The sequence below is a fragment of the Fodinibacter luteus genome (genome assembly GCF_039541575.1).
In the GTDB taxonomy this organism is placed as follows: Bacteria; Actinomycetota; Actinomycetes; order Actinomycetales; family Dermatophilaceae; genus Fodinibacter; species Fodinibacter luteus.
Genome location: NZ_BAABGM010000010.1, coordinates 56712 through 113979, shown reverse-complemented (window position 1 = coordinate 113979; position 57268 = coordinate 56712). Strand labels below are relative to the sequence as shown.

Annotated in this window: 51 protein-coding genes and 2 tRNA genes (2 of these 53 only partly in view); 24 read left to right on the top strand and 29 right to left on the bottom strand. The window is 73.9% G+C overall.

Annotated elements, in window-relative coordinates; genetic code table 11:
• Window positions 1-758: the final stretch of a glycosyltransferase family protein gene (locus ABD899_RS07635; RefSeq protein WP_345204244.1), read on the top strand. 763 nt of this gene lie to the left of the window's left edge; the window shows 758 of its 1521 coding nt (coding positions 764-1521); the start codon falls outside the window, past its left edge; it ends in the stop codon at window positions 756-758.
• Here the strand turns inward: ABD899_RS07635 and ABD899_RS07630 are convergent.
• Window positions 736-1359: an alpha-ketoglutarate-dependent dioxygenase AlkB gene (locus tag ABD899_RS07630; RefSeq protein ID WP_345204242.1), complete on the bottom strand. Its 624-nt coding sequence runs from the start codon at window positions 1357-1359 to the stop codon at window positions 736-738. The two genes, ABD899_RS07635 and ABD899_RS07630, sit on opposite strands and share 23 nt — an antisense overlap.
• An 83-nt stretch (window positions 1360-1442) precedes the next feature.
• Here ABD899_RS07630 and recO point away from each other — a divergent pair, with 83 nt between their 5' ends.
• Window positions 1443-2168, top strand: coding sequence for a DNA repair protein RecO (gene recO, locus ABD899_RS07625; protein WP_345204239.1), 726 nt, complete (start codon window positions 1443-1445; stop codon window positions 2166-2168).
• Complete coding sequence (locus ABD899_RS07620; protein ID WP_345204237.1) at window positions 2165-2962, top strand: isoprenyl transferase; 798 nt, start codon at window positions 2165-2167, stop codon at window positions 2960-2962. The genes recO and ABD899_RS07620 overlap by 4 nt, the downstream gene beginning before the upstream one ends.
• Window positions 2963-2968: 6 nt before the next feature.
• Here ABD899_RS07620 and ABD899_RS07615 read toward each other — a convergent pair whose 3' ends face one another.
• From ABD899_RS07615 to ABD899_RS07590, 6 genes are read right to left on the bottom strand one after another with little or no spacing between them, the layout of a single operon-like run.
• Complete coding sequence (locus tag ABD899_RS07615; RefSeq protein WP_345204234.1) at window positions 2969-3508, bottom strand: glycine cleavage system transcriptional repressor; 540 nt, start codon at window positions 3506-3508, stop codon at window positions 2969-2971.
• A 30-nt stretch (window positions 3509-3538) separates the two neighbouring features.
• Window positions 3539-3952: a Fur family transcriptional regulator gene (locus tag ABD899_RS07610; protein ID WP_345204232.1), complete on the bottom strand. Its 414-nt coding sequence runs from the start codon at window positions 3950-3952 to the stop codon at window positions 3539-3541.
• Window positions 3949-4935 carry a metal ABC transporter permease gene (locus ABD899_RS07605; RefSeq protein ID WP_345204229.1) on the bottom strand — a complete coding sequence of 329 codons (987 nt, stop codon included), beginning with the start codon at window positions 4933-4935 and terminating at the stop codon, window positions 3949-3951. The genes ABD899_RS07610 and ABD899_RS07605 overlap by 4 nt, the downstream gene beginning before the upstream one ends.
• On the bottom strand, window positions 4932-5750 hold the full coding sequence (locus ABD899_RS07600) for a metal ABC transporter ATP-binding protein (RefSeq protein ID WP_345204227.1): 819 nt from the start codon (window positions 5748-5750) through the stop codon (window positions 4932-4934). Before ABD899_RS07600 ends, ABD899_RS07605 begins: the two co-directional genes overlap by 4 nt.
• Window positions 5747-6634 (bottom strand): metal ABC transporter substrate-binding protein, encoded by an 888-nt coding sequence (locus ABD899_RS07595; protein ID WP_345204224.1) that lies wholly within the window; start codon window positions 6632-6634, stop codon window positions 5747-5749. Before ABD899_RS07595 ends, ABD899_RS07600 begins: the two co-directional genes overlap by 4 nt.
• 42 nt (window positions 6635-6676) lie before the next feature.
• Window positions 6677-7045, bottom strand: a complete 369-nt coding sequence (locus ABD899_RS07590; protein WP_345204222.1) for a DUF6703 family protein — start codon at window positions 7043-7045, stop codon at window positions 6677-6679.
• Here ABD899_RS07590 and ABD899_RS07585 point away from each other — a divergent pair.
• The gene (locus ABD899_RS07585; protein ID WP_345204220.1) at window positions 7044-8450 is read left to right on the top strand and encodes a glycine--tRNA ligase; all 1407 of its coding nucleotides are present in this window, start codon (window positions 7044-7046) and stop codon (window positions 8448-8450) included. The genes ABD899_RS07590 and ABD899_RS07585 overlap by 2 nt on opposite strands.
• 3 nt (window positions 8451-8453) lie before the next feature.
• Here ABD899_RS07585 and ABD899_RS07580 read toward each other — a convergent pair whose 3' ends face one another.
• Window positions 8454-10712, bottom strand: coding sequence for a hypothetical protein (locus ABD899_RS07580; protein WP_345204218.1), 2259 nt, complete (start codon window positions 10710-10712; stop codon window positions 8454-8456).
• An 88-nt stretch (window positions 10713-10800) separates the two neighbouring features.
• Between ABD899_RS07580 and ABD899_RS07575 the strand changes: the two genes are divergently transcribed.
• Window positions 10801-12606, top strand: coding sequence for a sigma factor-like helix-turn-helix DNA-binding protein (locus ABD899_RS07575; RefSeq protein ID WP_345204215.1), 1806 nt, complete (start codon window positions 10801-10803; stop codon window positions 12604-12606).
• Window positions 12607-12696: 90 nt separating this feature from the next.
• A complete protein-coding gene (locus ABD899_RS07570) occupies window positions 12697-14565 on the top strand; it encodes a sigma-70 family RNA polymerase sigma factor (RefSeq protein WP_345204213.1) in 1869 nt (622 codons plus the stop codon).
• A gap of 21 nt (window positions 14566-14586) precedes the next feature.
• On the opposite strand, the gene ABD899_RS07565 is transcribed toward ABD899_RS07570, so the two are convergent.
• Window positions 14587-15417, bottom strand: coding sequence for a sulfurtransferase (locus ABD899_RS07565; protein ID WP_345204211.1), 831 nt, complete (start codon window positions 15415-15417; stop codon window positions 14587-14589).
• 49 nt (window positions 15418-15466) lie between these two features.
• Here ABD899_RS07565 and ABD899_RS07560 point away from each other — a divergent pair, with 49 nt between their 5' ends.
• On the top strand, window positions 15467-16204 hold the full coding sequence (locus ABD899_RS07560; protein WP_345204210.1) for an alpha/beta fold hydrolase: 738 nt from the start codon (window positions 15467-15469) through the stop codon (window positions 16202-16204).
• Here ABD899_RS07560 and ABD899_RS07555 read toward each other — a convergent pair.
• Window positions 16176-16991 (bottom strand): MBL fold metallo-hydrolase, encoded by an 816-nt coding sequence (locus ABD899_RS07555; RefSeq protein WP_345204209.1) that lies wholly within the window; start codon window positions 16989-16991, stop codon window positions 16176-16178. The genes ABD899_RS07560 and ABD899_RS07555 overlap by 29 nt on opposite strands.
• 35 nt (window positions 16992-17026) lie before the next feature.
• On the opposite strand from ABD899_RS07555, the gene dusB reads away from it, so the two are divergent.
• The 9 genes from dusB to ABD899_RS07510 all read left to right on the top strand — a co-directional run bounded on the left by dusB (window position 17027) and on the right by ABD899_RS07510 (window position 25243).
• Complete coding sequence (gene dusB, locus ABD899_RS07550) at window positions 17027-18268, top strand: tRNA dihydrouridine synthase DusB (protein WP_345204207.1); 1242 nt, start codon at window positions 17027-17029, stop codon at window positions 18266-18268.
• Between the two features lie 168 nt (window positions 18269-18436).
• Window positions 18437-19372: a type IV toxin-antitoxin system AbiEi family antitoxin domain-containing protein gene (locus tag ABD899_RS07545; RefSeq protein WP_345204205.1), complete on the top strand. Its 936-nt coding sequence runs from the start codon at window positions 18437-18439 to the stop codon at window positions 19370-19372.
• Between the two features lie 168 nt (window positions 19373-19540).
• Window positions 19541-20284, top strand: a complete 744-nt coding sequence (locus ABD899_RS07540) for a YdeI/OmpD-associated family protein (protein WP_345204203.1) — start codon at window positions 19541-19543, stop codon at window positions 20282-20284.
• Between the two features lie 10 nt (window positions 20285-20294).
• Window positions 20295-21536 carry a deoxyguanosinetriphosphate triphosphohydrolase gene (locus ABD899_RS07535; protein ID WP_345204202.1) on the top strand — a complete coding sequence of 414 codons (1242 nt, stop codon included), beginning with the start codon at window positions 20295-20297 and terminating at the stop codon, window positions 21534-21536.
• Window positions 21537-21562: 26 nt separating this feature from the next.
• Window positions 21563-23503: a DNA primase gene (dnaG, locus tag ABD899_RS07530; protein ID WP_345204201.1), complete on the top strand. Its 1941-nt coding sequence runs from the start codon at window positions 21563-21565 to the stop codon at window positions 23501-23503.
• Complete coding sequence (locus tag ABD899_RS07525) at window positions 23500-24081, top strand: hypothetical protein (protein ID WP_345204200.1); 582 nt, start codon at window positions 23500-23502, stop codon at window positions 24079-24081. Before dnaG ends, ABD899_RS07525 begins: the two co-directional genes overlap by 4 nt.
• Before the next feature lie 104 nt (window positions 24082-24185).
• Window positions 24186-24258 (top strand) — tRNA-Asn (locus ABD899_RS07520).
• A gap of 395 nt (window positions 24259-24653) precedes the next feature.
• Window positions 24654-24935, top strand: a complete 282-nt coding sequence (locus ABD899_RS07515) for a type II toxin-antitoxin system RelE/ParE family toxin (RefSeq protein ID WP_345204199.1) — start codon at window positions 24654-24656, stop codon at window positions 24933-24935.
• Between the two features lie 14 nt (window positions 24936-24949).
• Complete coding sequence (locus ABD899_RS07510; protein WP_345204197.1) at window positions 24950-25243, top strand: HigA family addiction module antitoxin; 294 nt, start codon at window positions 24950-24952, stop codon at window positions 25241-25243.
• Between the two features lie 431 nt (window positions 25244-25674).
• Here the strand turns inward: ABD899_RS07510 and ABD899_RS07505 are convergent, their stop codons facing one another.
• The 4 genes from ABD899_RS07505 to ABD899_RS07490 form a co-directional block, all read right to left on the bottom strand.
• Complete coding sequence (locus tag ABD899_RS07505) at window positions 25675-26589, bottom strand: amino acid ABC transporter permease (protein WP_345204195.1); 915 nt, start codon at window positions 26587-26589, stop codon at window positions 25675-25677.
• The gene (locus ABD899_RS07500; protein WP_345204194.1) at window positions 26586-27251 is read right to left on the bottom strand and encodes an amino acid ABC transporter permease; all 666 of its coding nucleotides are present in this window, start codon (window positions 27249-27251) and stop codon (window positions 26586-26588) included. Before ABD899_RS07500 ends, ABD899_RS07505 begins: the two co-directional genes overlap by 4 nt.
• Before the next feature lie 82 nt (window positions 27252-27333).
• On the bottom strand, window positions 27334-28176 hold the full coding sequence (locus ABD899_RS07495) for a glutamate ABC transporter substrate-binding protein (RefSeq protein ID WP_345204192.1): 843 nt from the start codon (window positions 28174-28176) through the stop codon (window positions 27334-27336).
• A gap of 88 nt (window positions 28177-28264) precedes the next feature.
• Entirely contained in the window at window positions 28265-29005 is a 741-nt protein-coding gene (locus tag ABD899_RS07490; RefSeq protein WP_345204191.1) for an amino acid ABC transporter ATP-binding protein, read from the bottom strand.
• Window positions 29006-29132: 127 nt separating this feature from the next.
• Between ABD899_RS07490 and ABD899_RS07485 the strand changes: the two genes are divergently transcribed.
• Window positions 29133-30536 (top strand): NAD(P)/FAD-dependent oxidoreductase, encoded by a 1404-nt coding sequence (locus ABD899_RS07485; RefSeq protein ID WP_345204189.1) that lies wholly within the window; start codon window positions 29133-29135, stop codon window positions 30534-30536.
• Between the two features lie 5 nt (window positions 30537-30541).
• Here ABD899_RS07485 and ABD899_RS07480 read toward each other — a convergent pair whose 3' ends face one another.
• Both ABD899_RS07480 and ABD899_RS07475 read right to left on the bottom strand, forming a co-directional pair.
• Window positions 30542-30976, bottom strand: coding sequence for an SRPBCC family protein (locus ABD899_RS07480; RefSeq protein WP_345204188.1), 435 nt, complete (start codon window positions 30974-30976; stop codon window positions 30542-30544).
• Between the two features lie 13 nt (window positions 30977-30989).
• Window positions 30990-32396, bottom strand: a complete 1407-nt coding sequence (locus tag ABD899_RS07475) for a wax ester/triacylglycerol synthase family O-acyltransferase (RefSeq protein WP_345204186.1) — start codon at window positions 32394-32396, stop codon at window positions 30990-30992.
• A 202-nt stretch (window positions 32397-32598) separates the two neighbouring features.
• Between ABD899_RS07475 and ABD899_RS07470 the strand changes: the two genes are divergently transcribed.
• On the top strand, window positions 32599-33519 hold the full coding sequence (locus tag ABD899_RS07470) for a cation diffusion facilitator family transporter (RefSeq protein WP_345204184.1): 921 nt from the start codon (window positions 32599-32601) through the stop codon (window positions 33517-33519).
• A gap of 44 nt (window positions 33520-33563) precedes the next feature.
• Here ABD899_RS07470 and ABD899_RS07465 read toward each other — a convergent pair whose 3' ends face one another.
• Window positions 33564-36125, bottom strand: coding sequence for a helix-turn-helix transcriptional regulator (locus tag ABD899_RS07465; RefSeq protein WP_345204182.1), 2562 nt, complete (start codon window positions 36123-36125; stop codon window positions 33564-33566).
• 14 nt (window positions 36126-36139) lie between these two features.
• On the bottom strand, window positions 36140-38038 hold the full coding sequence (locus tag ABD899_RS07460) for an Hsp70 family protein (RefSeq protein WP_345204180.1): 1899 nt from the start codon (window positions 38036-38038) through the stop codon (window positions 36140-36142).
• Between the two features lie 279 nt (window positions 38039-38317).
• Between ABD899_RS07460 and ABD899_RS07455 the strand changes: the two genes are divergently transcribed.
• The 3 genes from ABD899_RS07455 (at window position 38318) to ABD899_RS07445 (ending at window position 43090) form a co-directional block, all read left to right on the top strand.
• A complete protein-coding gene (locus ABD899_RS07455; RefSeq protein ID WP_345204179.1) occupies window positions 38318-39580 on the top strand; it encodes an IniB N-terminal domain-containing protein in 1263 nt (420 codons plus the stop codon).
• Between the two features lie 163 nt (window positions 39581-39743).
• The gene (locus ABD899_RS07450) at window positions 39744-41570 is read left to right on the top strand and encodes a dynamin family protein (protein WP_345204178.1); all 1827 of its coding nucleotides are present in this window, start codon (window positions 39744-39746) and stop codon (window positions 41568-41570) included.
• Window positions 41567-43090: a dynamin family protein gene (locus ABD899_RS07445; RefSeq protein ID WP_345204177.1), complete on the top strand. Its 1524-nt coding sequence runs from the start codon at window positions 41567-41569 to the stop codon at window positions 43088-43090. Before ABD899_RS07450 ends, ABD899_RS07445 begins: the two co-directional genes overlap by 4 nt.
• Here ABD899_RS07445 and ABD899_RS07440 read toward each other — a convergent pair.
• From ABD899_RS07440 to ABD899_RS07430, 3 genes are all read right to left on the bottom strand, one after another.
• The gene (locus ABD899_RS07440) at window positions 43083-43694 is read right to left on the bottom strand and encodes a hypothetical protein (RefSeq protein ID WP_345204176.1); all 612 of its coding nucleotides are present in this window, start codon (window positions 43692-43694) and stop codon (window positions 43083-43085) included. The genes ABD899_RS07445 and ABD899_RS07440 overlap by 8 nt on opposite strands.
• Window positions 43695-43859: 165 nt before the next feature.
• Window positions 43860-44801 (bottom strand): cold-shock protein, encoded by a 942-nt coding sequence (locus ABD899_RS07435; RefSeq protein WP_345204174.1) that lies wholly within the window; start codon window positions 44799-44801, stop codon window positions 43860-43862.
• A 297-nt stretch (window positions 44802-45098) separates the two neighbouring features.
• A tRNA-Ile gene (locus ABD899_RS07430) sits at window positions 45099-45175 on the bottom strand.
• Window positions 45176-45337: 162 nt separating this feature from the next.
• On the opposite strand from ABD899_RS07430, the gene ABD899_RS07425 reads away from it, so the two are divergent.
• Window positions 45338-45853 (top strand): hypothetical protein, encoded by a 516-nt coding sequence (locus ABD899_RS07425; RefSeq protein WP_345204171.1) that lies wholly within the window; start codon window positions 45338-45340, stop codon window positions 45851-45853.
• Between the two features lie 230 nt (window positions 45854-46083).
• Entirely contained in the window at window positions 46084-46599 is a 516-nt protein-coding gene (locus tag ABD899_RS07420) for a DUF3145 domain-containing protein (RefSeq protein WP_345204168.1), read from the top strand.
• Window positions 46600-46727: 128 nt separating this feature from the next.
• Here ABD899_RS07420 and fabF read toward each other — a convergent pair whose 3' ends face one another.
• The 8 genes from fabF to fdhD all read right to left on the bottom strand — a co-directional run bounded on the left by fabF (window position 46728) and on the right by fdhD (window position 57003).
• Complete coding sequence (fabF, locus tag ABD899_RS07415; RefSeq protein WP_345204165.1) at window positions 46728-47969, bottom strand: beta-ketoacyl-ACP synthase II; 1242 nt, start codon at window positions 47967-47969, stop codon at window positions 46728-46730.
• A 114-nt stretch (window positions 47970-48083) separates the two neighbouring features.
• Window positions 48084-48332: an acyl carrier protein gene (locus ABD899_RS07410; protein ID WP_345204163.1), complete on the bottom strand. Its 249-nt coding sequence runs from the start codon at window positions 48330-48332 to the stop codon at window positions 48084-48086.
• 70 nt (window positions 48333-48402) lie between these two features.
• On the bottom strand, window positions 48403-49422 hold the full coding sequence (locus ABD899_RS07405) for a beta-ketoacyl-ACP synthase III (protein ID WP_345204160.1): 1020 nt from the start codon (window positions 49420-49422) through the stop codon (window positions 48403-48405).
• Window positions 49419-50354: an ACP S-malonyltransferase gene (locus ABD899_RS07400; protein ID WP_345204158.1), complete on the bottom strand. Its 936-nt coding sequence runs from the start codon at window positions 50352-50354 to the stop codon at window positions 49419-49421. The genes ABD899_RS07405 and ABD899_RS07400 overlap by 4 nt, the downstream gene beginning before the upstream one ends.
• A 99-nt stretch (window positions 50355-50453) precedes the next feature.
• The gene (locus tag ABD899_RS07395) at window positions 50454-51644 is read right to left on the bottom strand and encodes a PucR family transcriptional regulator (protein ID WP_345204155.1); all 1191 of its coding nucleotides are present in this window, start codon (window positions 51642-51644) and stop codon (window positions 50454-50456) included.
• Between the two features lie 142 nt (window positions 51645-51786).
• On the bottom strand, window positions 51787-53214 hold the full coding sequence (gene argG / locus ABD899_RS07390; RefSeq protein ID WP_345204153.1) for an argininosuccinate synthase: 1428 nt from the start codon (window positions 53212-53214) through the stop codon (window positions 51787-51789).
• A 56-nt stretch (window positions 53215-53270) separates the two neighbouring features.
• Window positions 53271-56054, bottom strand: a complete 2784-nt coding sequence (aceE, locus tag ABD899_RS07385; RefSeq protein ID WP_345204150.1) for a pyruvate dehydrogenase (acetyl-transferring), homodimeric type — start codon at window positions 56052-56054, stop codon at window positions 53271-53273.
• Window positions 56055-56157: 103 nt separating this feature from the next.
• Window positions 56158-57003, bottom strand: coding sequence for a formate dehydrogenase accessory sulfurtransferase FdhD (fdhD, locus tag ABD899_RS07380; RefSeq protein ID WP_345204147.1), 846 nt, complete (start codon window positions 57001-57003; stop codon window positions 56158-56160).
• A gap of 88 nt (window positions 57004-57091) precedes the next feature.
• On the opposite strand from fdhD, the gene ABD899_RS07375 reads away from it, so the two are divergent.
• Window positions 57092-57268 carry the start of an alpha/beta fold hydrolase gene (locus ABD899_RS07375; RefSeq protein ID WP_345204145.1) on the top strand. It continues 642 nt past the right edge of the window, so only the first 177 of its 819 coding nucleotides appear in the window; its start codon is at window positions 57092-57094; the stop codon falls past the right edge of the window.

The window sequence follows — 57268 nt, the reverse complement described above, 5'->3', positions numbered from 1 at the left end:
TCGCCGTCGTCGGGCTCCTCGCGGCGGTCGACGCGCGCGCCTCGCGCCGGGAGGTCCTCGCCGTCGTGGGGGGCACCCTCACCTGGCTCGTGGTGACGCTCGGCCTCGTGCTCGCCCTGACGGGCGCCGCGACCCGGGCGGTCGGGGACGTGGGGCTGCGTGAGGGCGCGTCACCGCCGCCCCTGTGGTGGGTCGCGAACGGCATGACGCCGGTCGCGAGCCCGGGCCACCCCACGCGCTACGGGGGCTACAACGGGGTCATGCTCGCGGCCGTCGCGGACCTGGACCGCGAGGCCGCCACGCGGTGGTCCGCCGAGTGGATCGAGGCGCGCTATGCAGGGGAGGGGGTCGGCGGTCTCGCGCGCTTCTACGCCACGAAGGCCGCGTGGAACTGGGGTGACGGCATGTTCTGGGCCTGGGGCGAGGGTCGCGACGCCCGACCGGAGACGCTGCGGCCCGCCGACGGGCTCGCCGGGTGGGTGCGCGACGTCGACGGCCCCCACGGCCGGTGGTACCCGGTGCGCAGCGACCTCGCGCAGGGCCTGTGGATCGCCGTCGTCGTCCTGGCCGGGATGGGGGCGCTGGGAACCCGGTCGCCGCCCCGCGAGGTCGTGCTCCTCCCCCTCACGCTGCTCGGTGTCGCCGCCTTCACGCTCCTGTCCCAGGGCCGGTCGCGGTACCTGCTGACCTTCGTGCCACTCGTCGTCGCGCTCGCCGCGATGGTGGCGCCGCGGGTCACCGGACGCCGGCGACCCTGAACTGCACCGAGATCCGCGGCCCGACCGGCCGGGCGGTCTTCGGCACGCAGTGGTCCCACGTGCGCTGGCAGGACCCGCCCATGACGACGAGGTCGCCGTGGCCGGCCGGCACCCGCACCGAGCTCCCCCCGCCGCGCGGGCGGAGCACGAGGTCGCGCGGCGCCCCGACCGACAGGATGGCCACCATGGTGTCCTGCTCCCGTGACCGCCCGATGCGGTCGCCGTGCCAGGCCACCGAGTCGCGCCCGTCGCGGTAGAGGCACAGCCCGGCGGTGACGAAGGGCTCGCCGAGCTCTCGGGCGTAGTGGCGCGAGAGTGCGACGCGGCACTCGTCGAGGGCGGGGTGGGGCAGGGGCTGCCCCTCACCGTAGAAGCAGAGCAGGCGGGGGACGTCGACGACCGCGTCGTACATCTGGCGCCGCTCGGCGTGCCACGGAACGTCGCGGCGCAGGGCGGCGTACAGGCCGTGTGCGCCTCCGACCCACCCCGTGAGGGTGTCGACCCAGGCCCCGTGCGAGAGGTGCCGGCGGGACGTGCCGTCGAGCCGGCCGACGACGACGTCGTCGGCGAGGTCGAGCAGCGAGCCCTGCAGCGCGGTCATGCGCCGATCCTAGGTGCGAATCGAACAGGAGTCCAGCACTGCGGCATCCCGCCGATCCGGACATGAGGCCCGACAATGGTGCGGTGCCCCTCTACCGCGACGAGGCGATCGTCCTGCGCACCCAGAAGCTGGGTGAGGCCGACCGCATCGTCACCCTCCTCACCCGGCGCCTCGGCAAGGTGCGTGTCGTCGGCAAGGGCGTGCGGCGCACGACGTCGCGCTTCGGCTCGCGGCTCGAACCGGCCATGCACGTCGACCTCCAGTGCTACGAGGGGCGCAGCCTCGACACGGTGACCCAGGTCGAGACGCTCGACCCGTGGGGCGACGCCATCGCGCGGGACTACCCGTCGTGGACCGCCGCGACCGCAATGCTCGAGACGTGCGACCGGCTCACCGAGGAGCGCGAGCCGGCCCTCCAGCAGTACCTCCTGCTCGGCGGGGCGGTGCGCTCGCTCGCCGGCCGGGAGCACGACCCCACCCTCGTGCTCGACGCCTACCTGCTGCGCGCGCTGGCCGTCGCCGGCTGGGCCCCGAGCTTCCACGACTGCGCCAAGTGCGGGGCGCCCGGGCCGCACCGCGGCTTCCACGTCGTCGCCGGCGGTGCGGTCTGCCCCGGTTGCCGACCGCCGGGGTCGGCGGCGCCCGCCCCCGAGACGCTGCTCCTCCTGGCCGCCCTGCTCGCCGGCGACTGGGCCGTCGCCGACGCCTCCGACCCGCGGCACCGGCGCGAGGGCAGCGGCCTGACCGCCGCCTTCCTCCAGTGGCACCTCGAACGCGGCATCCGCAGCCTCCGTATGGTGGAGCGGTGAGCGCGCCGAGCCCGTACCCGCCGCCGTTTCCACACCCGAGCGGGGCCCGGCCGCCCGTCATCCCCGCCGACCGGATGCCGCGCCACGTCGCCGTCGTCATGGACGGCAACGGCCGTTGGGCCAACCAGCGCGGGCTGCCGCGCACGAAGGGTCACGAGGAGGGGGAGGCGGCCCTGCTCGACGTCGTCGCGGGCGCCATCGAGGTCGGCGTGACGCACCTGTCGGCGTACGCCTTCTCGACGGAGAACTGGAAGCGCAGCCCCGACGAGGTGCGCTTCCTCATGGGGTTCAACCGGGACGTCATCCGCCGCCGCCGCGACGAGCTGCACGGCTGGGGCGTGCGGATGCGGTGGGTCGGCCGTCGCCCACGGCTGTGGGGCTCGGTCATCAAGGAGCTCGAGGTCGCCCAGGAGCTGACCCGCCACAACACCGGGCTCACCCTGTACTTCTGCGTCAACTACGGCGGCCGGGCCGAGATCGGGGATGCCGTGCAGCGGCTCGCCGAGGACGTCGCCCGCGGGCGCCTCAGGCCCCGGTCGGTCGACGAGGACACCGTCGCGCGGTACCTGCCCGAGCCGGACATGCCCGACGTCGACCTGTTCGTGCGCTCGAGCGGAGAGCAGCGCACGAGCAACTTCCTGCTCTGGCAGAGCGCCTACGCCGAGATGGTCTTCCAGGACCGGCTCTGGCCCGACTACGACCGGCGCGACCTGTGGGCCGCGATCCAGACCTACGTCGACCGGGAGCGCCGCTACGGCGGCGCCGTCGACACACCGACGGCGCCCCCGGCCTGAGGTCCGCTACCCGTCGCGCGAGCCGCCGTCGGCCCCGTCGGCGAGCTCGATGTCGACCATGAGCTCGTCGGCGAGGGACTCCAGGGCCGCCCGCAGCGCTGACCCGTCGGCGTCGGCGGGTGCCGCGAGCACCGCGTGCGCCTCGAAGAGCATGCCGCCGGCCATCGGGGCCTCCGTCACCGACGTGGCGAGCTCCTCGATGCTGATCCGGCGCTCCGAGAGCAGCGCGGAGATCTCGGCGACGATGCCCGGCCGGTCGGCGCCGACGAGCTCGAGGCTGAGCCGCTGCGCCGCGGGCTGCTCCGACGCGCCGGCCCGCGCGACCGTCACGTCGAGCCCCTCGGCGCCCAGGCCCCGGAGGTCGGCGACGAGGTCGTCGACCTCGGGTGCGGGGACGACGACCTCGATGATCCCCGCGAACTTGCCGGCCAGCCGGAGCAGCTGGCTGCGCTCCCACAACGCCCCCCGTGCGGTGAGGCGCGAGGACAGCGCCGAGACCAGGCCGGGACGGTCGTCGCCGATGACGGTCAGCACGAGTGTCTCCATGGGCCAGAGCCTACGGCCGCGCGACGAGGCTCACCTGTCGCGTGCCGAGCAGGCCGGGCACAGGCCGTCCATCTCGACGGTGTGCCGGACCTCGGTGAACCCGTGGGCCGCGGCGACGGCCTCGGCCCAGCGCTCGACGGCATCCCCCGTGACCTCGACGGCGACCCCGCAGGAGCGGCACACCACGTGATGGTGGTGCTCGGTCGAGCACGACCGGTAGACGGCCTCGCCGTCGGGGGCGCGGATGACGTCGACCTCGCCGTCGAGGGCCATGGCCTGCAGGTTGCGGTAGACGGTGGCGAGCCCGACCTTGGTGCCCGAGCCGGCCAGGGCGGCGTGGATCTCCTGCGCCGAGCGGAACTCGCCGGACCCGACGAGGGCCTGCGCGATCGCCGCCCGTTGCCGGGTCGGTCGCCGCTCCGTGGACCGGTCCTGCTCGGTCATCGCGTCTCCACTCCCGCGTGCGTGCCGTGCTCGTCGTAGTGCCCCTCGTGCGCGGCGTGACGGTGCCCGTCGTGGAGGTAGTCGACGTGGTCGTCGTGGTCGACGGCGGGGTGGCCGCACCCGGGTCCGTGCTCGTGGTCGTGCCGTTCGGCCCGCGCATGGGCGGCGCGCCGGGCGCGGGCCAGCAGCGCCGTGACCGTGCTCGCGGCGAGGAAGGCGCCGACGGCGAGGAGGACGATCGTGCCACCCGACGGCGTCTCCGCGGCGTACGACACGAGCACACCCCCGACGCTGCACGTGACGCCGATGGCGACGGCCCACCACAGCCCCGCCCGGAAGCTGCGCGCGAACAGCTGGGAGGTCGCGTTGGGCAGGATCATGAGCGCGCTGATGAGCAGCAGGCCGACGACCCGCATCGAGACGACGACGGTGACCGCGGTGAGCACGGCGAGCACGATGTTGTAGCGCAGGACCGGGATGCCGACGGCGCGCGCGTACTCCTCATCGTTGGCGACGGCGAAGAACCGGTGTCGCAGGAGGAGCGTCGTCGCGAGGACGACGGCGGCGAGCACGGCGAACACGACGATGTCGGTGCGGTCGGTCGTGAGGATCGCGCCGAAGAGGTAGGCCGTGAGGTTGGCGGGGGTGCCGGCGCTCGACCGGGCGATGAGCACCACGCCGAGGGCGATGCCGCCGTAGAACATGACGGCGAGTGCGGTGTCGCCGCTCGTGCGACCCGAGGCGCGGATGAGCTCGATCGCGACCGCCGCGGCGACCGCCGCCACGAGCGCGGTGAGCACCGGGGCCTGCCCCGTCAGCACGCCGACCGCGACCCCGGCGAGGGCCACGTGCCCCATGCCGTCGCCGATGAGGGACATCCGGCGCTGGACGAGGAAGACGCCGACGAGGGGGGCCGCGAACCCGGCGAGCAGCGCCGCGAGGAGGGCCTGGCGCATGAAGTCCAGGGCGAGGATCTCGCTCACGGCACGACCTCCCGCGGCGTGGGGTCGAGCGGCGCCGCACCGATGACGTGCCCATGGCGCGGGGAGTCCTCGTGGGCGTGGTGGTGGCCCGAGCCGACGGCGTGCCGCACGAGGTGCTCGGCGTACGCCGCGGGGCTGCCGTCGAAGTCGACGTGGCCGGTGTCGAGGCAGACGATCCGGGTGACGAGACCCTCGAGGGCCTCGAGCTCGTGGGTCACGACGACCATCGAGGTGCCGCGGTCGGCGAGCCGGCGGAGCACGACCGCGAGGGCCTCCTGGCTCGTGCGGTCGACCCCCGCGGTCGGCTCGTCCATGACGAGCATCTCCGGGCGCCCGGCGAGCGCCCGGGCGATGAGCACCCGGCGCTGCTGCCCCCCGGACAGGGACGCGACCTCCTCGTGGGCGCGGTCTCCGAGCCCCACGTCGGCGACGGCCTCGCGGACGATGGCGTGGTCCTCGCGCGACGACGGTCGCCACCAGGGGCGGTGGGGGAGGCGACCGACCTCGACGATCTCGGTGACGGTCGCGCGCACCGACGCCGAGAGCGAGTGGCGCTGCGGGACGTAGCCGATCCGGGTGTGCTCGTCGAAGCGGTCGAGGGGGGTGCCGAACAGCTCGACCTCACCCGCGTGCCGGTCAGCGAGGCCGAGGATGCCGCGCACGAGGGTGGACTTGCCCGACCCGTTGGGGCCGAGGAGCGCGACGACCTCGCCGGCGCTCACGTCGAGGTCGACCCCGGACACGACGGGGCGGTCGGCGTACCCGAAGGCCGCCGACCGCAGCCGGACGAGCGGGGACGTCGACGGTGTCGTCACGAGCAGGACTGACCCTCGCGCAGGGTGCGCAGGTTGGCGCGCATGACCTCAAGGTAGTCCGCACCCGCCGAGGCGTCCGTGATCCCTTCGAGGGGGTCGAGGACGGCGACCTTCGCACCCGTCTCGCGGGCGATCGTCTCGGCGAGCGCGGGGGGGACGAGCGTCTCGGCGTAGACCGTGGTCACCCCGGCCTCGCGGACGTGCTCGGTGAGCTCGCGCAGGGTCGCGGCGTCGGGCTCGGCGTCGGGGGAGATGCCGGCGATGCCCTCCTGCCCGAGCCCGTAGCGCTGTGCGAGGTACCCGAAGGCCGCGTGGCCGGTGACGAGCTCGGTGCTCTCGCACGACGCCAGGCCGGTGCGGTACTCCTCGTCGAGGGCGGTGAGGTCGGTGACGAGCGCGGCGGCGTTCGCGCGGTACGCTGCCGCGTCGTCGGGGTCGCGCTCGGCGAAGGCCTCGCCGAGCGAGGTCGCGACCGCGGCCATCCGGGTCGGGTCGAGCCAGAAGTGCGGGTCGGTGGTCCCGCCGGGCCCGGGGGTGAGCTCCGCGGCGTCGGTGACGTCGACGGCCGCCTCGCCCGCCTGCGACGCCACCGCCTCGTCGACGGCGGGCTGGAAACCCGCGAGGAGGACGACGGCCCTGGCCTGCGACAGCCCGGCGACGGCCTTCGGCGTCAGCTCGAGGTCGTGGGGCTCGGTGCCCGGCTTGGTGAGCGTCGAGACCTCGACGAGGTCGCCACCGACCCGCTCGGAGAGGAAGGCGAGCGGGTAGAACGCGGCGGTGACCGGCATCCTGCCGTCCGCCGCGTCGGAGCCGGCGCCCACGTCACCGGCTCCGCACCCGCCGAGGAGCAGGGCGCACGCGAGGAGGGCGAGGGCCGGCTTCATGACAACCATTCTCATTCGCATTGAGAATGGTTGTCAAATGCGTCAGCCGCGGGGGACCGCCTGGGTGATGGCGATGGCGGCGAGCATGACGACGACGGCGACCCGCATGAGTCGCTCGGCCACCGAGAGCCGGGGCCAGGCGAGCAGGGCGATCCACGCGAGGAGCAGCACGGCGACGGCGATGAGCACCCAGCCCCAGCCGGGGACGAGGAGGCCGGCGACGACGAGAGCGAGGACGAACAGGAAGGGCACGACGCGGGGCAGGCCGCTCAGCCAGGTCAGGGCCGGCAGGCTGGCGCGCTCGAAGGACTCACGGAGGCTGGACACGGTGGACCAGCCTACGGGCTGGCCCGGCTGGCCCGGCTGACCGGTTCGGTCGGAGGGTCGGGCCCCGGCTAGCCTTGCGCGCATGGCCGCCCCCACCTCCGTCGTCGACACCGTCGTCTCCCTCTGCAAGCGTCGCGGGTTCGTCTTCCCGTGCGGTGAGATCTACGGCGGCACGAGGTCGGCCTGGGACTACGGCCCGCTCGGGGTCGAGCTCAAGGAGAACATCAAGCGCCAGTGGTGGCGCTCGATGGTCACCGCGCGCGAGGACGTCGTGGGCCTGGACTCCTCGATCATCCTGCCCCGGCAGACCTGGGTCGCCTCCGGCCACGTCGGCGAGTTCACCGACCCGCTCACCGAGTGCCACAGCTGCCACAAGCGCTTCCGCGTCGACCACATGCAGGAGGCGGTGGCCGACAAGGAGGCGAGGAAGGGCCGGGACGTCGACCCCGACGCGATCCCCCTCGCCGAGATCGCCTGCCCGAACTGCGGCACCCGCGGCCAGTGGACCGAGCCGCGCGAGTTCAACATGATGCTCAAGACGCACCTCGGCGTCATCGAGGACGAGTCCGGCCTGCACTACCTGCGGCCCGAGACCGCGCAGGGCATCTTCATCAACTTCCTCAACGTCATGCAGGCCTCGCGCCGGAAGCCGCCGTTCGGCATCGCCCAGACCGGCAAGAGCTTCCGCAACGAGATCACGCCGGGCAACTTCATCTTCCGCACCCGCGAGTTCGAGCAGATGGAGATGGAGTTCTTCGTCGAGCCGGGCGAGGACGAGCAGTGGCACCAGTACTGGATCGACGAGCGCACCCGCTGGTACACCGACCTCGGCATCCGGCCCGAGAACCTGCGGCACTACGAGCACCCGCAGGAGAAGCTCTCGCACTACTCCAAGCGCACCGTCGACATCGAGTACCGGTTCCACTTCGCCGGCAGCGAGTGGGGTGAGCTCGAGGGCATCGCGAACCGCACCGACTTCGACCTCGGCACGCACTCGCAGCACTCCGGCACCGACCTCGTCTACTTCGACCAGACGAGCGGCGAGAAGTACACCCCCTACGTCATCGAGCCGGCGGCCGGCCTGTCGCGCAGCCTCATGACCTTCCTCGTCGACGCCTACACCGAGGACGAGGCGCCCAACACCAAGGGCGGGGTCGACAAGCGCGTCGTGCTGCGCCTGGACCCCCGCCTCGCGCCGGTCAAGGCGGCGGTGCTGCCGCTCTCCCGCAACGCCGACCTGTCGCCGAAGGCCCGCGACCTCGCCACGACGCTGCGTCGCAGCTGGAACGTCGACTTCGACGACGCCGGCGCGATCGGCCGTCGGTACCGCCGCCAGGACGAGATCGGCACGCCGTTCTGCATCACCGTCGACTTCGACACCCTGCAGGACCAGGCCGTGACCATCCGCGAGCGCGACTCGATGGCCCAGGAGCGCGTCGCGCTCGACCGGGTCGAGGGGTGGCTCGCAGAGCGCCTCGTCGGCGCCTGACCCTCAGGCGTCGGGCCCCCACCTGGCCCACGCCTCCTCGGCCTCGACGGTGCGACCGGCCCGGTCGAGGGCCCGCGCGAGGACGCCCGCGGCCTCGGCCCGCGGGTCGGCGAGACCGGCGGCGTGCAGCTCGGCGACCACTGCGCGCAGGTCCGGCTCCACCTCGTCGAGCCGGTCGGCGTCCGCGAGCACCATCGCGGCCTCCGCCCGCAGCACGATCTCGAGGTCGCCGCCGACGAGGGCCCGGGCTCGCCCGAGCCGCGCCACGGCCTCGTCGACCCGTCCGCCGTCGGCGAGCAGGTGCGCCCCCTGGCGCAGGACGTCCGGTTCGAGGACCTCGGGGTCGAAGGCCTCGTCGGGCACCGAGCCGAGCCGGGCGGCCAGGCGCTCGCCCGACGCCACGGCGTCGTCGAGGGCACGAAGGCCCCCGTCGACGTCGCCCCCCTCGGCGCGCAGCGCGGCCCGGGACCGCAGCGCGTCGACGTGGAGCGCGACAGCCCCGCAGTCGTGCGCCCGCGTCGCGGCCACGTCGAAGTGCCCGGCAGCGGCGACGGCGTCGTCGGACTCCCACGCGGTCGCTGCCGCCCGCCAGTGCGCGTGGGCCGCCTCGAGGAGGCGCCCGTCGGCGTCGAAGGCCTCCGCAGCGGCCGAGAACGCCCCGGTGGCCCGCTCCCACCGGCCCAGCGTCGCGAGCGCGTTGCCCAGGGCCCACGCGACCGGCCCGACGAGTCCGGGCCCGTGCTCGCGCAGTACCGGCAGCGCGGCCTCGAGCAGCTCGGCGGCCTCAGCGGGCCGGCCGGTCTCGACGTACGCGAGGCCGAGGAAGCGCTGCCCGTAGGCGAGCAGCACGGGGTCGTGGTCGCGGGTCGCGGCGGCCACGAGGTCGGCGGCCGGCCCCTCGAGCTCGTCCCAGGCGCCCTGCTCGACGAGCACGTCGCTCAGCGCGAGGAGCGCGGCGAGCCGGACCCGGTCGGGGACGCCGCGGATCCGCAGCGCGCGCCGCAGGTGGGTCTGCGCGGCGTCGAGGTCGCCGGCGGCCCGGGCGAGCCGGGCGCGCACGTCGAGCACGGTGGCCGCCAGCTCGGGTCGCCCGTCGGTGTGCGGCTCGAGGTCGTCGAGGATGCCGGATGCCGTCACGGGGTCCGTGGGGGCGACGGCCGCCGCGCCCTCGACGAGGCAGAGCAGCCGGGGCTCGTCGAGGCCGGCCCGGCCGTAGGCCGCCGCGGCGCGGCCGATGTCGCCGGCCGCGTCCCCCGCGCCGCCGAACCACGCGAGCCGCCGCCAGAGGCCGGCGGCCTCGGCGTCCTTCCCGTTCGACTCGAGCCGCTCGGCGCACGCCCGGGCCCTCGCCCGCGCCTCGGTGGCCGCCTCGGGCCGGGTCGCCACGACGACGTCGAGCACCGCCAGCTCCCCCGCGGAGCGCACCTCGCCCGCGAGGTCCCCGGCCGCCCGGGCGGCCTCGAGGGCCGAGGTGAGCAGCTCGCGGTGCCGCCGGGGGTCCCCTGCCGCCTGGGCGCTCACCCGGTCGAGGAGCGAGACGGCGACCCACTCGTCGGTGGAGGCGACGGGCAGGAGGGCGTCCCGGTCGCGCAGCCAGGCCCCGGTGTGGGCCTCGAGGTCGCCCTGCGACGATGCGATGGCCTCCCGCAGGGCGGCCGCCCGGTCGACGACGGGGGTGGTCGCGGGCACGGCATCCGCGGGGTCGGGTCGAGGGGGTGGCGTGCTCGGCAGCCGGGTCGGGGGCAGGGTGGGCTCGGACCCGACGAGGGCCGGGTCGTGGGCCGCGGCGAGAGCCCGGGCGGCCCCGGCCGACCCGTCGTGCGCGTCGAACGACGAGGCGAGGGCGCCGGCCGTGCGCGCCAGGTCGGCGGCGACCTCCGCGGCGGCCCGGCCACCGACGGTCGCAGGGGCGAGGCCGGACGAGCCGGCCTGCTCGAGGACGTGGGCGGCGGTGGCGCAGAACCACATCCGCTCCCATGGTTCGGCGACCTCGCCGGCCCAGCCGAGCCGCGGGAGGAGGAGGTCGACGGCGCGGTCGACGTTGCCGAGGTGGAGGAGGACGCGCAGGCAGGCCGCGGCCGTCCCGGCGCTCCCGGGGTCGTCCTCGACGAGGGTCCACGCCTCGCGCAGCGAGGCGACCGCGCCGTCGACGTCGCCGCGGCCGAGCCGGTCATCGGCGTCGACGGCCAGGGCCGAGGCGTCCTCGCGGTCGGGTGACCCGCCCGCCCACATCGGGAGGGGCAGCCCACCGGCATCCGTCATGCCACGATCCAACCAAACGTGGTGCCTTTCGCCACCGGTGCGTCGTTGGGAGAGTGGAGCACGGCGCGACGAGGCGAGGAGGTGGACCGTGGCCGGGACGGATGCCGGGTGGCCGGCCGAGCTCGACTTCGTCGAGTACGTGCAGGCCCGCCAGCGCACGCTGCAGCGCGCCGCGTTCCTCGTGACCGGCGACCCGCAGCTCGCCGAGGACCTCCTGCGTGCGGCGCTCGTGAGGCTGGCGGGGCACTGGGACCAGGTGCGCGACGAGCAGCCCGACGCGTTCGTGCGCCGCGCCCTCTACCGCGACGCCATCGCCTCGTGGCGCGCCCGGCGGCCCGAGGGGGACGTGGCGGCCGCCCCGACCGACGTGGCCCGGGACGTGCCGGTGGACACGTGGGAGGCCGAGGAGGCGAGGCGACGGGCGGAGGTCCTGGACGCGCTCGACGCGCTGACGCCGCGCCAGCGGGCCGTCGTCGTGCTGCGCGCCTTCGACGAGCGCGGCGAGCGCGACGCGGCCGAGGTCCTCGGCTGGTCGGTGGCCACGGTGCGAGCCCAGGGCGACGAGGCCCTGCCCGCCCTGCGGGCGGGGATCACCGACCCGTGGCCGGCGGATGCCCCGAGCCCGTTGACGGAGGAGGTGAGGGAGCTCCTCGAGCTGGCGGCGGACGACCTCGCGGACGTCGACTTCGCCGAGCAGGCCTGGGCGCAGGCCCGGTGGCGGCACCGGTCCGTCGTGCGGCGCACCGTGCTCGGTTCCGGGCTCGTGGCGGCCGCGGCGGCCGTCGTCGCCGTCGTCGTGCGCGAGCCCCCGCCCGACCCGCTCCGTGCCCCCCCATCGGCGGCCGCGACGACGGCCGGTGCCGACGGGCGGCTGGCCTTCGTGGAGGTCGACGGGATCACCGTGTTCATGGCCCCCGACCCCCGGGCCGAGGGGCGGCTCCCGCCGTACCCGGGGGCCGACGAGCTCGCGATCCCGCGCCACCTCGGGCCCGGCGACCCGACGACCCGAGCGGTGCTCGGCGAGGGCGGGCTGGCCGGGGTCTCCGAGCCGGTGCGGGCCGTCTTCCTCGTCGGCGCCGAGGGCAGGCGGCTCAACCCCGTGCTCTACGCACCGGGCGCGGCGGTGACGCACATCCTCGTGCCCGGCATCCAGCTCCGGCTCCCGGACGGGTCGCCCCCCGCCATGGACCCCCGCGCCGTCGCCGAGGACCGGCACCGGATCGTGTTCCACCAGTCGGGACGGGTCGTCGTGCTCGACGCGCGGGACGGCTCGGTCGTCGAGGTCGAGGTGCCGGACCCGACGCTCAAGACGGCGGGCTGGGCGCGCGACGGCGTCACCGTCGTCGCGCGCGGGCGGGACGACAACTGGCTCATCGACCCGGGCCGCGGGGTCGTGCGGCACTCCGACGACCCCGTGCACGCCGACTGGGCCGACCTCGCCGACGTCGACGGGTCCCCGCTGCTGCGCACCTACTCCGGCCGGGGCGAGCTGACCGGTAGCCGCGAGCTGCGGGGACCGCCGGTCCTGCCCACCGGGCCGTCCGTGTCGAACACCGAGGGGTGGGTCGCCGTGGGCGCGTTCCTCCCGGACACCGTCCAGCGCGACGTCGAACGCACCCAGGGGCTCGTCGCGGTCCAGGGCGACCTGCGCCCCGTCCCCAGGGTCCTCGCCGCGACCCGGAGCGCGCTCGTCCCGAACGCCTGCTACCGGCCGCTCGCGTGGGGCCCGCAGGACGTCATCCTCTTCGAGGCGCGCTCGGAGCGGGCGGGGTTCCAGGGCACGGTGCGGCGCGTCCTCGCGTGGGACGTGATCGGGGCCCGGCTGTGGCGGGTCGCCGACGTCGACCGGGCGGCGTCCGGGGTCGGGGAGTTCACCGGCATGTACACGGGGTGACGCCCGGCGAGACCGCCACCACATCCTTGGTCACGGCCGGTGGGTCGGCGGGACAGTGGGAGGGGGCGCGACGAGGCGAGGAGGTGCGTGGTGACCGCGTCGGGTCCGCACAGGTCCTCCGACGCCGACTTCGAGGAGTTCGCCCAGGCGCGCGAGCGCACGCTGGTGCGGTCGGCGTTCCTCGTGTGCGGTGACGCGCACCGGGCCGAGGACCTCGTGCACGCCGCGCTCGTCACGCTCGCGCGCCACTGGGACTCGGTCCGCCACGAGCTGCCGGACGCCTTCGTGCGTCGGTCCCTGTACCGCGAGGCCCTCAGGTCGGCGCGAGACCGCGGCACCGGCACCGGCACCGGGCCGACCGGGACGGAGCCGGTCGATCCCGATCGCGCCCCGTGGGATGCCGAGGAGGTGCGACAGCGCCTCGAGAGCGCGCTGTCCGCACCGGTGTGGGAGGAGCCGGACGACGACGCCTGGCGGGCCGACGAGGCGCGGCTGCGCCGCGACGTCCAGCGGGCCCTGCGCACCCTGACCGCCCGGCAGCGCGCCGTGCTCGTCCTCCTCGCCCTCGACGCCCGCTCCGAGCCGGAGGCCGCCGAGGTCCTCGGGTGCTCGGTCGCGACCGTGGAGGCGCAGGCCGGGGAGGCGATGGCCCTGCTGCGGGCCGCGTTGACCGACCCCTGGCCGCAGGCCGCGCCGGACCCGATGACGAGCGAGATCGGGCCGCTCCTCGAGCTCGCGAGCGACGACCTGCCCGACCCCGACCTCGCCGGCGACGCCCTGGCGGAGGCCCGCACCCGGCACCGCACCGTGGTCCGTCGCACGGTGCTCGGCGTCGGCGTCGTGGCGGCGGCGGGCGTGGTCGCGAGTGTCGTGGCGCGCGATCCCACCGACCGGCGCCCGGTCCCGGTCGAGAGCACCCCGCCCGCGCTCGTGGACGGCCGGTTGCCGTCGGTCGAGGTCGACGGCGTCGCCGTCTTCCTGGCGCCCGACCCACGGTCCGAGGTCCGCCTGCCGCGGTTTCCGGGTGCCGACGGCCTCGGGCTCCCCGGCCACCTCCGGGCCGGGCACCCCGCCACGGCGCCCGTGCTGGGCGAGGGTGGCCTGCGCGGCATCCGCGGCCCGGTCCGCGCGGTGCTCTTCGCCCCCACGGCAGACGGCGCCGTCAGCCCGGTGCTGCTCTGCCCGGGTGTGCGGGGGCAGTACGTGCTCGCCCCCATGGCGGTGCTGCCGAACCTCGGCGAGGAGACCGACCTCCATCCGCGCACCATCGCCGCCGGCCGCCACCGCGTCGTCTTCCTCCGGCCGTTCGGGATCGTCGTGCTCGACGCGCGCGACGGGTCGGTCGTCGAGGTGGCGGTGCCCGACCTGGCCCTGAGGTCGGTCGGGTGGGCCGTCGACGATGTCACGGTCGTCGCCCACGGCCGGTACGAGAGCTGGGTCGTCGACACGGTCCGGGGCACGGTGCGGGGCGCCGAGGGACCGGTCCACGCGGGCTGGGCCGACCTCGCGCTCGGCGACCCGGGGGCCGTGCTGCGCACCCACTCCCGCACGGGCGCGCTCACGGGCAGCCGCGAGCTGGTCGGCCCCCCCGTCGTGCCGAACGGGCTCTCGGTCTCCGACGCCGCGGGGTGGGTGGCCGTCTTCGCCTACCTGACCGCCGGCTACCAGCGTGCCGCGGGCCGGTCCCAGGGGCTCGTCGCCGTGCCGCCGGGCACGCAGCCGGTGCCGAGCGTCCTCGCGGCGCAGCGGACCGACCTCGTCCCGGACCGGTGCTTCCGCGCCCTGGCGTGGCAGCCGGGGGGCGTGCTGCTGTTCGAGTCACGCTCCCAGCGAACCGGGTTCGAGTTCCCCATCCGACGGGTCCTCGCCTGGGACGTCGCCGGTGGGCGCCTGTGGCGCGTCGCGGAGGTCGACCGTGACTCGGGCGAGGGGGCGTTCTCCGGGTCCTTCATCCTCTGAGGGGGCCCGGGCTGCCCCTCGTCACGGCGTCGGGCCGGTGGCCACCGGACGCCCGGGGTCCTCGATCCACTCGCTCCACGACCCGATGTAGGGGATCGCGTCGATGCCGGCCGTGTGCAGGGCGAGGGCCATCTGGGCGGCGGTCACGCCCGAGCCGCACATCGTGCCGACCGGGGTGTCGCGGTGCACCCCCACCCGCGCCGCTCGCCCCCGGATGCCGTCGGGGGGAAGGAAGGTGCCGTCGGCGGCGAGCAGGTCGGCCATCGGCAGGTTGACCGATCCCGGCACGCGTCCGGCGACCCGGTCGATCGGCTCGCTGTCGCCGCGGTGACGCTCGGGGGTGCGCACGTCGAGCAGGACGCCCGAGCGGGCCATGCCGGCCGCGGACACGGCGTCGAGCACCGGCACCGAGCCGGGGCGCACGGTGATCGTGCCGGGGGCGGGGCGAGGCACCTCGGCGGTCAGCGGCAGCCCGGCCCGACGCCAGGCCGCGAGGCCGCCGTCGAGCACGCGCACGCCCGGGTGCCCGGCCCAGCGCAGCACCCACCAGGCGCGTCCGGCGCCGAGCGAGGTCCGCTGGTCGTAGACGACGACCTCGGTGTCGTCGTCGAGGCCGCACTCCCGCAGGGCGACCTCGAGGACGCCGGGGTCGGGCAGCGGATGCCGTCCGCGCACCCCGGGCGGTCCCGCGAGCGCCGCGTCGAGGTCGAGGTGGGGTGCGCCGGGGACGTGCGCGACGGCATACAGCTCGCGGCCGGGCGTGCCGGTGAGCGCGTACTGGACGTCGACGACCCGCACCGCGCCCCGCTCGAGGTCGGCGGCGAGGTCGTCGGGGGTCACGAGGGCTCGCACCCGTCCATCCAACCACCGTGGTCCGGGGCGGCTGGGGGAGGATGACGGCGTGGGAGCCCCGGTGCGCGTCGTCCTCGTCCACGGGTCGCAGCTGAGCGGTGCCCAGTGGTGGCGGTACGCCGCGCTCCTCGGCCCCGACGTCGAGCTCGCCGTGCCGGACCTGCCCGCGCACGGGTCGCGCCGCGACGAGGCGTTCACGTGGGAGCGGGCGCTCGAGGTCGTCGGTGACGCGGTGGAGGGCGGGACGCCCGGTCTGCCCGTCGTGCTCGTCGGCCACAGCCTCGGCGGGTACCTGGCGCTCGCGTGGGCCGCCGAGCACCCGCGCCGGCTCGCCGGGCTCGGGCTGCTCGGGGCCTCCGCGGTGCCCGCCGGTCCCGGGGCCGCGCTCTACCGGGCGATCGCGGGGGTGGAGCAGCGGCTCGGCGTCGACCGGATGTCCCGGGCCCTGGACCGCCAGTTCGCCGCCCTGCTGCCCGAGGAGCTCGCCCACGTCATCAAGGAGGCCGGGTACGGCTTCGACGGCATCCCGGCGGCGTGGGCCGGTGTCATGGGCCGGTGCCGGCCCGAGATGCTCGCCGACGTGACCGCTCCGGTGCTCCTCGTCAACGGCCAGCTCGACCAGCTGCGGGTCGACGTCCGGCGCTACGCCCGCGCGGCGCGGTCGGCCCGATGGGTGCGAGTCGTCACCGTGCGACACGGCCTGCACGTCTTCCCCCTGACGCACCCGCACGAGACGGCGGCCGCGCTGTGGGAGCTCGTCACGTCGGCACGCCGCCCCTCGGGGTGACCCGCACGGCGCCGCCGACGTCGGGGACGTGGAGCGTGGCGTCGCTCCACCGCGGGAGCACCTCGACGAGGCGGTGGCCGGGGTCGGTCGTCCAGCCCAGCCTCGTCGCGGGCCAGCCGGTGGGGTGCAGCGTCCCGTAGTGGATCGGCACGACGTGCCGCGCCCCGCTGCGGGCCGCGGCCTCGGCGGCCTCGGCCGGACCCATGTGCCCCGGGGACAGGCGCGGCCCCCAGCCGCCGACCGGCAGCAGCGCGAGGTCGACCGGGGCGCCGGCCAGCTCGGGGAGCAGGGTCATCTCGTCGTGGAGGGAGGTGTCGCCGGCGAACCAGACGACGACCCCGCCGCCGCGCACGAGCATCCCGGTCGTGCCGTTCGGCCGGTGCGGCATGGGGCGGGCGTCGTGGTCGGCGCGTACGAGGAGCACCTCGACTCCGGGGGCCACGGGCCGCCACTCGTCGGCCGACGCGTCGCCGACCCCGAGGTGCTGGCGGTCGACCCACGGCACGTTCGCGGGGTCGGTGAGCACGGGCACGTGCCCGAGGCGGCGCAGCGACGGCAGGTCGGCGTGGTCGTGGTGGAGGTGGCTGAGCAGGACGGCGTCGACGTCGTCGACGTGCCGGTGCACCGGGAGGTCGCCGCGCCGGCGCAGGGGGCCGAAGCGCGCTCGGAGCAGGGGGTCGGTGAGGAGGCGCACCCCCGCGACCTCGAGCAGGACGGTGGCGTGCCCGAGCCACGTGACGTGGACGCCGGCATCCTCCCGCGAGCCCCCGTCCGGCCGTCGTGCCACGGCCCCACCCTAGTCGGGGGACAATGGACGGCATCATGCCTGTCGCGTCCGCCACCACCGCCGTCCCCGAGCCCGCGGCTCCGTCCGCCGCTCCCGTCCTGCCGCCCCTGCACATCGGCCGGCACGTCGTCGAGTCGCCGGTCGTCCTCGCGCCGATGGCCGGCATCACGAACCGGGCCTTCCGCCGCCTGTGCCGGGAGTACGGCTCCGCGGGGCTCGAGGCTGGGGGCGCGTCCGGGGCGACGAGCCTGTACGTCTCGGAGATGGTCACCTCGCGGGCGCTCGTCGAGCGCACGCCGGAGACGCTGCGGCTCATCTCGCACGACCCGCAGGAGCACCCCCGCTCGGTGCAGCTGTACTCCGTCGACCCGGCGACGGCGGGCCTCGCGGCCCGGATGCTCGTCACCGAGGACCGCGCCGACCACATCGACCTCAACTTCGGGTGCCCCGTGCCCAAGGTGACCCGCAAGGGCGGGGGTGCCGCGCTGCCGTGGAAGACCGAGCTCTTCCGCGGCATCGTCGCGGCCGTCGTCCGCGAGGCGGAGCCGTATGCCGTGCCCGTCACCGTCAAGATGCGCGTCGGCATCGACGCCGAGCACGTGACCTACCTCGACGCCGGCCGGATCGCCGAGGGGGAGGGCGCCGCGGCGGTCGCGCTCCACGGCCGCACGGCGGCGCAGGCGTACTCGGGCCGGGCCGACTGGTCGGCGATCGCCCGCCTCAAGGAGAGCGTGACGACGGTGCCCGTGCTCGGCAACGGGGACATCTGGTCGGCCGAGGACGCGCTGGACATGGTGCGGCAGACCGGGTGCGACGGCGTCGTCGTCGGCCGCGGCTGCCTGGGCCGGCCCTGGCTGTTCACCGACCTCGCGGCGGCGTTCGCCGGGTCCGACGCCCGGGTGCGGCCCGGCCTGCGCGAGGTGACGGCGACCCTGCGCCGGCACGCGGTCTACCTCGTCGACTTCTACGACGGCGACGAGCTGCGGGCCTGTCGCGACATCCGCAAGCACGTCGCCTGGTACCTCAAGGGGTTTCCGGCCGGCTCGACCGTGCGCAACCAGCTCGCCCTCGTCGACAGCCTCCCGGCGCTCGACGACCTCATCGGCACGATGGCCCTCGACGCGCCCTGGCCCGGTGCGGCCGCGGAGGGGCAGCGGGGGAGGGCCGGGTCACCCCGGGTCGTGGCCCTGCCGGAGAACTGGCTGCGCTCGCGCGACCTCGACGCGGCGCAGTCGGCCCAGGTGGCCCAGGCCGAGCTCAGCGTCTCCGGGGGCTGACCGCGTCGAGCCCGGCGGCGCGGGTCCTTCGGACGACACCGGTCGTGGCGCACACCGGTCGTCGAAGCCGGGGTCATGGCACGGGTTTCGACGACCGCTGCCACATCCGGTGCGCGTCCTGTGGATGACGGCCGAGCCGCTCCGCTCGACCCGGGCATTCTCAGGGCCATGGAGCTCGACGCACTCATCAGGTCGCAGCACGGGGTGTGCACGACGGCCCAGGCCCTCGCCGCAGGCCTCACCGAGGACGGCATCCGGTGGCGCGTGTCCTCGGGGCGGTGGAGTCGTCTGGGGCAGGGGCTCTACTGTGCGCAGACCGGCGAGCTCGACTGGCTCGGCCGGGCTCACGCCGCGGTTCTGCGCGGTGGCGACGGGTGTGCCCTCAGCCTGCGGGCGGCAGAGCACCTCCACGGGGTGGCGTCCGGGGCGCCACCCGTCATCACGGTCGCCGTGCCTGCGCGCAGGTCGGTGACGCGACTGCCCGGCACCCGGTACCGGCGGCACGTCGGGCTGGAGGTGGTGAGGCGCAGGGGACTTCCGGTCACGACCGCCGAGCAGACGGTGCTCGACCTCGCCGAGGCACCCGGGGCCGAGTGGCGCGATGCCGTCGCCACCGCGGCCCGGTGGGTGCAGAAGCGGCGCACCACGCCGGCCGCCCTGGACGCGGCGCTCGCGGCTCGGGCGCGCCACCGCCACCGCCACATCCTCACGGTCGCGCTCGGCGTCGTGGCCGAGGGGGCGGAGAGCGTCCTGGAGGTGTCGTACGTCCGCCGGGTCGAGCGGCCCCACGGGCTGCCACCTGCGACGATCCAGCGCCCCGACGGGTCCAGACGGCGTGACTTCGAGTACGAGGAGTGGCTCGTCGTGGTGGAGGTCGACGGACGGCTCGGGCACGAGGGGGAGTCCGTCGCGTTCGACCGGCGCCGGGACCGGCAGGCGGCCGGCACGGGGCGCGTCACCCTGCGCGCCGGATGGGTCGACGTCGAGGGGGACCCGTGCGGCCTGGCCGTCGACGTGCACGCCGCCCTCAGGGCGCGCGGCTACCCGGGGTCGGTCCTGGCGTGCTCGCCGAGGTGCCCCGCCCGGCGGGTGTCCGCGACCTGAGCCGACGACAAGGGTCGGCGGAACCGGTGCCAGAACCCCGGTTTCGCCGAGTGGTGACTGACGGCTGGGTCGTCCGCCGCCGCAGCCGGGGTGTCGGACGGCGTCGCTACCCGGCTGTCGGACGGCGTCGCTACCCGGGTGTCGGACGGCGTCGCTAGGTTGGGCTGCATGGCAGAGCAGGTCGGCACCCCGGGGGGCACCCCCGACCGGCCCGCGCTGTTCTTCGGCGACGCCGCCGAGTTCGGTCGCTGGCTCGAGCTCCACCACGACACGGCCACCGAGCTGTGGATGGGCCTGCGCAAGAAGCACGTCGCCGACCGCGGGCTCACCTGGGCCGATGCCGTGCGCGAGGCCCTGTGCTGGGGCTGGATCGACAGCAAGGCGCAGCGCATCGACGACGACACGACCCGCCAGCGCTGGACCCCCCGCAAGCCCGGCAGCAACTGGAGCACCGTCAACATCGCCGCGGTCGAGGAGCTCACGGCCCAGGGGCGGATGCGACCGAGCGGGCTGGCGGCCTTCGCCCGGCGGCGCTCCGACCGCAGCGGCGTCTACAGCTTCGAGGGCGACGGGGTCGAGCTCGCGCCCGAGCTGGCGGCCCGGCTCGCCGGGCACCCCGCCGCGGCGGCGTTCTGGGAGGTCGCGACGCCCACCTACCGGCGGCAGGTCACCCACTGGGTCATGACCGCCAAGCAGCAGGCGACCCGCGAGCGCCGGATGGCCCAGCTCGTCGACGACTGCGCCGCCGGGCGGCTCGTCCCACCGCAGCGCTACGGCACCCCGCCCCGGTGGGTTGAGCGCGGTGCCTCCGCCGCTGCTGCCGCCGCCACCGCTGCTGACGCCGCCGTGCCAGCCACCGAGGCACCGCAGCCGGAGCCCGCGACGGGGCCGGACGGCATCCCCGCGCCGTAGGCTCGCGGCCGTGACCTACACCGAGCGCGACCGGGAGCGCTGGGTCGCCGAGGACCCCGCCCACAAGCGTGCCGACCGCGACGACTTCGCCCGAGACCGGGCCCGCCTGCTGCACTCGGCGAGCCTGCGGCGGCTCTCCGCGAAGACCCAGGTCGTCCAGCCGGGCAGCGACGACTTCGTGCGCAACCGGCTCACCCACTCCCTCGAGGTGGCCCAGATCGGCCGGGAGTTCGGCGCGGCCCTGGGCTGCAACGCCGACGTCGTCGACACCGCGTGCCTCGCGCACGACCTCGGCCACCCCCCGTTCGGGCACAACGGGGAGACCGCCCTCGACGCCGTCGCGGCAGGCATCGGCGGCTTCGAGGGCAACGCCCAGACCCTGCGGCTGCTGACCCGGCTCGAGGCCAAGCGCGCCCGCCCTGACGGTCGCTCCGCCGGGCTCAACCTCACCCGGGCCAGCCTCGACGCGGCGACGAAGTACCCGTGGCGGCGCGGCGCCTCCCCGCACCCCACCGTGAAGTTCGGCGTCTACGACGACGACCTCGACGTCTTCGGCTGGTTCCGCGCCGGCGCGCCCGAGGGCCGGCGGTCCGTCGAGGCCGAGGTCATGGACTGGTCCGACGACGTCGCCTACTCGGTGCACGACGTCGAGGATGCCGTGGCGTCCGGCTGGCTCGACCCGCGCCGGCTGCGCGACCGCGCCGACGTCGAGGCCGTGCTCGGCGTCGCCGGCGAGATCTACGAGCCCGACCTCGGCGCCGACGAGCTCGGTGCCGCCCTCGAGCGGCTCCTCGCGACCGGCGCCGTCCCGGCCACCTTCGACGGTTCCCGCCCGGCGCTCGCCGCCCTCAAGGACATGACCTCGCACCTCATCGGGCGGTTCGTCGTGGCCGTCGAGCAGGCGACCCGCGCCGAGCACGGCCCGGGGCCGCTCACCCGGCACGCGGGGCGTCTCGTCGTCCCCCGCGCGTCACGGGCCGAGTGCGCCGTGCTCAAGGCGGTCGCCGCCCACTACGTCATGCACGCGGCCGAGCGCGTCGCCCTCCACGCCCGGCAACGCGAGGTCGTCGCGGAGCTCCTCGCGGCCTACGGGGCCGACCCCGACCGGCTCGACCCCGACCTGCGCGCCGACTGGGACGCGGCCGCGGGGGATGCCGGCGCGCTGCGGGTGCTCGTCGACCAGGTCGCCTCGCTGACCGACGTCCGGGCCCTCGCCCTGCACCGGCGCTGGTGCCGCCCCGGCACGACCTAGACTCGCGGCATACGTCAGGAGGATGCGTGGCGGGTCGGATCAGGTCCGAGGACATCACGACGGTCAAGGAGCGCACGTCCATCGAGGACGTCGTCCGCGACCACGTGACGCTGCGGCCTGCCGGCGTCGGGTCGCTCAAGGGGCTGTGCCCGTTCCACGACGAGAAAACCCCCAGCTTCACGGTGCGCCCGGCCGTCGGCACGTACCACTGCTTCGGCTGCGGCGAGAGTGGCGACGTCATCGCGTTCGTCCAGAACGTCGAGCACCTGACGTTCACCGAGGCGATCGAGCGGCTCGCCGGCAAGCTCGGCCTCGAGCTGCGCTACGACGAGGGCGGCGGGCCCCGCGAGGGCGGGGTCTCGCTCGGCACCCGAGCGCGGCTCGTCGAGGCGCACCGGGTGGCCCAGGAGTTCTACGCCTCCCTCCTGCTCGACACCGGCCGACCCGAGGCCCGCGCCGGGCGCGACTTCCTGCGCGACCGCGGGTTCGACGGCGCCGCCGCCGAGCAGTTCGGCGTCGGGTTCGCCCCCCAGGGTGGCGAGGCCCTCGCCCGCCACCTGCGCGAGCGGGGCTTCACCGAGGCCGAGCTCGTCACCGCGGGGTTGTGCGGGCGGGGCAGCCGCGGCCTCTACGACCGGTTCCGCGGTCGGCTCGTCTGGCCGATCCGTGACACGACCGGCGACACCATCGGCTTCGGCGCGCGTCGCCTCTTCGACGACGACCGCATCGCGGCGAAGTACCTCAACACCGCGGAGACGCCGATCTACAAGAAGTCGCACGTGCTCTACGGCCTCGACGCGGCGAAGAAGGCCATCGCCTCGCAACGGCGGGCCGTCGTCGTCGAGGGCTACACCGACGTCATGGCGGCGCACCTGTCCGGGGTCGGGGAGGCCGTCGCGACGTGCGGCACCGCGTTCGGCGTCGACCACATCAAGGTGCTGCGCCGGATCATGCGCGACGAGACCGACGGCCCGCCCGCACGCGTCGTGTTCACCTTCGATGGTGACGCCGCGGGGCAGAAGGCCGCGATGAAGGCCTTCGGCGAGGACCAGCGCTGGGCCGCCCAGTCGTTCGTCGCCGTCGCCCCCGACGGCATGGACCCGTGCGAGCTGCGGCTGGCCAGGGGCGAGTCGTCGGTGCGCGCCCTCGTCGACGACGCGGTGCCGATGTTCGAGTTCGCGGTCCGCACGACGATCCGGCGCTACGACCTCGACACCGCCGAGGGACGGGTGGAGGCGATGAAGGCGGTCGCGCCCATCATCGGGTCGATCCGCGACACGAGCCTGCGGCCCGAGTACACCCGCACCGTCTCCGGATGGCTCGGCATCGAGGTCGAGCAGCTCGCCGCCGAGGTGCGCCGGGCGGGTCGGCTGCGCCACGACGACGCCGGCGAGCGCCGCCACCGCCCGGCGAGCACCGACGAGGTGCCCGAGCCGGGGCCCGGTGAGGCGGCGGCATCCCTGCCCGTGCCGAACCTGCGCGACCCCGTCGTGTTCACCGAACGGCAGCTGCTCCAGGCCCTCATCCAGTACCCGCAGCAGTTCGGGGACGAGACCGTCGCCTCCCTCGAGCCCGAGGCCTTCACCGCGCCGGCCCACCGGGCGGTGCTCGACGGCATCCGGATCGCGGCGCCCGCCGCGCGCCGCGGCTCCACGGCCGGCTGGGTCGCGGCGGTCGGTGAGGCCGCGCCGCTGTCCGTGCGCGGGCTCGTCGCCGAGCTGTCGGTCGCCTCGCTGCCGACGCGCTACGACGCCGCGAGCGGGCTTCCCCCGCAGCGCTACCTCGACTCGCTCGTCGCGGGGGTGCGTGACGCCCACCTCGGCCGCCTCATCGCCGACGCGACGGCGGCCGTCCGGCGCGCACAGAACGACCCCGACGCCGACCCCGCCGACCTCCGGGAGCGCACCATGGTCCTGCACCGCCTCGAGCTCGACCGGGTCGCGCTGCGTGAGGCGGGTGCGTCATGAGGCTCGAGTGGAGCGGCCTGCGCCGCCCGCCGGTGCCCCCCCGGGTCGCCGCAGCCATCGCACCCGGCGGCGGCGAGCGACTCCTCGCGTGGGCCGTGGATGCCGTGGGCGGCGGCACGGTCGTCGCCGGCCGGCACCGCCTCTACGCCGTGGCGACCGGGCCCACGACCGGCGCCGAGCCCGCTCCTGCGACCGGCGCCGAGCCCGGCCCGGATGCCGCGCGCGTCACCCTTTCGCGGCCGTGGCACCTCGTCGACGCCGGCTCGTGGAGCGGTGAGGACGGCATCCTGCGGGTCAGCTGGGTCGACGGGCACCCCCCCGCGCGGTTCGTGCTCAGCGAGCCGGGGATGCTCCCCGAGACGCTGCGCGAGCGGGTGCAGGCCTCCGTCGTGCTCGCGGAGGTGCTCGACCTGGGCGAGCGTCGCACGGCCCGGGTCGTCGTGCGGCGTGACCTCGCGAGCGGTGCGTTGCTCAGCCAGGCGGTGCTCGGCTCAGGCGTGCGCAGCACCGACCCGGGCGTCGCGGAGCAGCTGCGCGAGGGCCTCGAGCGGGTGCGCGAGCAGACCGGGCTGACCTGACCGGGCTGACCTGACCGGGCTGACCTGACCGGGGCCGTTTTCGTGGCCGCTCGCGACTTTGCTATCGTGTGCGAGCGCCGCTGCGGCGATCCCGCGGTGGCCTTTCCCCTGTAGCTCAACTGGCAGAGCATTCGGCTGTTAACCGGAGGGTTGTTGGTTCGAGTCCAACCGGGGGAGCACGGCGAAGGGCCTCTGAACTGCGGAAACGCGAGTTCGGGGGCCTTTCTGCTGGTGGTTGCAGCGACGGATGACTGGCGGTGGTGCAGCGACGGATGCCTGGCGGTGTGCAGCGACGGATGCCTGGCTGGTGGTTGCAGCGACGGATGCACCGCTCGTCGTTCCCGTGCCGCAGGTCCGAGCCAGCCGCCGCAGCCAGTGAGCGGCGGTTTCGGAGGGGTCTGGCTGGGGCGCGATGAGTGGAGGCGAACGTTCGAGTGCCGGCCTTGAAGCCGTCGCGTGGCGTCCCTGTGCCGGTAGCCACACGGACCTGCATGTGCATGACGTTCTCGGCACGGCCGCACGCTGCGTGCCACGGCTGGACGGGGCATAACGCGTCGCGTTATGCTCGATGGGTGATCAGGTCGTTCGGAGACGCACCCACCGAGCGGCTCTGGGCACGACAACGCACCAAGAGGTTCGACTCCCGGATCGAACGAACCGCCCTACGCAAGCTCGTCATGCTCGATGCCGCCGAAGTCCTGGACGACCTCGAGGTCCCGCCGGGGAACCGGCTCGAAGCGCTCAAGGGCGATCGAGCGGGACAACACAGCATCCGGATCAACCAGCAGTGGCGGGTCTGCTTCGTCTGGACCCCAGGTGGCCCCGAAGACGTCGGGATCGTCGACGACCACTAGAAGGAGGCACACACATGGCAACCATTGCGCCCATCCACCCCGGTGAGGTCCTCCTCGAGGAGTTCCTCGTCCCATTGGAGGTCACCCAGCACCGGCTGGCTGTCTCCATCGGTGTCCCCCCGCGGCGGATCAACGAGATCGTCCACGGCAAGCGCCGGATCACGGCCGACACCGCGCTGCGGCTGGCTCGCTTCTTCGCGACCACCGACCGGTTCTGGCTCAACCTCCAGACCCGGTACGACCTCGAGATCGAGAAGGACCACCTCGGAGGCGCACTCGACGACATCCAGCCGCTACAGAGCGCCTGACCACCACGCGTCGGGGGATGAGCGCGCGGGCTCGCTCGCCCCGCGCGTCACGTCGCAGCAGGGTCGGGACCGACGGGAGAGTCGGTGCCCCGGCGGCAGGAGCGGATGTTCCGCCTCCAACCCGGATGAGTCCGGTGATGCACACCGCGCGATAGAACGCGCCCTCTGCATCACCCTTGGCCAGATCGACCACACGAGTGAGCAGGACATGCCCGGGATCGAGGGCGACGCCGGGCGTGTCCTGCTCACTCGATGACGTCGCCCGCCTGCGAACCGCCGCCTGCCTTACTGCCGCCATCGAGGCTGTCCGACGAACGGGGTAGACGAACGGGGTAGACGAGCGGTGCAACCGTGATGTTGCCTCGAGTCCCACCGGGGGAGCGACGAAGGGCCCGCACCGTCACGGCGCGGGCCCTCCTTGTCGGCCAGCGCTACCTCGTGGCGCTCTCCTCGGCCATGACCGCACCCGGCTCGCCGACGCCGGTGACGATGTTGGGAGCCGTCGTCGTCACGGGACCCGAGGTGTGCCCCCTCCGCTTGAGCCAGTGCTCGACGAAGCGGGCCACGCGGGTCAGCGCGTAGTTGATGAGGATGAAGATGACGGCGACGACGATGTAGGCGGGCACCGTGTTGGCGTAGGCCGACCCGAGCGTCTTGGCGGCGGTGAGCAGCTCGGGGTAGAGGATGATCGTGCCGAGTGCGGTGTCCTTGAGGACGACGACGAGCTGGCCGACGAGGGCGGGCAGCATCGCCGTGAGCGCCTGGGGCAGCTGGATCGAGCGCAGCGTCTGACCCGGGGAGAGCCCGATCGACAGCCCGGCCTCGGCCTGGCCCTTGGGCAGGGAGTACACCCCCGAGCGGACGAGCTCGGCGATGACCGAGCCGTTGTAGAGGGTGAGGGCGAGCACGACACCGAGCAGCGGCGCGTACTCGTTCGGGATCCATTCCGAGCGGGAGAACCAGCCGAAGAAGAAGAAGATCATCATGAGCAGCACGGGCACGGAACGGAAGAACTCGACGACCGCGCCGGCGACCCACCGCACCGCGCGCACGTGTGACAGGCGGCCCATGCCGAAGACGAGGCCGAAGATGCCCGCGAGCACGACCGACAGGGTCGCGGCCTTGACGGTCTCCCACAGCCCGGGCAGGAGGTACTGCGTCCACACCTCGGGGTCGGTGACGAACGGCGACCACATGTAGCCCTCGAGCTGGTTGGCCTCGTTCATCTTCCCGATGACGACCCACAGCGCCCACAGCGCCGCGAGGACGCCGAGGCCCGCGATGACGGCGTGGCGCCGTCGGGCCCGCGGCCCCGGAGCGTCGAACAGGACGTTCTCGGCGCTCATCGCTTCACCGCCAGGCGCTGGGAGAGGTTGGTGAACAGGATGCCGAGCGGCAGGGTGAGGATGACGAAGCCGAGGGCGAAGAGGAAGAAGGTCGGCAGGCTGGCCCCCTCGTTCTCGGTGATCTCGGCGAGCAGGCCGGCGGCCTCGGCGGTCCCGAGGATGACCGCGGCAACGGTGGTGTTCTTGATGAGGGCGATGAGGGTCGACCCGAGCGGGGCGATCGAGCCACGGAAGGCCTGCGGCAGCAGGACCTGGGTGAGCGACTGCCCGAAGGTCAGCCCGATCGAGCGAGCGGCCTCGGCCTGGCCGGCCGGGATGGTGTTGACGCCACTGCGCAGTGCCTCGCAGACGAACGCCGCGTGGTAGACAGACAGCATGATGACCGCCCACCAGTAGGCGTTGCGGGCGAGGTCCTCGGACAGCGTCACGCCGAGGATGAACGAGATGCCGAGCACGCTCGAGACCATGAGCAGCGTCAGCGGGGTGTTGCGGACGATGTTGACGTAGCTCGTGCCGATGAGCCGGAGCACGGCGATGGGGGAGACGCGCAGCACCGCCATGAACGTGCCGATGAGCAGCGAGCCGATCGCCGACAGCACCGACAGCTGGATCGTCACCCAGAAGGCGCCGAGGATGTCGTACTCACGCAGGATCTCGCCCATGCGTCACCTCTCGTCGGGGTCCGTCCCGCGGCGTGCCGCCCGCCCGGAACAGGGCGGGCGGCACACCGTCGGTGCTCGTCGGTCAGGCGCAGGCGTCGGGCGTCGGCGGGTTGCCCGCGCCGGGCTTGTAGCCGGCCGGGCCGAGGTTCGCGTCGACGATCTTCTGCCACTCGCCGTCGGTGATCATCTTGTTGATGGCGTCGGTGATCTTCTGGCACTGGGCGGTGTCGCCCTTCTTGATGCCGATGCCGTAGCGCTCCTCGGAGAACGGCTGGCCGACGACCTTGAGCTTGCCCTTGTACTGGTCCTGGGCGGCGTAGCCGGCGAGGATCGTGTCGTCCGTCGTCAGGGCGTCGATGGCGCCCGAGGCGAGGGCCGCGACGCACTCGGAGTACGTGGCGAACTCCTGGAGGTTGACGCCGGGCACGGTCTCCTTGACCTTCTGGGCCGAGGTGGAGCCGGTCACCGAGCACAGCTTCTTGCCGTCCAGGGTGTCCGGGCCGGTGATCGACGTGTCGTCGGCGCGCACGAGCAGGTCCTGGCCGGCGACGAAGTACGGACCGGCGAAGGAGATCTTCTCCTTGCGGGCGTCCGTGATCGAGTACGTCGCGACGACCATGTCGACCTGGCCGGTCTCGATGAGGGTCTCGCGCTGGGCGCTCGGTGCCTGGATGAACTCGATGTCGGCGGCGTCGACCCCGAGCTCCTTGGCGACGAAGGTGGCCACGTCGACGTCCATGCCGGTGAACTCGCTGCCCTGCTTCAGGCCGAGGCCGGGCTGGTCGAACTTGATGCCGACCTTGAGGCCGCTGCCCCCCGAGTCGGCCGAGCCGGCATCGGTGTCGGCGTCGTCCGAACCGCAGGCGCTCAGCCCGAGCGCGAGCACGGCCGCCGCGGCGACCATGCCCATCCGTCGTGTCGTCATTGGTGTTCCTCCTGTGGTGGGGTGTACCGGTGGTCGGTGGACCGGTGGACCGGTGGTCGGTGGACCGGGCGCCGGGGGTCCGGCGGGCTCAGTGGGTGAGGATCTTGCCGAGGAAGTCCTTGGCGCGGTCGCTCGTGGGGTTGGTGAAGAACTGCTCCGGCGGGGCCTGCTCGACGATCTGCCCGTCGGAGAGGAAGACGACGCGGTTGGCCACCTTGCGGGCGAAGCCCATCTCGTGGGTCACGACGATCATCGTCATGCCGCTGTGGGCGAGCTCGACCATGACGTCGAGGACCTCGTTGATCATCTCGGGGTCCAGGGCGGAGGTCGGCTCGTCGAAGAGCATGACCTTGGGGTCCATGGCGAGAGAGCGGGCGATCGCGACGCGCTGCTGCTGCCCGCCGGAGAGCTGGGCGGGGTACTTCTGCGCCTGGTGCGCGACACCGACCCGCTCGAGGAGCTCCATGGCCTTCTTCTCGGCGTCCGCCTTCGACATCTTGCGCACCTTGATCGGCCCGAGGGTGACGTTGTCGAGGATCGTCTTGTGGGCGAAGAGGTTGAAGGACTGGAAGACCATCCCGACGTCGGCGCGCAGCGCGGCCAGGGCCTTGCCCTCCTCGGGCAGCTGCTGGCCGTCGATGGAGATCGAGCCGGACTCGAAGGTCTCGAGCCGGTTGATCGTGCGGCACAGCGTGGACTTCCCCGACCCCGAAGGACCGATGAGGATGACCACCTCGCCCTTGCCGACGGTGAGGTCGATGTCCTTGAGGACGTGGAGGTCGCCGAAGTGCTTGTTGACGCCGTCCATGACGACGAGGGGCTCGCTCATGCAGTGAACCTAGCGACCGGCGGGCCGACACGGTCAATCCGCAGCGGTCCGATCCGCGGCATTGACACCGAACCGAGACCTTCAGGCCGCCCCGACCGGGTCCGCCCGCTCCCGGCATGATGAGGCCATGACTGCCGACCCGGCGACCGTGCGGGCCTCGCTCGCCGACGCGAAGCCCGACGTGTTCTGGACCGACCGCCCCGACCGACCCGCGCCCCGCCCCGCCCTCACCGGTGCCGGGCACCGGGCCGACCTCGTCGTCGTCGGGGGCGGGTTCACGGGGCTGTGGGCCGCGATCCAGGCCAAGGAGGACGACCCGTCGCGGGACGTGCTGCTCGTCGAGCGGGGGCGCCTCGGCATCGCCGCATCCGGCCGCAACGGCGGGTTCGTCGCGCCCTCACTCACCCACGGCCTGGCCCAGGGGCTGGCCTGCTGGCCCGACGAGATCGGGACGCTCGAGCGCCTCGCTGAGCAGAACTTCGCCGACCTCGCCGAGAGCCTCACCCGGCACGGCGTCGAGGCCGACTTCCACGTCCCCGGCGAGATCACGATGGCCCTCGACGAGCGCCAGGTCGGCATCGTGCGCGAGGCCTACGAGCTGCACCGCGACCACGGCATCCCGGTGACCCACCTCGACGCCGCCCAGGCGCGGGCGCGGGTCGACTCGCCCCGCTACCGGTCCGGCTTCCTCGACCCCACCGTCGGGCTCGTCGACCCGGGGCGCCTCGTGTGGGGGCTGGCCGCCGCGGCCGAGCGGCTCGGCGTGCGGCTGCACGAGGACACGACGGTCACGGGGTTCGACCGGGACGAGGGTGCGGTCGTCGTGCGCACCGAGTGGGGCAGCGTGCGCGCCGACCGGGTCGTGCTCGGGACGGGTGCGTTCCGCGGGCCGCTGCGACGCCTCGCCCTGTGGACGCTGCCCGTGTACGACCACGTGCTCATGTCCGAGCCGCTCTCGCCCGCCCAGCTGGATGCCGTGGGGTGGGAGGGTCGCGAGGGCCTCACCGACGCCGGCAACCAGTTCCACTACTACCGGCGCACCCTCGACGACCGGGTGCTCTTCGGGGGCTACGACGCGAACTACCACTTCCCGGGGCGGATCGACCCCCGGCTCGAGCAGTCCGAGTCGCACGACCTGCTCGCCCGGCACTTCTTCGACATCTTCCCCCAGCTCGAGGGGCTGCGGTTCACGCACCGCTGGGCGGGGGTCATCGACACGACGTCCCGGTTCACGCCGGTGTTCGGCACGGCGCTCGGGGGCCGGCTGGCCTACGCCGTCGGCTACACGGGTCTCGGCGTGGCGTCGACGCGCTTCGGGGCCCGGGTCGCCCTCGACCTCGTCGACGGCTGCGACACCGAGGTGACCCGTCTGGGGATGGTGCGCCGCAAGCCGATGCCGTTCCCGCCCGAGCCGATCCGTTACGCCGCCGTGCGCGCGACCCGCGCCAGCCTCGCGGCCGAGGACCGCACCGGGCGCCGCAACCTGTGGTTGCGCGCGCTCGACACCGTCGGCATCGGGTTCGACAGCTGACCGCCTCAGTGGGCCAGGTGCTTCCTCAGCCCGCCGGTGTTGTTCGTCACGAGGCCCTTGATCGTCCGGTTGCGGATGAAGCCGGGCAACGGAAGGTTGTGGCTGATCGTCAGGGTGAAGGTGACCTCGGTGTGGTCGTCGTCGACGGGGCGCAGCGTGTACGTCGCGTCCTGGCCGGTCTGCAGGCGGCCCTCGACGAGGTGCCAGCTCATACCGTCGTCCGCGTGCTCGTACGCGAGCGTGTAGCGGTCGGTGCCGACGGCGGTCGCGGCCGCGAACCGCGCCGTGAGCGGCATCCCGTCGGCGTCGGCGGTCAGCACCTCCGCCTCCTTGATGTCGGACACCCACTGCGGAAGCGCCTCGATCGCGCGGATCGTGGCGAGCACCTCGTCGAGGGGGGCGTCGACGACGACGGTGCTCGTGGCGGTGTCGGTGGGCATGGCGACCTCCCGGTCAGACGGCGGCGGCGAGCCGGACGAGGGTGTCCATCTCGTCGTCGAAGGCGTGGACGAGGCGCTCGGGCGCGGTGATGACGGTCGCGTCGGCCTTGAACCCGACGCGCACGACCCCGTCGTAGCTGAAGATGCACACTCCGAGGGTCTGGCGCCCCGACCCCGGGACCCAGCCGAGGATGCTGGAGATGCGCGCCCCGGCGAGGTAGCGGCCGGCCATCGGCCCCGCGACGTTCGTCGTGACGCCGATGGCCTTGGCGGCGAAGAAGTCGATGACGAGCTTCGCGATGTCGGTGTTCGTGTGCCCGATCGCGGTGATGAGGCCGAAGGTGAGCACCGCCTCGGGCGAGTGCTTGATGGTGTCCATCCGCCGCTTGGCCTCCGACAGGCGCTGGAGCGGGGGCAGGTGGCCGGTGGGCAGCGGCAGCATGACGAGGGCGAACTTGTTTCCGAGGGTCTTCGGCAGGGGCCGGCTGCCGTCGCGCAGGTTGACCGGGACCATCGTCGTGAGGTCGCCCGGGTCGCCGCCACGGTCGCTGACGTAGCCGGCGATCGCCCCCGACACCGCACCGACGAGCACGTCGTTGACCGTCGCTCCCGTCGCCCGGCCGACGCGCTTGACGTCGATGAGCGGTCGCGGCTGGGACCAGACCGCCCGCTTCGGGACACCCGGGTCTCCGGTGATGGGTGACTCGGGGGCGTGGCCGAGGAGCAGCTTGTCGGCGATCTGCCCGGTCTGCCAGGCGACGGTGAGCGCCTCGACGGCGGTCGACGGGTTGAGCGCGGCGGGGATCTCGCCGAACATGTGCAGCGCACTGCGGACCCCCGCGGTGACGGGGCGGGTCAGCCGGCCCGCGACGTCGAGGATGCCGGTGGGCCCGGCCTGACCCGCGGCCGAGCGGGATGCCGGGCGGTCGGCGGCGACGAGGTCGTCGTCCGGCTCGTCGTCGGTGAGGGACAGCAGGACCTGGGCGAGCGCGATGCCGTCGGCGAGGGCGTGGTGGAACCTCGAGACGACGACGGCCCCACCCTCGTGCCCGTCGACGAGGTAGAGGTCCCACAGCGCGCGATCCCGCCGCAGCGGCTCCTGCATCTTCTGCTCGATGAACGCCTGCAGGGCTGCGTCGTCGGCGGGCTCGGGCAGCTGCACGCGGTGGAGGTGGCCGGCGAGGGTGAAGTTCTCGTCGTCCTCCCAGTGCGGCATCCCCACAGGGGAGGGCGACTCGACGACGCGCTGGGTGAACACGGGGTAGCGGTCGACGAGGCGGTGCTGCACGACGGCCTCGAGCCGCTCCCACTCGACGGGCCCCTCGAGCATCATGACCGAGTCGATGACCATGAGGTTGTCCGGGCTGTCCATCGAGAGCCAGATCGCGTCGACGGCGCCCATCGAGCGGCGTCCGGTCATGTCGTCACCCTTTTCCTGCGGTCGGGTCCAGCCTGTCACCTGCGGCGTCTCGCCGACAGGCCGGGGCCCCCCGGTGTCGGCGGAATCACGCCGCCGCGATCCTCTCGCACGGGGGAGGACGGCCGTACCGCGGGGTGGGGCCCCGGACACGTCACATCGGTCTCGGGACGTCGGGCGTCAGGGAGCGCGCAAGAATGGGGCCGTGGTCACCCCGACGACGCCGGCTCGCCCCCAGCCCGTCGACCTGACCCGGTTCGCCTGGCTGGCCATCGGCGCGGCCCTGGTCACCATCGCGCTGAAGTCTCTCGCCTGGTGGGTCACCGGGTCGGTCGGGCTGCTCTCCGACGCCGCCGAGTCGCTCGTCAACCTCGTCGCGGCGGTCGTGGCGCTCGTCGCCCTCACCGTCGCCGTGCTGCCCGCCGACAAGAACCACCACTTCGGGCACAGCAAGGCGGAGTACTTCTCGGCGGCGGCCGAGGGGCTGATGATCTTCGTCGCCGCCGCGGTCATCCTCGCGAGCGCCATCGAGCGGTTCATCAACCCCCGTCCCCTCGACAACGTCGGCATCGGCCTCGCGGTCTCCGTGGTGGCGTCCGTGGTCAACGGCCTCGTCGCCTGGGTGCTGCTGCGCGCCGGCGCGCTGCACCGCTCCATCACCCTGACGGCCGATGGCAAGCACCTCATGACCGACGTCTGGACGTCGGTGGGCGTCGTCGTCGGCGTGCTCCTCGTCGCGCTGACCGGGTGGGAGCGGCTCGACCCGCTCGTCGCCTTCGCCGTGGGCGTCAACATCCTCGTGACGGGGTGGCGGCTCATCCGCCGGGCCTCGGCCGGCCTCATGGACGTCAGCCTGCCGGAGGAGGACGACGAGATCATCCGTGCCGTGCTCGACCGGTACTCCGGGGACCACGTGACGTGGCACCGGCTCCTCACCCGGGAGGCGGGGAGCCGGCGGTTCATGCAGTTCGACCTCCTCGTGCCGGGGGTCTGGAGCGTGCAGCGCAGCCACGACCTCGTCGAGGACATCACGGCGGCACTCGTCGCCGAGTTCCCCGACATCGACGTCACCTGCCACGTCGAGCCGATCGAGGACCCCCGCTCGTACGAGGACCTCGTCCGCTGACCCCGGGCGACCCCACGTGCGGGGCGTGAACCACTCCGGGGTCGTCAGCGGGGCGGGGCTGCGGAGTGCGCCTCGAGGGTGAGGCTGAGGCGCGAGAGCAGCTCGGAGCGGCTCTGGGCTCCACTGCGTCGCTTGATCCGGGCGACGTGGTGCTCGACAGTGCGCGCGGACACGAAGAGGCGCTCGCCGATCTCCTGGTAGGTCAGCCCCGCCACGACGAGCTGGGCGACCTCGTGCTCGCGCTCGCTCATGACGATGGCGCCGGCCCTGACCTGGGCGGGCGTCGGTGGGCTGGCCACCTCGCCCTCGTCGCCCGGTGCCGGCTGGGCGACGAGCCCCCTCGCGCAGTCGAGCAGCGCGGCGGCCTCCTTGCGGTCCGCCACCCGAGCCGCGGCGTGTCCGGCCAACCGGGCGCCCTCCCAGGCCTGGCCGACGGCTGCCAGCGCCCGGGCCGACCGGGCCACCGCCGCCGGGTCGACGTCGCGACCGAGCACCGACACCCAGGTCCTGCCCGCGGCGGCGTACGTGGCCGCGACCGGGTCGGTGCGGGCCGCCACGACGAGGGCGCGTGCGTCTGCGGCCATGGCGTCCGGACGGTCGGTGAGGACCGCGGCCTGCACCGCGTACCAGTGGAAGGGCGCGGCCCACAGGGGAGCGCCCCCGAGCTCGACGAGCAGGTCACGCGCCTGGTCCCAGACCGCCGCTGCCAGGTCGGGCTCGTGCATCCGCGCCGCGGCCAGGCCGATCTCCCCCAGCGGCAGCAGGGAGTAGAGGTCGACGGGGTGCCCGACGAGAACGGTGCGAGCCGCGGGCCACAGGGCGGTCAGGCCCCGGATGTCGTCCTGGCGCCGGGCCAGCCCCAGACGCAGGCCCCAGGCCCACGGCTCGTCACGGGGGACGGCGGGGTCGATCCGGTCGAGGTGCTGCGCGGCCTCGCCGTAGCGGCCGGCGAGCATGCTCACCCATCCGCGCAGGGCACTGATGCGGGACGCGTCGACCGCCGGGGCCTCGATCCCTGCGTCCGGGCGCCCGCGGCCCGACCCGGCCAGGACCGACTCGGCGATCGCGAGGTCACCCCCGTTGACCGCGACGAGCGCGGCGAGTGCCGCGGGCACGTCCGGGAGCAGCTCCGGGCGGCGTCCCCGCCCGGCGATGCGCACGAGGCCCGGCAGGGCGTGGTGGCGGTGCTCGCCGAGGGTCAGCAGCACGGCCTCCGCCATCTCGGGGAGCGGTGAGACGGTGACGTCCGGGCCGGTCGCGCCGCCTGCGGCGAGCAGCGCACGCGCCGCCGCGGCATCTCCGCGGCCCGCGAGGGCCAGGGCCGCACAGGCGCTCGTCGTCGGGTCGGGAGCCGCGCCCGGGTGATCCAGCACCCAGCGGGCGAGCCTCGCGCCCTGCCCCGGTTGCCCGCCCAGGACCGCGAGCGTCATGGCGACCCGCTCGCCGTGGGACGAGAGTGCTCCACCCGGCACGGGCGACAGGGCGACGGCGGCGGCCTCCAGGTCGCCCGCGAGCCCGAGCGCCTCCGCCTGGAGCGCCCGCAGCTCGCTGCCACCGCCGTGCGCGCCGTCCCGGCCGTCGGCGCCCGCGCTGAGGGCCGCCCCGGCGAGCGCCGCGGCGGCGGCGGGACTCCTCGGCAGGAGGCGGCTCACCTCGTCGGTGACCGCGGCGGTGAGCCGCGGGTCACGGACCCCGAGGGTGACGAGCGTGGGGGCCACCGCACGCAGGTCACCACCAGTGGTGCTGAGGTCGTCGACGAGACTGTCGAGCAGTGGCCTGAGGCGGTGCGGCGGCGCGTGGCGCAGCAGGGCGTCCCGGACGACCGGTGGGAGCTCACCGTCCAGTGCGACGAGGCCGGTGTGCCACAAGGTGTCGGCGGCGGCGCGCGCCTCGGCGGGCGGAAGGCCGCGCAGCGCCGGCGCCAACGGCTCTCCGTGACTCGGGTAGCCGGCGGCGAGCGCGAGGACCAGGTCGGACTGGACCGCAGGGCACTCCCTCAACAGCCTGAGGACGTGCCGCGCGAGGCCCCCCGGGGCGGCGCTGCAGGCACCACGGGGCACGGGGACATGAGCTGCCGCAGGTGGCGTGGTGGCCGCGACCACGTCGCGGACCAGCCAGGGCAGCCCCCGGGTGGCGGCATGCACCTCGCCCGGTGGGGTGGGGTCGTGCAGCGCCTCGAGGAGGCCGGCGACCTCGAGCTCGTTCCACGGCTCCAGGACGAGGGTCCTGGCGGTGCGAGCGAGGTCCGACAGCGCCTCGACGGGCGACCCGAGGGAACCGGGCCGCACCGTCGCCACGAGCCGTGCTCCGTCGTCGTGGACCCATCGCAGGCAGCGCGCGAGCTCCGACTCCTGCGTGCGGTCGGCGTCGTCGAGGAGGAGGAGCGACGGCTGTCCCGGGACCGCCCTCGGCCGGACACCGGCCGGTGACGCATCCCCGGTCGGTCCGAACCGGTGCACCGGGATGCCGTGGCGCGCGCACCGGGTCTCGAGCGCCGTCAGCGTCGTGGTCTTGCCGGAGCCCGGGGCGCCGACGAGCACCAGGTTCCCGTGGGAGTGCTCGAGGTGGTGCCAGGCGTCGTCGAGCGCCTCGGTCGGTGCCACCACGGTCGCGACGGTCACTAGCCCTGCGGGCCGGCGTCGCCGGCCTCGGCGGATCCGGTCGGCTCGTTCGTGGCGCCACCGTCGCCGGGCGGCGGGGTCTCGGGGTCACCGACCGGCTCGGCCGGAGGGTCCGGGTCGGGTGTGGGGTCGGGAGCCGGGTCGGGGTCGGGGTCGCCCACGGGCTCCGAGGGGGGATCAGGCACGGGGGTCGGATCCGGGGCGGGCGTCGTGGGCTCCGGGACGGGGTCGGGATCGCTCGCGCCCGGCGCGGAGGGGCTGGGGGTCGGGTCGCTCGGCGTCGTGGCGCCACCGGACGAGGGGGGAGTGGACGTCCCGCCCGGCGTCGTGGGGCGCGGTCCGCCGGCCTGGGTGCCGGTTCCGGTTCCTCCACGGGTCGGCTGCGTCCCGCCGGCGCTGGTGCCGGTCGCACCCGGGTCCTCGCCCCGCGCCGACTCGGTCCCGTCGGACTGGGTGCCGTCGTCGCCGTCGCCGGCGTCGTCGCCGTCGGACACGGCATCCGTGGCCACCGCGATGACTCCCTTGACGCCCCGGGCGACGTCCGGGCCGACGGCGACGAGGGGGCCGATGGCGCCGCGGGCCAGGGTGCTGGCACTGAGCCCCCCGGCCCGGTCGCCGGCTCCCAGGGCGGCGGCGAGCATTCCCATGACGCTCGCCTGCTGGACGACGGCCCCAAGAGCGACGGCAGCGAAGGCGAGCACCGCGACGGCACCGGCGACCACGGGCCTGCGACCGGGCAGCAGCGACGGAACCGCCGGCATCGGCCACCGGGCGCTCAGCCGGTCCCGTGCCGCACGAACCCACCCGCCGGCGCCGGCCGGCGTCGGCGCGGCCACCCGCGTCTCCTGCACCTCGGCCGGGACGGCACGCGCCCGGGCCGCCTCCGCCGCCGCCGTGTCGTGACCGAGCACCGGGCCGAGGCGGTCGACCACCGTGGCCGGCGCATCGAACCTGGACCCCGCAGCCTCGACGAGGCCGGGCGCCGCCGCGGACCCGCCGGTGAGCACGATCGACCGCACCGTCGACGCCTCGACCCCCGCGAGGGCCAGGGCGTCAGCCAGGGTGTCGAGCTGTCGCGCGAGCAGCGGCGCGCTGATCTCCTCGAGCTCGGTGCGCACGAGGCGGACGACCGTGTCTCCCACGGGAACGTCGACGGCCGTCTCGCAGGACAGCCGGGCCTTGGCCGACGAGCAGACGGACCGGAGCTCGGCCCGAGGCCCACGGGCGGTGGGCGAGGCGGACGACTCCACGGCCCTCACGACCTGGTCGTCGAGCGCCGCCCCCGCACAGGAGGGCTCGGACCGGACCGGGCCGAGTCGTCGCGGGGCGTCGTCGACCGACCAGACGCTGGCAGCGCAGCCGGCTCCCCCCACGTGGAGGCAGGCCACGACGTCTCCGGCGTCGAGGTCACCCGCCGAGGCGGCTGCGGTGACCGCCGCTTCGGCGCGCGTGACCCAGCGCACCGGTGCGTCGAGCTCGAGGGCGGACGAGATCGCGCGCACCGACCGGTGCGACATCTCGTCGGGGTGGACCACGCTGACGAGGCTGGGCCGGCGCCCGTCGCTCGCGAGCCGGACGACGTGCTCGACCTGGCGGGCCACGAGCTCGGTGGCCGGGCACCGGTGCCCGTCGACGACAAGCGGCACGGGGTCGTCGACGCGAGCGAGGAAGCCGGACACGACGACGCCCTCGGTGAGCTTCCCTCGCTCCACCCCCCATCGCCACGACCCGTCCGGGGCGACCGCCGCGCCGGCCGGCAGGCGCCCTGAGGTGCCCGTCTGCTCGAACCCGGGTGGCGCCACCGCCCCGGACGGGGTCGACAGCGTGACCCACACGTTCGTCTCGCCCAGCTCCACGACCACCTGCACGTCATCGGCCGCCCGTTCGTGCCCCGCCATCGGCTCTGCTCCTCCCCACGCGTTCCGCCGCACCTCGACCCCGGCCCGTGCACCCCTGCCCGCCGGGGCCGTCCCGTGACCGAAGGAGCACGGAACGCAGCGGCAGATACCTGTCATCGTCCCCCATCCACCCCCCGTCCACCACCGGAATGCCCCTAACGGTGGGTGAAGAACAGGGGGACGCTCCCCGATGCGGCGACAGGGTGCCGTCCGTAGCGTCCTCACCACGAACGCTTCTCGCTCGTGACCACGGAATGCACCGACATTGGGAGGGACCTCATGGCCATCACGACCAGCCTGCTCGACTTCATCCTCAACCTGCTGCGTGACGACGACGCCGCCGCGGAGTACAACGCCGACCCCGAGGCGGCCCTCGCCCGCGCCGGCCACGGCGACCTCACCTGCGAGCAGGTCGACGCCGTGCGACCTGTCGTCCTCGACTACGCCGAGGTCGACCAGGGCGACCACGAGCGCGAGTACGAGACGGGCGGCAACAGCGTCTCCTACGGGGACAGCTCGCCGAGCGGCAGTGGCGGCAACGGAGGTGGCGGCGGCGGCAACGGAGGTGGACACGGCCACGGCCATGACCGCGACGACGACCACGGCCACGGCCACGGACGTGACCGCGACGACGACCACGGCCACGGCCGCGACGACGACGACGACCACAGCCACGCGGTGGCCCAGCTCACGTCGATCGTCAACAACTACACGTACTCGACGTCCATCGACGACCGGGACACCGTCACCGACCAGTCGGTGAACCAGAACATCTGGGCGGACGGCGACGTGACCCAGCTCTTCGACAACGACGCCATCATCGCGTCCGGCGACGGCGCCATCGCCGCCGGCGGGAGCGTGGCCGTCGGTTCCTTCAACGAGGACTCCTACAACACCGACAACTCGGTCGAGGTCGAGGACTCCTTCAACGACAACAGCGACAACTCGGTCAACACCTGGATCGACGACTCCTTCAACGACAACAGCGACAACTCGGTCGAGAACGAGGACTCCTTCAACGACAACAGCGACAACTCGGTCACGGACAACAGCGACAACTCGGTCACCACCGTGATCGAGGACTCGTTCACCATCGACGCCTCGACCGAGGACAACGACGGCATCGACAACGACGGTGGCGACAACGACGGCATCGACGTCGACAACTCGGGCAACTCCAGCACGACCGAGGACAACGACGGCATCGACAACGACGGTGGCGACAACGACGGCATCGACGTCGACAACGCGGGCAACGACAACTCCGACGACGACGGCATCGACAACGACGGTGGCGACAACGACGGCATCGACGTCGACAACGCGGGCAACGACAACTCCGACGACGACGGCATCGACAACGACGGCGGCGACAACGACCTGGTCGACGACGACTCCGTCCAGGTGGAGGACTCCTTCACCGTCGACACCGAGGGCTCGTTCAACGAGGACAACTCCGACGACGACTTCATCGACAACGACGGTGGCGACAACGACGTGGTCGACGACGACTCCGACGACGACGGTGTCGACCTCCTCTGAGTGACACGGCAGCCCAGGCGGCCCGGCGGTTCATGCCGGGCCGCCTGGGCCGTGTCGTCCACCCCGACGCCCTGTCGGGAGCCGAGGGGATTGCTAGGCTTCACGGCGCAGGGCCGGCGGTGGCGGGGTCCGCCGGCTCGACGACGTCAAGGGGTCATGCAACGTGTCACGTCAGCCGCTGACACCGGCCGAGCTGCTCGAGCACGCCGCAGCCGCGTGCCGGACGCACGAGCGCAGCGACCTGCTGTCTCGCCTCGAGCACACCCGCCGCCGCCTCGCCGACCCCGAGGTGCGGGTGCTCGTCGTCGGTGAGTACAAGCAGGGAAAGAGCCAGCTCGTCAACGCCCTCGTCAACGCCCCGGTCTGCCCGGTCGACGACGACGTCGCGACGGCCATCCCGACGGACGTGTCGTACGGCGACCCACCCTCGGCCCACGTGCTGCTGGCCCCGGACGAGCTGACCGAGGAGGCGCCCGTCCCCGAGGTCCGGGAGGTGGCCATCGACGCCCTGACGTCCTACGTGCTCCAGCACCGCAGCCGGGTCGACGGCCAGCGGGTCGTCGGTGCCCGAGCTCGGCTCCCCCGCGCCCTCCTGCGCGAGGGCCTCGTGCTCGTCGACACCCCCGGCGTCGGGGGGCGAGCGGCGACTCACTCCGCGGCCACCCTGGCCGCCCTCCCCACGGCCGACGCGGTCCTCCTCGTCACTGATGCGTCCAGCGAGTTCACCGCCCCGGAGCTGGCGTTCCTCCGGGACGCGATGGCGGCCTGCCCGACGGTGGCCGTCGTGCTGTCCAAGACCGACCTCCACCCCGCCTGGCGTCGGGTCCGCGAGCTCGACGTGGCACACCTCGACGAGGCGGGGATCTCCGTCCCGGTCATCCCGGTCTCCTCGACCCTGCGGCTGGCCGCCGCGAGGCACCGCGACGCCCGGGTCAACGCGGAGTCGGGGTTTCCCGAGCTCATCGCCCACCTGCACCACCGGGTCCTCGCGCGGCGCGACGAGCTGCTCGCCGAGTCCACCGCCCATGACGTGCGGGCGGTCGCCGCGGGCCTGCGCGCCGCCCTCACTGCGGAGCTGGCCGCGCTCGAGGACCCCAGCTCACTCCCGGAGCTCGTGTCGGGGCTCAACGCTGCCAAGGAACGAGTGGCCGAGCTCAAGCGCCGGTCGTCGCGGTGGCAGACGACCCTCGCCGACGGGATGGCGGACCTCAACGCCGACCTCGACCACGACCTGCGGGACCGGTTGCGCATCGTCGTGCGCGAGGCCGAGGACGCCATCGATGCCGGGGACCCCGCCGAGCGCTGGGACGACTTCGCCCAGTGGTTCGAGCACCGGGTCTCGAGGGGGCTGGAGGACACCTTCCTCTGGGCCGACCGGAACGCCATGTGGTTGCTCGAGCAGGTCGGCCAGCACTTCGCGGAGGATGCCCAGTCGGCCGCGCCCCAGCTTCGCCTCAGGGACACGACCGGCCTCATCGACCCGGTCCATGCGCTCGGGACGGTCGACTCCGGTCACCTCAACCTGGTGCAGAAGGTGCTCATCGGGATGCGCGGGTCCTACGGCGGCATCCTCATGTTCGGGCTCCTCACCGGGCTGGCGGGCATGGCGCTGGTCAACCCCATCTCGATCGGCGCCGGGCTGCTGCTCGGCACCAAGGCCTACCGGGAGGATGCCGAGACCCGGCTCAAGCGTCGCCGCGCCGAGGCGAAGCAGCTCGTCAAGAAGTACGCGGACGACGTCGTCTTCTACGTCGGCAAGCAGCTGAGGGACCGACTGCGCGGGGTGCAGCGAACCGTGCGGGAGCACTACACGTTGGTCGCCGACGGGATGGCGTCCGGCATCGCCGAGACCCTGGCCAGTGCCAAGCGCAACGAGGAGGCGACGGCCGCCGAGCGACGGGCTCGCCTGGTCGTGGTGCGCCGCAGCCTCGACGAGCTCGACGAGCTCGACGCCCTGACCGACCGCCTCGTCGCGAGGCCGTCGACATGAGGGCGCGCCGGACGTCGGAGCGGGCCAGGACCCTGCTCGACCGTGGCCTCGACGTCGTCGACGACGACGATGTCCGGGCACGGCTCGTCGCGGCCCGGGACCGGCTCGACGAGCCGATCAGGGTCGCCCTCGCCGGCCGGCTCAAGGCAGGCAAGTCCACCTTGATCAACGCCTTCCTCGGGGAGCAGGTCGCCCCGACGGACACGGGTGAGTGCACGCGGGTCGTCACGTGGTACCGGGGTGGCGCGAGTCCGCGGGTGCGCGTCGTCCTGCGCGACGGCGCGCGGGTGGAGCGCCCGGTCCACCGGGTGGAGGGTCGCCTGCGGCTCGACACCGGCGGGCGCCCCATCGACGAGGTCCTGCGCATCGAGGTCACCTGGCCGTCGCCGGCCCTCTCCGACCTCACCCTCATCGACACACCCGGCCTGGCCTCGCTCTCGGAGGAGATCAGCGTCTCCTCGATGAACGCGCTCGTGCCCGGCGGGTCCGCCTCCGAGGTCGACGCGGTGGTCTACCTCCTGCGCCACCTGCACGCCAGCGACGCCGACTTCCTCTCGGCGTTCCGTGAGCACCAGGGCGCGGCGGCCAACCCGGCGACGACCCTCGGGGTCCTCTCCCGGGCGGACGAGGTGGGCGCCGGACGGCTCGACGCCCTCCTCGGTGCGGCCAAGGTCGCCGGACGCTACCGGGACGACCCGTTCGTCCGGCTCGCGTGCGTCGACGTCGTGCCGGTGGCCGGCCTGCTGGCCGAGGGCGCGCGCACGATGCGCCAGTCCGAGTTCGAGGCGCTGCGGGCGTTGTCCGCGCTCGGGCGCGAACGACGCGAGAACCTCCTGCTCTCCGCCGACCGGTTCGCCCGTGTGCCGCTCGAGGACCCGGCGGCCTCGCCGGAGGTGCGCGCTCGGCTGCTCGACCGGTTCGGGGTGTACGGCATCCGGCTGGCGACCGTGCTCGTCCGTGACGGCTTCGGCACGGCCAGCGCGCTCGCGGACGAGCTCGTGCGGCGCAGCGGGCTCGACGAGGTCAGCCGCATCCTCACGGTGCAGTTCGCCGGCCGGGCCGACGCCCTCAAGGCACGGACCGCACTCCTCACGCTGCACCGCGAGCTGTCCGCTCGTGGCCCCGACCTCCACGAGCTGCGCGACGACGTGGAGTCGGCGCTGCGCGACGTCCACGAGCACGCCGAGATGCGCCTGCTCGCCGAGCTGCGCACCTCGCACGCGCCCGCGCTGGGCGCCCCCGACCTGGAGGAGGCGGACCGGGTCCTGGGCGGGCGCGGGACGTCCGCTGCCGAGCGGCTCGGCACCCCGGCCGGGATGCCGCACCACGGCATGCTCGATGCGGCGCTGGCCCAGCTGCGCCACTGGCGCACGGTCGCGAGCGACCCGGATCACGGCGCGGCCGAGATCGCCGCGGCGCACACCGTCATCCGCACGCTGGAAGGCCTGGTCCTCGAGCTCGAGGAGGTCGGCCCGGCCGCAGCGGAGCACGGCGAGGACAGGGCACCGAGCCTCAGCTGACGTCCTCGGGGGGTTCCCGCCGGTGCACCCATGCGGAGAACCCGGGGGCGAAGGACCCGATGACGGCGGCGAGCGCGACGGCGACGCCGAGGAAGAGGGTCGCCGTGAGGAGCCAGCCCTGCCACGCCGTGCCGGGCACGAGCAGGGAGGCGAGCACGGCGACCACGAGGTGCAGGAGGACGACGGGAACCGTGACGAACCGTGGCCACGTGTGCCGTCCCGACAGGGCTCGGACCAGGGCGAGCTCGAGCACGAGCACGACGGCCAGCACCGCCACGACCCCGAGCACGACCCGGCGGGTGGCGGTCTCGAGGACCGTGACGGAGAACGTCGGGTCCCGCTCGAGCAGCGCCTCCTCGAGGTGGGTGGCGAGACCGCCGCGCGTCAGGATCATCGTGACGAGGGCGAAGAAGGTGAGGGTCAGTGAGGCCTGCCAGAGCCGCAGGGTGCGTCGTACCGCGCTCGGTACGGCGCCGGGCCCGCTGAGCGGCGCCGGCTCGTGGCCCCCGAGTGCCGGCCGCTCGGGGCGGGCCGGGCCGGGGCCCTGCGGCGGCACTCCCGCGAAGGGAGGCGACGCGGGTGGGTGCGGCGGGTCGTCGTGCATGCCCTGCCCAGCCTCCTGGTCCCCCGGCGGGATCCCGGTCGTGACCGTGGACCCCTGTTCGTCGCCAGCGTAGTACCGAGGCATCGCGGCCCGGAGGGGTTCGACGAGTGTGCGGCTGGATCGGGACACACCTGAGCAGCAGCTCCGCCCCGACCGCCGTTGCGCTCACACCCGTTCGACGCGGTCGGCCTGTGGTCCTCGATCGCTCTGTCGCACCTGGTACCGGACCCGATCGCCCGGGTGCAGCGCCTCGGCGCCTCGAAGGACCGACACGTGCACGAACAGGTCCGCACCTCCCGCGTCCGGGGCGATGAAGCCGAACCCCCGCGCCTCGTCGTAGCGCGCGACCACTCCCTCGCCGCCGCGCACCGGGACCTCGGATGCCCCCAGGTGTCTGGACCGGGCGCGGGCCGCCGACGTCGCGGGCGCACCCCGCGGTGTCGAGCTGCGCGCGAGGCGCACGTCGCGAGCCTGCGGACCCCTCTCGCTCGCGACGGTGTCGTACGTCACCCGGCCCCCCTCGCTCAGCTCCGGGAGCCCGTCGGCCAGCGCCCGCACGTGGACGAAGACGTCTTGGCCGCCCGAATCGGGGGTGATGAACCCGAAGCCCTTGTCCCCGTCGTACCAGGACACGGTGCCGTCCGCCCCATCGGAAGCCCCGGCCTGCTGGGCGGCCTGGGCCCCCAAGGGGAGCACATGGTCAGCCTGCGGTCCCTTCTCCCCGTCGACGACGAGGAACGCCACCCGCTGCCCCTGCGAGAGCACGCCGCCCCCCACGATGGCCGAACTGTGCACGAAGACCTCTCCACCACCGCCATCGGGCGTGATGAAGCCGTACCCCTTGGCAGGCTCGTACCAAGCGACGGTGCCGAGCACGCCCAGTGGTGTGTCGGCGGCCTGGTCGGCCGTGACCCGCACGCGGCGTGCCTGCGGGCCGCGATCCCCCTCACCGATCTCGAACTCGACCACCTGCCCCTCCCGCAGCAGCTTCACCGCGTCGTCGCTGACGATCTCGGACGCATGCACGTACAGGTCCTCCGCCTCCTGCCGGGCGATGAAGCCGAACCCCCGGTCAGCATCGAACCAGCGCACGGTTCCCTCGATCACGGCTGACTCCTTGTCGAAGCGACGGTCGGTGTTCCCCCAGTGTCCCCGACGGCACTGCGACAACCGCCCGGCACCAGGCGGGGGCTCGCACCGTCGTGGCAACGCCCCACGGCGACGTCCACGACTCCCGGTGCCGTGCCGACCGCGGCAGGAGCGGATGTTCCGCCTCCATCACGGATGAGTCCGGTGATGCACACCGCGCGACAGAACGCGCCCTCTGCATCACCCTGTGCCCAGCCCTCCGCGGAACCCCGTGCAACAGCCGGCCCATGGTGCATGGCCGCGACCTGGCACACATGGTGGGGCGTGTCGGGCTTGAACCGACGACCGGCGGATTATGAGTCCGCTGCTCTGACCGACTGAGCTAACGCCCCGCGCCCGGATGCCGTGCGCCGCCGGGCGCCGTGAGCCTACCGGGGCGCTCGCCTCGTCGCCGGACGCGGATCCACAGGTGGCGCAGGGGTGGGCGCCAGCCCCGCCACAGCGCTCGGCCGCACGGTGGTGACACCCATTCGACGTCCACCCAGGAGACTGTCATGCAGAACAAGCCCAAGACCCTCGTCCTCGCCGGGGCCGGCATCGCCGCCGCGGCCGCCCTCGGCCTCACGAGCGCCACGCTCGCGAGCGCGGCGGGGGAGACCGGGACCTCGTCCGCCGCGAGCACGGCATCCCCGAGCCCGGGCTCCTCGTCCGGGACGCCGAACGGGGCCGAGACCCGTGACGGCGGGGGCCGGGGGATGCACGACGGCGGGGGCACCCTCACCGCCGACGCGGCATCCAAGGCGGTGGCGGCCGCCCTGGCCGAGGTCGACGGCGGCACGGCGAACGGCGTGCGGGCGACCTCGAGCGGCACGTACGTCGTGCACGTCACGAGGAGCGACGACACCCACGTCCACGTGCTCGTCGACGCGTCCTTCGTGGTCACCTCGGTCGACGAGGGCCCCCAGGGTGGTCGAGGCCGTCCGGGTGGCCCGCCCGGCGCGGACAGCGACTCCGGCACCGGCTCGACGGACCCGAGCGACGCGAACGGCACGAGCAGCCCCGCGACCTGACCGGGCCCCCCCCGGGGCAGAGGCCTGTTTCGCATGGGATCGGTGAGATCGCTGGTGCCCGTGTGAAGCATGCGGCATGATGTCTCCCACAACGGCACCGCAGCGTGCCCGCACAGCATGACGGCACGGCATCCGGCCCGGGTGAGGACCCGGCCACCGGCAGACCCGGACCACACATCGCGCGCACCGGCGTTGGGGAAGACGTCCCTCGCACGCGAAGGAGGCCCAGGATGTCTGTCTCGATGCCGCGCACCCTGACGCGGGGAGTGGTCTACGTCCACTCGACCCCCAAGGCGTTGTGCCCGCACATCGTCTGGGCGATCGAGGCTGTCCTCGGTGCCCGCGTGGGCGTCGACTGGACGGACCAGCCCGCCGCCCCCGGTCTCGTGCGCGCCGAGCTGAGCTGGGCGGGCGAGGCCGGCACCGGCGCCCGGATCGCGTCGGCGCTGCGCGGCTGGGACAAGCTGCGCTACGAGGTGACCGAGGAGCCGAGCGCCGGCTGCGACGGCTCGCGCTGGTCGCACACCCCACGCCTGGGCATCCACCACACGTGGACGTCCGCGAACGGCGACGCCGTCGTCAACGAGGACCGGCTGCGCGAGGTCGTCATGCTCGCCCAGGGCAGCCCCGAGGCGATGCAGGAGATGATCGAGGAGATCCTCGGCACCGACTGGGACGACGAGCTCGAGCCCTTCCGGTACGCCGGGGACGGCGCGCCGGTGCGCTGGTTGCACAAGGTCGGCTGACGCACGACGCAGCCCCCCGGGAGGAAGCGGGGGGCTGCGTCGTGTCGCGCGCGGGCCGGCGGCTCGGCGGAGCGGGACCGGCGGCTCGGCGGAGCGGGACCGGCGGCTCGGCGGAGCGGGACCGGCGCTCAGACGCTCGTGACGACGAGCGCGACGTTGTGGCCACCGAACCCGAAGGAGTTGTTGAGCGCCGCGATGTCACCGGAGGGCAGGGTGCGGTGCTCGCCGCGCACGACGTCGAGGTCGATCTGGTCGTCGAAGTCGTCGATGTTGATCGCGGCCGGGGCGACGCGGTGGTGCACCGACAGCACGGCGAGCAGCCCCTCGAGGGCGCCGGCGGCCCCGAGGAGGTGACCCGTCATCGACTTCGTGGCGCTGACCGGCATCCCGTCGGCGGCGGCCCCGAAGGCGCGCCGGATGGCGTGGGCCTCGGCGACGTCGCCGACCGGCGTCGAGGTCGCGTGCGCGTTGATGTGCACGATGTCGGCCGCCGTCAGTCCCGCCCGCTCGACGGCCTCGAGCATGGCGCGGGACGCGCCCGCACCCTCGGGCTCCGGAGCGGTGATGTGGTGCGCGTCGGCCGACATGCCGATCGACGCGAACTCGGCGTAGATCCGCGCGCCGCGGGCCTTGGCGTGCTCGTACTCCTCGAGCACCATGACCGCCGCGCCCTCGCCCATGACGAACCCGTCACGGCCGGTGTCGTAGGGGCGCGAGGCCGCCGCGGGGTCGTCGTTGCGGGTCGAGAGGGCCTGCATCTGCGCGAACCCGGCGAACGGGAGCGGGTGGATGGCCGCCTCGGTGCCGCCGGCGACGACGACGTCGGCGCGGCCGGTGCGGATCATGTCGTACCCCGTGCCCATCGACTCCGCCCCGGAGGCGCAGGCGGACACGGTCGTGTGTGCCCCCGCACGGGCGCCGAGCTGGAGCGAGACGTTGCCGGCCGAGGTGTTCGGCATGAGCATCGGCACGGAGAGCGGGAACACCCGGCGCACCCCCTTCTCACGCAGCACGTCCCACTGGTCGAGAAGGGTCCACACGCCGCCGATGCCGGTGCCGATGGCGACACCGAGGCGCAGGGGGTCGACCTCGGGGGACCCGGCGTCCTCCATCGCCGCACGCGACGCGATGACGGCGTACTGGGCGCTCGGGTCCATCCGCCGGACCTCGACCTTGGTGAGCACCTCGTCGGGCTTCTGGGCGAGCGTGCACGCGAAGTGCACGGGGAGCTCGTAGCGCTCGAGCCACTCCGGCGGGAGGGGCTTGGCACCCGAGCGTCCCGCGAGGATGCCGTCCCAGGTCTCGGCGATCGTGCCGCCGAGCGGGGTGGTGGCACCGAGTCCGGTGACGACGACGCGTCGATCGCTCATGGCCTGCTGCTCCTTGTGGGAAGGGGACGGGGGTGTGGCTCGGGTGGCTCGTCATCCAGTGTCCGTCCCGGCCCCCCGGACGGGTAGGGGAGGGCCGGGGACGGACGACGTGGGTCAGGCCTGGTTCTTGGCGATGAAGCCGACGGCGTCGCCGACGGTCGTGAGGTTCTTGACCTCGTCGTCGGGGATGCGGACGCCGAACTTCTCCTCGGCGTTGACGACGATGGTCATCATCGACAGCGAGTCGATGTCGAGGTCGTCGGTGAACGACTTGTCGGACTGGACCTCGGAGGGCTCCAGACCGGTCTCCTCGTTGACGATCTCGGCGAGGCCGTCGAGGATCTCCTGCTCACTGAGTGCCATTGCGCTGCTCCTTCGATTCGGTGTGGGTGTGCTTGCTCGGCCCGGGTGACCCGTGGGCCCACGGGAGTGGTCAGGGGATGACGACGACCTGCGCGGCGTACGACAGGCCGGCGCCGAACCCGATCTGGAGCGCGAGGCCCCCGCTCGGGATCTGGCCCTTGCGCACCATCCGCTCCATCGCGAGGGGCACGGAGGCCGCGGACGTGTTCCCCGTGTAGGCGATGTCGCGGGCGATGGCGAGGCCGTCGGGCAGCTTGAGCTGCTTGACCATCGCGTCGATGATCCGCACGTTCGCCTGGTGGGGGACGAACGCGTCGAGCTGGTCGGCGGTGACACCGGCGGCGTCGAGGGCGCGCTGTGCGACGGGGGCCATGCCCCACACGGCCCAGCGGAAGACGGTCTGCCCCTGCATGCCGATGTGCGGCCAGCGCAGCTTCTGCTCGTGGACGTCGATCCAGCTCTCGGTCTGGCTGATGACGTCCCACTGGGCGCCGTCCGAGCCCCAGATCGTCGGGCCGATGCCGGGGGTGTCGGAGCGGCTCACGACGGCCGCGCCGGCGCCGTCGCCGAAGATGAACGCCGTGCCGCGGTCGTCGCGGCTCGTGAAGTCGGAGAGCCGCTCGACCCCGACGACGAGGACGTTCTCGGCGGAGCCGCCGCGGACCATGTCGTTGGCGAGGGCGATGCCGTGGCAGTAGCCGGCGCAGGCGGCCGAGATGTCGAGCGCCATGCCCTTGCTGCCGAAGCGCTCGGCGACGAGCGGGGCGGCGGCGGGGGTCTGGTACGGCCAGCTCACCGTGGCGACGAGGACGGCGTCGATGTCGGAGCCCGTGATCCCGGCCATCTCGAGCGCCGGCTCGGCGGCCATGACGGACATGTCGATGACCGACTCCCCGTCGCCGGCCCAGCGACGCTCGATGATGCCCGAGCGCTCGCGGATCCACTCGTCGGAGGAGTCGATGCGCTCGACGATCTCCGAGTTCGGCACGATGCGCCGCGGCCGGTAGCCGCCGATGCCGGCGATGCGCGCGTTCGCCACGGGTGTGGCGGAGCGCAGCGCCGTGGCGAAGCCCTTCGGGGTGGCGGTCATGCGGAGTGCTCCGTGATGAGGGTGCGGGCGGCGTCGAGGTCGTCGGGGGACTTCAGCGCGAGCAGCTCGACCCCCTTGAGGGCCCGCTTGGCGAGACCGACGAGCGTGCCGGCCGGCGGGAGCTCGATGATCGCGGTGACCCCGAGGGTCGTGAAGCGCTCCATGCACAGGTCCCACCGCACCGGGTTCGACACCTGGGCGACGAGCCGGTCGAGCACCTCGCGCCCGTCGGTGACGACCTGGCCGTCGCGGTTGGACACGAGGGTCACCCCGGGGTCGGACACGTCGTGGTCGGCGGCGGCGGCGCGCAGGGCGTCGGCGGCCGGGGCCATGTAGTGGGTGTGGAAGGCGCCCGCGACCTTGAGCGGGACGACCCGGGCCCGGGGGGGCGGGTCGGCGGCGAGCTCGTCGAGGGCGGGGAGCGAGCCCGCGGCGACGACCTGACCGGCGCCGTTGACGTTCGCCGGGGTGAGCAGGTGCCGGCCGATCGTCGCGAGGACGGCTCCGGGGTCACCGCCGAGCACGGCGCTCATCCCGGTCGGGGTCGCCGCGCTCGCCTCGGCCATCGAGCGGCCGCGCAGGGCGACGAAGCGCATGGCGTCCGCCTCGGAGAGCACACCCGCAGCGGCCGCGGCGGTGACCTCACCGACGGAGTGGCCGGCGAGCACCCCGCTCGACGGCACGGCATCCGTGCTCGAGGAGCCACCGCCGAGCGCCCGCAGCGCGAGCAGGCCGGCCCCGACGAGCAGCGGCTGGGCCACGGCGGTGTCCTTGATGGTGTCCTCGTCCGACGTCGTGCCGTGGGCGACGAGGTCGACCTCGGCCGCCTCGGACAGGGCGGTCAGCTGGTCACGCAGGCCGGGCAGCTCGAGCCACGGGGCGAGGAAGCCCGGGGTCTGGGAGCCCTGGCCGGGGCAGACGATGGCGATCACCCGTCCAGCCTGACGGCCCGGCCGTGACCGAACCGTGACGAACGGGGACGAACCTGCGCGCGAGGATTTGGAGGTTTCCTCCAAGCGGGATCGGGTTCCTCACGGGCGCGGACCGGTGCGGGCGGCCGGGCCGAGCCGGTGGAAGGCGAGGGCGATCCGTACCGTCTGGGCGTCGTGGGCGTCGGTGAGGTCGTAGCCGATCGCCTTCGTGATCCCGGCGAGGCGGTAGCGCACCGTGTTGGGGTGGACGATGAGGGCTCGGGCCGTGCCCTCGACCCCGCGCTCGCCGTCGAGGTAGGCCGCGGCCGTCTCGAGCAGGGTGCCGCCGGGGCTCTCCGCGAGGGGCCGGATGATGCGCGCGACGAGTGCCCCGCGGGCCGGGAGGTCCCCGAGCAGGGCCCGCTCGGCGAGGAGGTCGTCGGCGTGGACCGGGCGGGGGGCGCCCGCCCAGGCGGGGGCCGCGGCGTGGCCGGAGATCGCGGCGCGCGCGCTGCGACCGGCCGCGAACAGGTGCGGAACCGTGGGCCCGACGACGAGCGGACCGTCGCCGAGGTGGGGGTCGAGGGCGGTCGCGAGGCCGAGCGGGTCGGTGACGCTGCCGCCGATGCACACCATCCGCGGGCCGTGGATGGCGACGAGCAGCTCGACCCCGAGGCGCCGGGCCGCGCGGTGCAGGTCGGTGAGTACGGGCGCGGTGGCGCCCGGCGGTGTCGAGCCGACGACGACGGCGACCTTCGTGACGGCGCCCCACCCCAGGGCCGCGGCCCGGGACTGCATCGAGTCGTCGGCCTCGCCGCGCAGCACGGCGTCGACGACGAGCGACTCGAGCCGGGCGTCCCAGGCGCCTCGCGCCTCGGCGGCCTGGGCGTAGACCTCGGCGGCGGAGAAGGCCACCTCTCGGCTGTAGCGCAGCACCGCCTCGCGGGCCAGGTCGCCCTCCCCGGGCGCCGCGAGGTCGGCGATCTCGCGCTCGACGACGGCGATGACGGTGCGGATGAGGTCGAGGGTCTGCCCGAGCGAGATCGACCGGGTCAGCTCGCGGGGGGCGGTGCCGAACACGTCGGCCGTCACCGCCGGGCGCGCCTGCTCGCCGCCGAACCACTCGAGGAAGGAGGAGATGCCGGCCTGTGCGACGAGGCCGACCCAGGAGCGGTTCTCGGCGGACAGGGCGCGGTACCACTCGTGGTCGGCCTCCATCTGCTGCACGGCGGCCGCGCCGAGGTCCCCGGCGGCCCGCGCGACCCGGCCGCGGGTGGCGGCCGACGGCAGCGGGCGGCGGGCGGACGGCATACGGCGCAGTCTATTTGTGTGCGGTGCACAACCCCCGCGCGGCTGGGGTTCATCGGGTGACGCGAGAAACTCCGGCTGTCCGGAGAAGGGTTGTCGGGGGAAGCCGAGGCTTCCCGCGGGACGTGGACCGGATGCCGTCGCGTCAGTCGGTGCCGGACTCCATCGCGGCGCGGTCGAGGGCGTCGTCGTCGGCCACCGCGACCTCGGGGTTGGCGGTGATCCGGTCGTAGCCCCCGGCGGGCAGCTCCCCGAAGAGGGTCCCGTGCTCGACGAGGAGCTGGCCCTGGTCGACCGGCTGCCCCGCGTACACCTCGAGCTTGGCGCGGGTGTCGGCGATGTCGAGGTTGCGCATCGTCAGCTGACCGATCCGGTCGCCCGGCCCGAAGGCGGCGTTCTCGACGCGCTCCATGGACAGGCGGTCCGGGTGGTAGCTGAAGTTCTCGCCCCGGGTGTCGACGATCGAGTAGTCCTCGCCGCGCCGCAGCCGCAGGGTGACCTGGCCGGTGACGACCGACGCGACCCACCGCTGGAGCGCCTCGCGCAGCATGAGGCTCTGCGGGTCGAGCCAGCGGCCCTCGTAGAGCAGGCGGCCGAGCCGGCGCCCCTCCGCGTGGTAGTTGGCGATGGTGTCCTCGTTGTGCACCGCGTTGAGGAGGCGCTCGTACGCGATGTGCAGCAGCGCCATTCCGGGGGCCTCGTAGATGCCGCGCGACTTGGCCTCGATGATCCGGTTCTCGATCTGGTCCGACATGCCGATGCCGTGCCGGCCGCCGATCGTGTTCACCTCGTCGACGAGGGCGACCGGGTCGAGGACCCGCCCGTTGACGGCGACCGGCCGGCCCTGGACGAAGGTGAGGGTGACGTCCTCGGTCTCGATCGCGACCGAGGGGTCCCAGAACCGCACGCCCATGATGGGCTCGACGACCTCCATCGGCTCGTCGAGGTGCTCGAGGGTCTTGGCCTCGTGGGTGGCACCCCAGATGTTCGCGTCGGTCGAGTAGGCCTTCTCCTGGCTCGACCGGTACGGCAGGTCCCGTGCGGTGAGCCAGGCGCTCATCTCGTGCCGCCCGCCGAGCTCGGCGACGAAGTCGGCGTCGAGCCACGGCTTGTAGATGCGCAGGTTGGGGTTGGCGAGCAGGCCGTAGCGGTAGAACCGCTCGATGTCGTTGCCCTTGAACGTCGAGCCGTCACCCCAGATCTCGACGTCGTCGGCGTGCATCGCGCGCACGAGGAGGGTGCCGGTCACGGCGCGGCCCAGGGGAGTGGTGTTGAAGTAGGTCCGGCCGCCGGTGCGGATGTGGAACGCCCCGCAGGCGAGGGCCGACAGGCCCTCCTCGACGAGCGCACCCCGGCAGTCGACGAGCCGGGCGACCTCGGCGCCGTACTGGGCGGCGCGCTCGGGCACGGTGTCGATCTCCGGCTCGTCGTACTGCCCGAGGTCGGCGGTGTAGGTGCAGGGGACGGCCCCCTTCTCACGCATCCACGCGACGGCGACCGAGGTGTCGAGACCCCCGGAGAAGGCGATGCCGACGCGCTCGCCGACGGGCAGGGAGGTCAGGACCTTGGACACGATGCAAGACTATACAGACCTCTGCATATACACAAACGCGGCAACCGCCAGGGGTGTCAGCTGTCGCCGCCCTCGTTGCCGGACGACCCGGCGGTGACGTCGGACAGCCGGTAGCGGCGGGCCGCCTCGAGCGGCACCGACGCGTCGACCTCGCCCCGGGCGGCGAGCGACTGCAGGGCCCGGACCGCCATCGACGGGCCGTCGATGTGGAAGAACCGCCGGGCCGCGGGCCGGGTGTCGGAGAAGCCGAACCCGTCGGCGCCGAGCGAGGCGAAGTCGCCGGGGACCCACTGCCGGATCTGGTCCTGGACGGCCCGCATGTAGTCCGAGACCGCGAGCACCGGCCCGGGGCGTCCCGCGAGCTGCTGGGTCACCCACGGCACGGGGGCGTCCTGCTCGGGGCGGAGGAACGCGGCCTCGTCGCAGCGCAGCCCGTCGCGGCGCAGCTCGTTCCACGAGGTCACCGAGAAGACGTCGGCGACGACGTGCCAGTCGTTGCGCAGCAGCTCCTGGGCCTCGAGGGCCCAGGACATCCCGACCCCGGACGCGAGCAGCTGCACCCGCGGCGCACCGTCGGGCAGCCCCTGGGTCGAGCCCTCGGCGTAGAGGTACATACCGCGCAGGATGCCGTCGCGGTCGACGTTCTCGGGCTCGGCGGGCTGCACCTGCGGCTCGTTGTAGACCGTGAGGTAGTAGATGACGTTGCGCTGGTCGTCGGTCAGCGAGTCGTCCGTGCCGTACATCCGGTGCAGGCCGTCCTGGACGATGTGCGCGATCTCGTAGGCGAACGCCGGGTCGTAGTGCACGACGGCGGGGTTCGTCGAGGCGAGGAGCGGGGAGTGCCCGTCGGCGTGCTGCAGGCCCTCGCCCGTGAGCGTCGTGCGCCCGGCCGTGGCCCCGATGAGGAAGCCGCGGGTCATCTGGTCGGCCGCCGCCCAGATCGAGTCGCCGGTGCGCTGGAACCCGAACATCGAGTAGAAGACGTAGATCGGGATCATCGGCTGGCCGTGCGTCGCGTAGCTCGACCCGGCCGCGGTGAACGCCGCGACCGAGCCGGCCTCGTTGATGCCGAGGTGGAGGATCTGGCCGTCCTGGGCCTCGCGGTAGGCGAGCATGAGCTCGGCGTCGACCGGGGTGTAGTTCTGGCCGTGCGGGTTGTAGATCTTGATCGTCGAGAAGAAGCTGTCCATCCCGAAGGTGCGCGCCTCGTCGGGGATGATCGGCACGATCCGCTGGCCGAACTCCTTGTCGCGCATGAGGTCCTTGAGCAGCCGCACGAAGGCCATCGTCGTCGCGACCTGCTGCTTGCCCGAGCCCTTCTTGACCTGGGCGTAGGCCGAGTCGTCGGGCAGGTGGACCGGGGCGTGCGCCACCCGGCGCTGCGGCACCCCGCCGCCGAGCTTGGCCCGGCGCTCGAGGGCGTACTGGATGACCTCGTCGTCGCTGCCCGGGTGGTAGTACGGCGCGTTGTACGGGTCCTTCTCGAGCTGGTCGTCGCTGATCGGGATCTGCAGGCTGTCCCGGAACGTCTTGAGGTCCTCGAGGGTGAACTTCTTCATCTGGTGGGTGGCGTTGCGCGCGGCGAACGTCGTGCCGAGGCCGTAGCCCTTGATCGTCTTCGCGAGGATGACGGTCGGCTGCCCGGTGTGCGAGATCGCCGCCCGGTAGGCCGCGTAGACCTTGTGGTAGTCGTGGCCGCCGCGCTTGAGCTTCCACCAGATGTCCTCGTCGGTCCAGTCGGCGACGAGCTTGCGGGTGCGCGGGTCGCGGTCGAAGAACCGCTCGCGCACGTGCCGGCCGTCGTTGGCCCGGAAGGTCTGGTAGTCGCCGTCGGACGTGGAGTTCATGAGGTGGACGAGGGCGCCGTCGCCGTCGGCGGCGAGGAGCGGGTCCCAGCCGCGGCCCCACACGACCTTGATGACGTTCCAGCCCGCACCCCGGAAGAAGGCCTCGAGCTCCTGGATGATCTTGCCGTTGCCGCGCACCGGGCCGTCGAGGCGCTGCAGGTTGCAGTTGACGACGAAGGTGAGGTTGTCGAGCTCCTCCCCGGCCGCGAGCTGGAGCAGGCCGCGCGACTCCGGCTCGTCCATCTCACCGTCGCCGAGGTAGGCCCACACGTGCTGGTCGCTCGTGTCCTTCAGACCGCGGTTGTGGAGGTACTTGTTGAACTGCGCCTGGTAGATCGCGTTCATCGGGCCCAGGCCCATCGACACCGTCGGGAACTCCCAGAAGTCCGGCATGAGGCGCGGGTGGGGGTAGGACGGGATCGCGAGCGGCGAGCCGTCGACGACGTGGGACTTCTCCTGGCGGAAGCCGTCGAGGCGGTCCGCGGACAGCCGGCCCTCGAGGAAGGCCCGCGCGTACATGCCGGGGGAGGCGTGGCCCTGGAAGAAGACCTGGTCGCCCCCGCCGGGGTGGTCCTTGCCGCGGAAGAAGTGGTTGAAGCCGACCTCGTAGAGCGTCGCCGCGGACGCGTAGGTCGAGATGTGGCCGCCGACGCCGATGCCCGGGCGCTGCGCGCGGTGCACGATCATCGCGGCGTTCCAGCGCAGGTAGGCCCGGAAGCGGCGCTCGACGTGCTCGTCGCCGGGGAACCAGGGCTCCTGCTCGGGGCTGATCGTGTTGACGTAGTCGGTCGTCGTCAGGGACGGCACGCCGACCTGCATGGCGCGCGAGCGCTCGAGCAGGCGCAGCATGAGGTAGCGGGCCCGCATCCGGCCCGGGCCGTCGATGACCGCGTCGAGGCTGTCGAGCCACTCCTGGGTCTCGGCCGGGTCGATGTCCGGCAGGTGCGTCGGGATGCCGTTGAGGATGGGTCCGACGTCTTCGCGGGAGCTCACGCGATCGTCCTTTCGCCGATGGCCACGGTGACGCGCCCGGGTGGCGGCGCGTTCGCGCCCCATCTTTCACCCGATCGTCGCCGCCCGCCCAATCGCGTTCACGCTACCGGCCGGTAGGGCCGAGGACCCGGTCCGCGCGGGCGTACAGCGAGAAGTGCGGGGGCCGCGTGAACGCGGCGAGCGTGATCCCCCGGTCCCGGGCCAGCTCGACGGCCAGGGACGTCGGTGCGCCGACGGCGACGACGGCCGGGATCCCGACGACGCCGGCCTTCTGGACGATCTCGAAGCTCGCCCGGGCGCTCACGACGAGCACCGTCCCGGCGAGCGGGAGGGCGCCCTCCCGGGCGGCCGCACCGACGACCTTGTCGACGGCGTTGTGCCGTCCGACGTCCTCGCGCACGTGCAGCAGCTCACCGGATGCCGTCGCGAGGCCGGCGGCGTGCACCCCGCCGGTGCGGTCGAAGACCGGCTGGCGAGCCCGCAGCGCCCCGGGCAGCCCGGCCACGACGTCGGGGGGCAGCACGAGCGGGTCGTCGGCCACGGCATACCGGCTCGCCGTGCGCACGGCCTCGATCGAGGCCGAGCCGCAGACCCCGCAGGCGCTCGTCATCGCCTCCGTCCGCTCGCGCGCCGGACGGTGGGGGACGACCCCGGGGGCCAGGGTGACCTCGACGACGTTGAACGTCGGAGACCCCGACGCGTCGACGTCGGTGCAGTGCATGAGCGTCGCGACCTCGTCGGCGGCGTGGAGCAGCCCCTCGGTGAGGAGGTGGCCGATGGCGAGGTCGAAGTCGTCACCCGGGGTGCGCATCGTCGTCGTCAGCGGGGCGTCGCCGAGGCGCATCTCGAGGGGCTCCTCCACCGCGACGGTGTCGGGGCGCTCGACGGGGGCGCCACCCGCCGTGACGTCGACCCGCGTCCGCGGGACGCGTGTCGTGACCCGTCCCATGCGGTCATCCAAACACACGACGAGGCCGGTGTTGCGGGGTGCGGAACGGCGGGCGCGGGCACCCGTCGCGACGGCCTACGGTCCCGGCATGAGCGAGAACCCCGAGATCGGCTCGTCCGTCGACGTCGACGGCATCGCGACGAACCACCACCGGGCGGGCTCGGGCCCGGTCGTCCTCCTCGTCCACGGCTCCGGGCCCGGCGTGTCCGCCTGGGCGAACTGGCGGCTCACGATCCCCGCGCTCGCCGAGCGCTTCACGGTCGTC

Coding starts and splice junctions, on each gene's coding strand:
- dusB (WP_345204207.1), top strand. CDS start 17,027: ATGCCTGTCGCGTCCGCCACCACCGCCGTCCCCGAGCCCGCGGCTCCG.
- ABD899_RS07410 (WP_345204163.1), bottom strand. CDS start 48,332: ATGGCACTCAGTGAGCAGGAGATCCTCGACGGCCTCGCCGAGATCGTC.
- ABD899_RS07525 (WP_345204200.1), top strand. CDS start 23,500: ATGAGGCTCGAGTGGAGCGGCCTGCGCCGCCCGCCGGTGCCCCCCCGG.
- fdhD (WP_345204147.1), bottom strand. CDS start 57,003: ATGGGACGGGTCACGACACGCGTCCCGCGGACGCGGGTCGACGTCACG.
- ABD899_RS07480 (WP_345204188.1), bottom strand. CDS start 30,976: ATGCCCACCGACACCGCCACGAGCACCGTCGTCGTCGACGCCCCCCTC.
- ABD899_RS07420 (WP_345204168.1), top strand. CDS start 46,084: ATGTCTGTCTCGATGCCGCGCACCCTGACGCGGGGAGTGGTCTACGTC.
- ABD899_RS07630 (WP_345204242.1), bottom strand. CDS start 1,359: ATGACCGCGCTGCAGGGCTCGCTGCTCGACCTCGCCGACGACGTCGTC.
- ABD899_RS07475 (WP_345204186.1), bottom strand. CDS start 32,396: ATGACCGGACGCCGCTCGATGGGCGCCGTCGACGCGATCTGGCTCTCG.
- ABD899_RS07405 (WP_345204160.1), bottom strand. CDS start 49,422: ATGACCGCCACCCCGAAGGGCTTCGCCACGGCGCTGCGCTCCGCCACA.
- ABD899_RS07455 (WP_345204179.1), top strand. CDS start 38,318: ATGGCCATCACGACCAGCCTGCTCGACTTCATCCTCAACCTGCTGCGT.
- ABD899_RS07490 (WP_345204191.1), bottom strand. CDS start 29,005: ATGAGCGAGCCCCTCGTCGTCATGGACGGCGTCAACAAGCACTTCGGC.
- ABD899_RS07610 (WP_345204232.1), bottom strand. CDS start 3,952: ATGACCGAGCAGGACCGGTCCACGGAGCGGCGACCGACCCGGCAACGG.
- ABD899_RS07485 (WP_345204189.1), top strand. CDS start 29,133: ATGACTGCCGACCCGGCGACCGTGCGGGCCTCGCTCGCCGACGCGAAG.
- ABD899_RS07615 (WP_345204234.1), bottom strand. CDS start 3,508: ATGGAGACACTCGTGCTGACCGTCATCGGCGACGACCGTCCCGGCCTG.
- ABD899_RS07500 (WP_345204194.1), bottom strand. CDS start 27,251: ATGGGCGAGATCCTGCGTGAGTACGACATCCTCGGCGCCTTCTGGGTG.
- ABD899_RS07580 (WP_345204218.1), bottom strand. CDS start 10,712: ATGACGGATGCCGGTGGGCTGCCCCTCCCGATGTGGGCGGGCGGGTCA.
- ABD899_RS07545 (WP_345204205.1), top strand. CDS start 18,437: ATGGAGCTCGACGCACTCATCAGGTCGCAGCACGGGGTGTGCACGACG.
- ABD899_RS07445 (WP_345204177.1), top strand. CDS start 41,567: ATGAGGGCGCGCCGGACGTCGGAGCGGGCCAGGACCCTGCTCGACCGT.
- fabF (WP_345204165.1), bottom strand. CDS start 47,969: ATGAGCGATCGACGCGTCGTCGTCACCGGACTCGGTGCCACCACCCCG.
- ABD899_RS07425 (WP_345204171.1), top strand. CDS start 45,338: ATGCAGAACAAGCCCAAGACCCTCGTCCTCGCCGGGGCCGGCATCGCC.
- ABD899_RS07510 (WP_345204197.1), top strand. CDS start 24,950: ATGGCAACCATTGCGCCCATCCACCCCGGTGAGGTCCTCCTCGAGGAG.
- ABD899_RS07460 (WP_345204180.1), bottom strand. CDS start 38,038: ATGGCGGGGCACGAACGGGCGGCCGATGACGTGCAGGTGGTCGTGGAG.
- ABD899_RS07495 (WP_345204192.1), bottom strand. CDS start 28,176: ATGACGACACGACGGATGGGCATGGTCGCCGCGGCGGCCGTGCTCGCG.
- ABD899_RS07590 (WP_345204222.1), bottom strand. CDS start 7,045: ATGCGCGCAAGGCTAGCCGGGGCCCGACCCTCCGACCGAACCGGTCAG.
- ABD899_RS07595 (WP_345204224.1), bottom strand. CDS start 6,634: ATGAAGCCGGCCCTCGCCCTCCTCGCGTGCGCCCTGCTCCTCGGCGGG.
- ABD899_RS07395 (WP_345204155.1), bottom strand. CDS start 51,644: ATGCCGTCCGCCCGCCGCCCGCTGCCGTCGGCCGCCACCCGCGGCCGG.
- ABD899_RS07585 (WP_345204220.1), top strand. CDS start 7,044: ATGGCCGCCCCCACCTCCGTCGTCGACACCGTCGTCTCCCTCTGCAAG.
- ABD899_RS07505 (WP_345204195.1), bottom strand. CDS start 26,589: ATGAGCGCCGAGAACGTCCTGTTCGACGCTCCGGGGCCGCGGGCCCGA.
- ABD899_RS07540 (WP_345204203.1), top strand. CDS start 19,541: ATGGCAGAGCAGGTCGGCACCCCGGGGGGCACCCCCGACCGGCCCGCG.
- ABD899_RS07440 (WP_345204176.1), bottom strand. CDS start 43,694: ATGCACGACGACCCGCCGCACCCACCCGCGTCGCCTCCCTTCGCGGGA.